The organism is Halobaculum sp. EA56 (genome assembly GCF_051195075.1).
In the GTDB taxonomy this organism is placed as follows: Archaea; Halobacteriota; Halobacteria; order Halobacteriales; family Haloferacaceae; genus Halobaculum.
The window spans coordinates 164,197-214,604 of the sequence record NZ_JBNTJX010000006.1 but is presented as its reverse complement, the minus strand read 5'-3'; the positions used below and the strand labels follow the sequence as shown (position 1 = coordinate 214,604).

Sequence of the window (50,408 nt, the reverse complement as noted above, 5' to 3'; positions counted from 1 at the left end):
AAGCAGGCGGTCGTCGTCCGCACGGACCTGGGGATGGGGACCGGGAAGCTGGCCGCGCAGGTCGCGCACGCGTCGCTGTCGGCCTACGAGGACACCGACGAGAAGACGCGGCGGGCGTGGAAGGGGGAGGGGCAAAAGAAGGTCGTGCTGAAGGCGGCCGGGGAGTCGCAGATCTTCGAGCTGGCCGACCGCGCCGAGCGCGAGGGGCTCCCGAACGCGGTGATCCGCGACGCGGGCCACACGCAGCTCGATCCCGGGACCGTCACGACGCTCGCGGTGGGCCCGGGCGAGGAGTCGATCGTGGACAAGGTGACCGGCGACCTCTCGCTGTACTGATGCGGGAGGCCCACCCCCGCGAGCGCGCAACCGGCGTCGACTACTACGTCAGCGACGCCGACGGCATCGGCGGCCGCCTGCGCGTCGCCCCCGAGGACTTCCGCGTCAGAGAGCGCGAGCGGATGGACCCCGAGCCGCTCGACGCGCCCGCGGGGTCGTACCCGTTCCTGCTCCTGCGGGCGACCCTCCGCCGCTGGGACACGAACGACTTCGCGAGCGCGCTCTCGGACGCGATGGGCGCCAGCCGCGAACGGGTCTCGTGGGCCGGCACCAAGGACAAACACGCCGTGACGACCCAGCTGTTCACCGTGCGGGACGCCGACCCGGAGGAGATCCCCGAGGTCGACGGCGCCGAGGTCGAGGTGCTCGGCCGGGTCGGCCGCGCGCTCACCTTCGGCGACCTCGCGGGCAACGAGTTCGAGATCCGCGTGCGCGAGACCGCCGGCGACCCCGACCCGATCACCGCCGACCTGCGGGCGTTCGCCGCCGGCGACGACGCGGGGGAGGACGCCGCCGCCGGCGACGCGGAGGCGGACGTGGACGCGGCCGCCGCGGGCGACGCCGACCCCGCGTCGCTCCCGGACGAGGGTCCGGTCGCGGTCGCCGTCCCGAACTACTTCGGCCACCAGCGCTTCGGCAGCCGCCGGCCCGTCACCCACGAGGTCGGCCTCGCGGCGGTCCGCGGCGACTGGCGCGGCGCGGTGCTCGCGTACTGCGGCAACCCGAACGAGGCCGAACCCGAGGACTCCCAGCGTGCCCGCGAAGTCGTCGAGGACGAGGCCGGGAGCGACAGCCCCGACTGGGAGGCCGCCCTCGACGCCATGCCCGGCCGCCTGCGCTACGAGCGGTCGATACTCCACCGCCTCGCCGACGGCGCCGGCTGGCGCGAGGCGCTGGAGGCGGTCCCCTCGAACCTCCAGCGGCTGTTCGTCAACGCCGCGCAGTCGTACGTGTTCAACCTGATACTCAGCGAGCGCCTGCGCCGCGGGCTGCCGTTCACCCGTCCCGTCGAGGGGGACGTGGTCGCGTTCGTCGAGCGCGACGTGCCGTTCCCGAAGCCCGACACGGACCGCCTCCAGCGGGCGACCGCGGGCAGGGTCGACACGCTCGCGCGCCACTGCGGGCGCGGCCGGGCGTTCGTCACCGCGCCGCTGGTCGGCACCGACACGGACCTCGCGGGCGGCGAGCCCGGCGCGATCGAACGCGAAGTGCTCCGCGAGCTCGACGTGACCCCCGGCGACTTCGCGCTCCCGGGGGAGTTCGAGTCGAGCGGCACCCGGCGGGCGGTCCTGCTCCCGACGGACCTGACGGTCGCCGAGCGCGAGGGCGACCCCGTCTTCGAGTTCGCCCTGCCGTCGGGGTCGTACGCGACGGCGCTGCTGCGGGAGTATCTGAAGTGCGACCCCGAGCGGCTGTGAGGCCCGGCCGGGGGCGTGCGGCCCCGGCGGCGCCGGCCCCGGTCGCGGGCGTCGGCCGGCGCCCCCCGACCAAGCTTTAGCACGCTGTCCGGCGTAGTGGTCCGATCGGGGTGGTATCCGTGGGCGACAGCGGCCCCGAACTGACCGACACGGCGACGCAGAAGCCGACCCGGCGCGTCCTCGGGTCGCTGATAGACAGCGGCGTCCACGAGATGAACCGCGAGTGGTCGGGGCTGCTCCTGTCGGGGCTGTCGGCGGGGCTCGACATCGGCTTCGGCCCGCTCCTGATGGGGGTGGTGCTCACGCTGTCGGAGGCGGGGTTCGGCGACCTCACCACGGAGCTGTTGCTGGCGAGCGTCTACTCCGTCGGCTTCATGCTCGTCATCCTCGGGCGGTCGGAGCTGTTCACCGAGCACACCACGCTCGCGGTGATCCCGGTGATCGACGGGAGCGCCACCCCGCGACAGCTGATCCGGCTGTGGGGGCTGGTGTACGTCGGGAACGTCGCCGGCGGCGTCGTCTTCACGCTGCTGGCGGTGCTCCTGCTGCCGGGTCTCGGCGTCGTCTCGCCGGCCGCGTTCGAGACCGTCGCACGCAAGCTCGTCGACCACGACCTCCGGTGGCTGCTCGTCGCGGGGGTGTTCGCGGGCTGGCTGATGGGGCTGCTGGCGTGGCTGATCGCGGCGGCACAGGAGACGATCAGCCGGCTGATACTCGTCTGGATCGTCGCCGGCACGATCGGGATCCTCCACCTGCCCCACTCGATCGCGGGCAACGTGGAGGTGCTGTTCGGGCTGCTCGTCTCCCCGGCGATCACTCCGCTTGATTACCTCGTGTTCCTCGCCCTGGCGACGGTCGGGAACGCGGTCGGCGGCGCGGTGTTCGTCGCGCTCCTGAAGTACGCGCACGTCGTCCGGGGCGCGAACTGACCGGGCGGCGGGAACGGGGAGACGGGAGGGACAGCGGGCCGCGGATCCCGCGGCCTACCCGTCCCCGAGCGACGCCGGCCGGGGTGCCACGTACGGGAGCGCGGCCGTGAGGCGGTACGTCGCCTTCCGGAGCGACCCCCTGGCGTACTGCCGGGCGCTCCGGTGGACCGGGGTCCGCCGCCCGCGGAGGTCGGTGTCGCCGGCGCGGATCGCCTCGACCACCGTCGAGGCGTCGATCGCCTCTGGGGGCGTCCCGGCGTCGACGGACGGGAGGGTGACCTCGGTGTAGGCCCGACCGACGTGCCGGATGGAGTGGGCGTCGCTGGCGCCGAGCATCGGGTAGTCCCGGCGGGCCGCGAACGTCCGCGCCCGGCGGTTTCGGTAGCCGGTGAACACCATCGAGTTGTACACCTCGATCCCGTCGCAGTCCCCGAGATTCCGCTTGCGGACGCCGTGGCGACTGCGCTGGAACGGGTGCGGGACGACCGCGACGCCGCCGCCCTCGCGGACCCGCTCGACCGTCTCGTCGAACGGACGACCACGCGGGGGACACTCCTCGACGCCGATCGCGAGCAGGTGGCCGGCCGCGGTCGACACCTCGACGCCCGGGATCCCGACGAGGCCGTACTCGTCGGCGATCTCCGCCGCGTGCAGGGAGTCCTCGATGGCGTCGTGGTCGGTCACGACGACGCCGTCGAGCCCGATGTCGGCCGCGTGTTCGAGGACGAGTTCGACGGGGTCGTGGCCGTCGTAGGAGCCCTCCGAGTGGACGTGCGGGTCGATCCGCACCGTCGCGCCCCGGTCGGTCATCGGCCCACGTTCGTGCCTGGGAGGAGAAAGGGTATCGGCCGCGGCCGCCGCCGACCAACTGTTAACACGGACCGCGCCCTCGGCGGGCGCATGGAGATCCGCGAGATCCGGACCGTCCCGCTCGCCGTCGACCTGGACGAGCCGGCGGGCCTGTCGCGCGACCGGTCGATCGGCCGGCGCGCCGCCGCGCTCGTCGTCGTCGAGACCGCCGACGGGAGCCGGGGAATCGGCGAGGCGGTCGGCCCCGCGCCGGCGACGACCGGGCGGCTGATCGACGCCGAACTCGCCCCGAAGCTCGTCGGCGATGACCCGCTCGACGTCGAACGGCACTGGGCGCGGATGTGCACCGAGGACCTGTACGACCACCCGCGCGGCGAGCGAACCGCCGCCGCCAGCGGGATCGACATCGCGCTGTGGGACCTGGCAGGCAAGCACTACGGCGCGCCGGTCCACCGACTGCTCGGCGGCGACGCCGGGGCCACCGCCGCCGGCGACGGCCGTCTGCGGGCGTACGCGAGCGACCTGTTCTGGGACGACCCCGACGCGATGGCAGAGCGGGCGGCGGGGTACGTCGACCGCGGCTTCGACGCGGTGAAGTGTCACCTCGGGCGCGGCCGCGACGCCGACGAGGCCCGGGTGGCGGCGATGCGCGAGGCGATCGGCGACGCCGCCCTCATGGTCGACGTGAACTGCGGCTACGACCGCGCCGAGGCGCGGCGGGTCGGCCACATGCTCGCCGACTACGACGTCTACTGGTACGAGGAGCCGCTCGAACCGCGGGACGTCGAGGGGCTCGCGGAGCTCCGCCGGGCGCTCTCGACGCCGATCGCGGCCGGCGAGAACCGGTTCACGAAGTGGGGGTTCCGGGAGCTGTTCGAGGCCGGCGCCGTCGACTACGCGATGCCCGACGCGATGCGGTGCGGCGGGATCACCGAGACCCGGAAGGTGCTCGCGCTCGCGGAGGCGTTCGACGTGGTGCCGACCCCGCACTGCTTCGCCACGGGCGTCGGGCTCGCGGCGACGATGCACGCGATGGCGACCTCCCCGGCCGCGCGGTGGCTCGAACTCGACGTGACCGGCTTCCCGCTGCTGGAGCCGCTGCTGTCGGACGGGCTCGACCTCGCGGGCGGGACGGTCGGCGTCCCGACGGGGCCGGGCCTCGGCGTCGAGCTCCCCGACGAGGTCGTCGCGGAGTACGGCGTCGAGTGAGCGCGCGGCGTCAGGTCGACCGTCTCGTCCGACCCGCCTCGGACCGCCGAACGGACGCGCTTATCCACGCGCTCCCGCAAGGGCGGGCAATGAACTGTCGGCGGTGCGGCTCGCCCCTCCGCAAGCCCGGGGACTACTGTCTCGCCTGCGACACCGCCAACTGCGAGAGCGTCGTGGTCGACTTCGACGAGGACCGCGCGACCCTCACGATGATCGACTTCGAGCCCGAACACGCCGGCGACGACTTCGACCCCGCGTCGCTGGTGCTCGGGGAGACGACCGTCACGACGGTCCCGGACGACGGCGAGCAGACGGCGCCGGTCCAACTGCGGAACTTCGCGGGGCGCGTCGCCGACGAGGTGCGCCGCAAGCGTCCCGAGACGGTGTACGCGGCCGGCGAGCGCGCGCCGCTGCGGGAGGCGCGCGCGCAACTGCACTACGAGTTCTACCGCGTTCCCGACGACGACCCGGTCGGCGCCGTGCTGGCGCGCCGGGGCGACCCGGGGCTGGCGGTGGTCGAGACGGCGCCCGAGGAGAAGATCGGCGGGTCGCACTCGACGCTCATCGGCGAGCGGGCGGGCATGAAGGCGATCCTCGCCGCCGCCGAGCACCCGCACGTCAAGAAGGTCATCCCGGGTCCGATCGACGCCGGCGGCTCGGGCTCGCGCACCGGCCTGCGCGCGAAGGTGACGCGCGCGGACGAGCACGGGAACGTCCGGCTGCTGCTCCGGGACGGGTCGAGCGTGCAGGAGAACCGCGTCGTCACCACCGCCGGCGACCGCGAGACCGGCGAGCGGGTGCGCGACGACCTGAACGAGGTGCTCGGGGAAGCCGGGTTCGGCGAGGACGGGGAGCGGTAGGGGGGCGCGAGCTGGGGACGGCCGGCGTCGTCGGCGGCGGGGCGACCCCTCAGACGGCGCCTTGGTCGCCCGCGAGGCCGTACTCGTCGGCCTCGGCGCGCGGGTCGGCGCGCTCGTACAGGGCGTGGAGGGTGAACGAGACGTCGCGCTCGCGGCAGCTGTCGCGGTACGCCGCCAGCGCCTCGCGGTCGGGGAACTGCACGCGGACGTTCCAGCCGGTGTGGTCGCCGCTGGCCGACACCGGCCGGGCGCCGGTGTCCTCGAACACGTGGTAGACGGTCCGCCGGGTCGTCTCGGGCGCGAGCGTCGCGCGGTAGAACCGGAAGTCGGGTCCCTCCCCGAGCACGCGGACGTCCTCGACCGACCCGTCGTCGGCGAGGGCGTCCTCGAAGCGGGTCAGGTCGTCGCCGCGCGCGAAGAACTCGAGGCGGCTCGTCTCGCCCTCGACGGTCCGCTCGAGGTCGGCGGTGACCTCGGGGGCGGCCGCGAGCGCGTCGCGGAGGACTGGCGTCGACAGGTGGAATTCGGCGATGAGCATTCCGGCGGTCTCCTACCGACTACCGGCCAGCCACGGGGATAAACCTGTGCCACCACGTGACCTGCCCGCACCCCTCCGCGCCGGCGGACGCGATTCGCGGGGTTTTTGACGCCGAACGGCGAAGCGACTCGCATATGGCTGAACAGCAGAAGGCGCGGAAGGTCGGCAGCGCCGGCCGCTTCGGCGCGCGATACGGGCGTGTCGCCCGCAAGCGCGTCTCCGACATCGAGGACGGGATGAACAACGCGACCGTCGACGGCGACTCCGTCAAGCGGCTCGGCACCGGGGTCTGGGTCAACGAGGAGACCGGCGAGACGTTCACCGGCGGCGCCTACCGGCCCGAGACGCCGGGCGGCCGCTCCGTGCGACGCAGCATCCGCGAGGCGCTCGACGAGGAGAGCGTCGACGAGTAAATACCGCTGGAGCCCCCTCTCTCACACAGATGAGCTACAAGTGTTCCCGGTGCAAGCGCGACGTCGAGCTCGACGAGTACGGCGGCGTGCGCTGCCCGTACTGCGGGCACCGCGTGCTCCTGAAGGAGCGCGCCCCCGACGTGAAGACGGTCGACGTCAACTGACGCGGGCGCCGTGCCCGACGCGTACGACCACCGCGCCGTCCTCTCGTTTCCCTACCCCGACCGGCGGCGCGCCCGGACCGTCCACGAGGCGGTGCGGGTGGAGGCCGGCGACATCGACGACGACCGGTCGACCGCGACGGCGACCCGCGAGGGCGCGACCGTCGAGGTGACCGTCCGCGCCCGCGACCTCGTCGCCCTCCGCGCGGGCGTGAACACGTGGACGCGGCTCGTCGAGACGGCCGAAACCGTCGCGGCGACTGCCGAGTAGGGCGCGGGGACCGCTCCGGCCCGTCCGCCGTCCGCGGTCTCGTTCGCTCGCTTCGCTCGCTCGCTCGACCGCGCTCTCTGTGGGCGGCGCGCCCGAGAGCGCGCCGCCGCTGTCCGGGACGCTCGCTTCGCTCGCGTCCCGCTTTTGTTGGCGGCTCGGCCCTTCGGACCTCGCCGCCGAACGTCCGCGGCCTCGGTCGGCTGCGCCTCCCTCGACCGCGCTCCCAATGACCGGGCTTTTCACCCCGAAGCCCGACCGTCGGAGTATGCAGGGTAATCTGCCGCCGGAAGCACAAGAGAAGATCGAGGAACTGCAGGACCTTCAGGAGCAGGCCCAGCAGCTCGCCGAGCAGAAGCAGTCCACGCAGTCGTCGCTGACCGAGGCGAAGGCCGCGCTGGAGGCGATGGAGGACATCGACGAGGACGCCACCATGTACCGCGAGGTCGGCGAGATCCTCGTCGAGACCGACTACGAGACCGCCTACGACGACCTCGACGAGAAGGTCGACACCCTGGAGCTGCGCGCCGAGCGCTTCGACTCCCAGGAGGAGAAGGTCCAGGAGCAGTTCGAGGAGCTCCAGCAGGAGCTCCAGCAGATGCTGCAGGGCGGCGCGGGCGGCGGCCCGGCGGGCATGGGCCCCGGCGGCGCCGGCGGCGCGTAAGCCGTGAGCGACGACGGCCCCGACCCGACCGACGAGGAGGTCGTCAGCGCCGCCAGCGAGGCCGCTGAAGGGGTCGTGCTCGACCGGTACAAGCAGTCGGAACTCCGCGACTTCGACGTGACCGTCACGTTCGAGGAGGGCGTCCTCGACGTCGACGTGTACGTCAACCCGCCGGCCGACGCCGACGCGGACGCCGACGCCGTGGCCGAGGAGGCCGCCCGCGCGGCCCGCGACGCCGTCGACGACCTGTTCGGCGAGGGGTGAGCCCGGACCCGCCCGTCCCCGCCGTCCCGGACGGGGCCCCGGGAACCGCTCCCGATATCCTCTCGAACACCTGATAACAACGCTCTTGTCCGTCGGCGTGGTATGTCATATCATGGCATCCAGGCGCAGGGGCGGCACGACCCCGCTCGAACTGTATCGGGAGCGGCTGCGCGAGTCGCCGCGGTGCGGTGAGTGCGGCTACACGGACGAGGGCGGGGAGTGGCAGACGGCCTACCGGGAGCGTCGGCTGGTCTACCGGCACGTCTGCCCGCGCTGCGGCGCCATCGAGCGGCGCGTCTTCCGGCTCAACGGCGAGAACTGACCCGCGGGTCACCGACGAGGGAGCCGCGTCGTCGCCGGGACAGTAACGCTTAGGCTCGCTCGGCCGCCTTCTCCGGCGTGACTTCGGCCGGAGGCCCTCCCTCGCGCGGCGCCGTGCTGATAACCGTCGACTCCCTCCGAGCCGACGCGCTCGGTCCCCACACGCCGACGCTTCGCGGGCTGGCGCGTCGCGGTACCGCCTTCGAGACGGCGATCGCCGGCGGCAACTGGACCCCCTTCTCGTTCCCGGACCTGCTTGGCGCGCGGCCGGTGTTCGCCGACGCGTCGACGCCGGGCCCCGCGACCGACCCGACGCTCGCGGAGGCGCTGTCGGCCGCGGGCGTGCGCACCGCCGGCGTCAACGCGGGCAACGGCTTCCTGACGCCCCACTACGGCTACGACCGCGGCTTCGACGAGTTCGAGTCGTTCCTCGACGGCGCGCGCACGCCGGTCGGGCGCTTCCTCACGACCCACCCGACGGTCAACGGCTGGGTGCAGTACCTCGGCTGGCCGCTCGGCAGCGCCGCCGCGAGGCTCCGCGGCCGCGAGCGGCGCCACGCCGTCGACACCTCCCACCTCCACGCGCTCGAACGCGAGGCGCTCGGCAGCGTCGAGTCGTTCGCCGCGGACGACGACGACCGGCCGTTCTTCCTGTGGATCCACTACATGGACGCCCACACACCGTACGTCCCCGCGCCGCGGCACGTCCGGGCGGTCACCGACGGGGAGGTGGGGTCGCTCCAGGCCCTGCTCGGCCACCTCCGCGCCGGACTCGGCAGGGTGGTCGACGAGGACACCCTCCGGACGCTGCGCGCGCTCTACGACGCGGCCGTCCGACAGATCGACGAGTCCGTGGGCCGGGTGCTGGAGGAGCTGGAGTCGGCCGGCCTGCGCGAGGAGACGACGGTGATCCTCGCGGGCGACCACGGCGAGGAGTTCCTCGAACACGGCCACCTCGCGCACTACCCGAAACTGTACGACGAACTCGTGCGGGTCCCGTTCGTCGTCGACCACCCCGGCGCCCCCGCCCGCCGCGAGGGGGCCGCCGTCCCCCTGCGCGACGTGCCGCCGACGGTCTGTGACGCCCTCGGCGTCGAGCCGCCGTCTGCGTTCGCCGGCGAGAGCCTCCTCCCGACGGTCGTCGACGCCGAGCCCCCCGAGCGCGCGCCGGTCACCTCCCTGGCGGTCCGTGGCGAGTCCGTGACGAGCCAGCCCATCCCCCGCCGCCTCGGCGACGGGACGCCGCTCGTGGCCGCGCGCACGCGCCGGTGGAGCTACCTCCGCGGCCCGGACGGCGACGTCCGCGTCTTCGACCGGGAGGCGGATCCCGGCGAGACCGACCCGCTCGACCCCGCAGCGGTGCCCGAGGGGACGCGCGCGGACCTCCGGGCGGCGGCCGACGACCGCCTCGCCCTGCTCGCGGGCGGGGCCGCCGCCGCCGACGGGTCGCGGGGCGGCGCCGGCGAGGCGCCCGACGCCATCGAGCGGCGCCTCGAGGCGCTCGGCTACCGCTGACGACGCCCGGCCGTCGCTGCCCCGCGGCCCGCGGGCCCGCGGGACAATATTCACGCGCTCGCCTGCGAAGATATTTGTACGGGGCCGCCACACCCCCCGTATGGTCGAGGCGTTCGCGGTGGCCAGCGGGAAGGGTGGCACCGGCAAGACCACCACCACGCTCGCGCTCGGGATGGCGCTCGCCGAGCGGTACGACGTGACCGTCGTCGACGCCGACACGGGCATGGCGAACCTCCTGTTCCACGCCGGCCTCGCGGACGCCCCCGTCACCCTGCAGGACCTGCTCGTCCCCGACGGGCGCGACCCGGACGGGTCCGCCGTCGACGTGGCCGACGCCTGCTACGACCGCCACGGCATGCGGGTGGTCCCCTGCGGCACCAGCCTCGCGGCGTTCGAGCGCTCGGACCCCGCCCGCCTGCGCGAGGTGGTCGCCGAACTCGCCGCCGACGCGGACGTGCTCCTGCTCGACTCGCCGGCGACGCTCGCCTCGAAGTCGGCGGTCCTCCCGGTCGTGCTCGCCGACCGCGTCGTCGTCGTCACCCAGCCGACCATCCCCGCGCTCTCGGACGCGCTGAAGGTGCAGGAGTACGCCGCCTCCTACGGCACCGGCGTCGCGGGCGTGCTCTTCAACAAGGTCCGCGGCGACCTCGGCTCGGTCGGCGGCCAGGCCGAGCGCTACTTCGGCGGGCCGACGCTCGGGGCCGTCCCCGACAGCGACGCCGCCCGGTCCGCCCGCGACGCCGGCGAGCCCCTGCTCGCGCACGCGCCCGACAGCGACGCCGCGCGGGCGTTCCGCGGGGCGGCCGCCGGCGTCGACCCCGAGCCGAAGGCGGCCGGCGACGTGGCCGACCGCTTCCGCAGCGCGGTCGTCCCCGAGCGGCCATGACCGAGGGGCCGGCCGCGCCCGCGTCGCTGGCGGCGGGCGCCCCCGACCGCGGCGACCTGGTCCGCGCCCGCGTCGCGACCGGGTTCGCGGAGCCGCTGTCGGCGGCGTTAGACCGAGAGCTCACCGGCTACCTCCGCATCGAGTCCGGCGCGGCCATCCTCGAGGACGGCCGCGACGGCGACCGCGCGGTCATCACGCTGGAGACGGGCGTGCCCGTCCTCGCGCACCACGCCGGCCGCGACGCCGACGGCCCGGCCGCGCTGGCCGCGCTCGCGGGCGCGCCGCCGGTTCGCGTCGAGAGCTACCGCCTCCCCGCCGATTCGCTCGCGACGCTCCACGACCGCGGCGACGCGGCCGACCCGCTCGCGGTCGCGCCGGACGCGCCGGCGAGGGACCTCGCGGACGACGACGCGCTCGCCGCGCGGACGCGGGCGGCCGCCCCAGAGGGGCGCCGGGGCGACGGCGGCGACCACGACGCGCTGGCGGCGTTTCTCGCGGACGAGGAGCGCGTCGAGGCGGTGAAGGCCGAGGCGCGCGCCGAGGCGGAGGCCCGCGCGGCCGAGTGGGGACTGACCGACCAACTCGACGGGGGCTGAGCCACAGGCTACACGTCGGTCGGCGGCGAAACCGACGGTATGGACCTGCGGACGGCCGAGCGGTCACGCCGGCTGTGGCTCGGGGCCGTCGTCGTCGCCGTCGGGGTGGTGGGCGTGTTCGTCTACTCGTTCGTGGGGACGCTCGTCTTCGGGCTGTTCGTCTACTACGGCGCCCGCCCGATCCGACGGACGGTCGAGCGGCGGGTGGGGAACCGCTCGGCTGCGGCGACCCTGACGATGCTGGCGATCGTCCTCCCGGCGCTGGCGCTCGTCGGATACGCGGGGGTCGTCGCCTTCCGCGAGTTCGCGGCCGTCGTCGGGCCGGACGCGGTGCAGGCGGTCCTCGCCCGGCTTCCGGGGGACCCCCGCTCGGTCTCGGCGGTGCTGCGCGACCCCCGGGCGTTCCTGCGACGGCTCGACCGGCTCGGGGCGCTGCGCGAGCGGCTGCTCGCCGCCCTCGGCACCGCCGGCGCCGCCGCGGGGGCGGTGCTGCACCTCTCTCTGTCGCTGTCGCTCGCGTTCTTCCTCCTGCGCGACGACGAGCGGGTCGCCGCGTGGGTCCGGGAGAACGTCGCCGGCGAGGGGACCTCGGCGCACTCGCTGGCCCGGGCGGTCGACGCGGACCTCGAACGGGTGTACGTCGGCAACGTCGCCACCGTGTTCGCCGTGGCCGTCGCGGCGTCGGTCGTCTACAACGGGTACAACGTGCTCGTCGCGTCCGCGGTCGCGCTGCCGGTGCCGACGCTGCTCGCGCTGCTCACGGGGCTGGCGACGTTCGTCCCGATCGTCGTCGGGAAACTGGTGTACGTCCCGGCGGGCGCCTACCTGCTCCGGGAGGCTGCCGTCTCCGACGCCGGCTTCGCCGCGCCGCTGGCGTTCCTCGCGGTCTCGTTCCTCCTGCTCGACGTGCTCCCGCAGACGGTGGTGCGACCGCTGCTGTCCGGGCGGACGCTTCACGGCGGGCTGATCCTCTTCGCGTACGTCCTCGGGGCGGGGCTGTTCGGCTGGTACGGCCTGTTCCTGGGGCCCTTGCTCGCGGTCGTCGTCGTCCAGGTGGCCGCGCACGCGTTCCCCCACGTCGTCACGGGGGAACCGGTCGACGCGGGGGGGACCGACATCGGCGCCGACCCGTCGACCGGGGGCGGCGAGCGGGCCGCCGGAGACGGCTCGGGAGCGGCCGACGCGGAGACGCCGGACCGGTCATCGGAGCGCTGACCGGGCGATCGCCGGCGACGCCGGGGCCGTGCCGGGGCCCACGACCGGGACAGCTACGGTCGGGCGGCCCCTCGCCCCGCCGTGACCCTCCTCAGACTGCTGGCCGCCCGCGACGCGGCGGACTTCGCCGAGTGGTTCCGCGCGGGCGCCGAGTACACGCACCGCGTCGCCGAGGGGATGGGGTTCGACCGGGCGGGCGTCGACGGCGACGGCCGGGACCCGCTGGCGACCCCCGGACCGACGGTCGAGGCGCTGCGCGCGGGCCGGACGGACCTGCCCCCGGGGACGGCGCGGACGGTCGCGGCGACGTTCCTCGGGGACGCCGAGTTCGGACGCCCGTTCCTCGCGTACACGCCGCGGTGGTACCGCCTCGCGCTCGCCGGCCCCGTCGCGCTGGCGCGCCGGCGGCTCCGCCGGGTCGCCGCCCCGTTCGCCGAGCGGGCCGCCGCCGGAGCGGACGGCCCGGGCGACCCGGACCGTTCCGCCGGCGGGCGCCCGACGGGCCCCGCGTACTCGCTCCCCGGGGACCTTCCGGTCGGCGCCGCGGCGGTGCGGTCGGTGCGCGATGCGGGCGGGGTCGAGGCGTTCGAGGCGTCGTTCCTGCTGGCGGACGCGGTGCTCCACACGGAGTGGTTCGCTGACGTGGTCCGCGCCGCCGGCGTCGCGGTGCCGCCGGACCTGGTCGAGCGGACCGTGCGGGAGTCGGCGGCGTACTACGCCGGCCGGCGGGACGCGCTGTCGCCCCGGGTCCGCCGGTTCCAGCGGTACCTGTTCGCGGACGACGCGTGGGTCCGCGACGTGGACGCGAGCTACCGGCTGAACTCGACGCTGTTCGGCGTGTGGGAGCGGATCCTGCGGACGGAGCGGCGACGGCTCGAACGGGCCGGACGGGGGTAACGCCCGACGGAGACGGCCGGGAAACGGGATCGAGGCGGGAACGGGATACTGACCGGCGACGAGGACCGGAGCGAGAACGGCCACGGCCGCGGGGAACTGCGGCGCGTGGCGGGCCGAAACCGACAGACTCGCGGGGGGCGTGCGGAGGGCCGGAGGGTCAGCGGCTCCCGGCGTCGGCGGCGTGGCCGCGGCCGAGCACGAGCGCGGCCGCGTGGACGACCAGCACCCCGACGAACGCGAGGGGGTGCTCGGCCGCGGCGCCGGTCGCCAGCGTCGGGAGGTACGCCAGCGGGAGGAGGGCGGCGAGCCAGAAGGCGGCCGCCTCGGCGGCGCGGGCGGTACGGTCGAGCGTCTCGGCCGTGTAGGCGGCCGTTCGGTGGGCGGCCCGCGCGAGCGGGGCCGCGGACTCGGCGTCGTCGGTCCCGAGGGAGGGCACGGAGGGCGTTCGGTCGGTCGTGGACATGGGTCGGGCGTACCCGATACGTGTGACCGGGGCCACCTATATCGGGCAGACCGTTGGCGGCGCTTCGCTCCCTTCACGGGGAGTTCACGACCGTTCGCGCCCGCCTCCGGATCCGTTTCGGACCGTTTACGACGGTTCGAGCGGGCGGTAGAGAGTTTATCGAGTAGTTTGAGAATGTTTCGTGTGTTCTCCGGACGGCCGTCACGGTCGTCCGTCCGGCAACCGACAGCGTGGGCGACGCCGGTCGCGGCCGGCCGCGACCGGCGCGGATCCGCTCGCGTCCGTCGCGCCGTCGGGGGCTGCGCGCGCCCGGCTGCGGCGACCCCGAACCGTACGGCTCGTGTGGTCGAGCCGCACGCTTTCCGGCGACGACCGCCGCGAGCGGTGGCCTTTGGACGCCCCGTATGTTTCGATTCGTATGAACTATCCCTCCGCGCTCCGGGCCCGCGTCGACCGCGGGACGGCGCTCGTCGGACTCGCCGCGGTGACGCGGGTCGCCGCGGGGGCGCTGCTCGGTACGTCGCTGGCGGTCCACGTCGGCAGGTCCGGGTCGGCCCTCGAGGTGTCGCTGCTCGCCACCGCATTCTCGCTCGGCATCATCCTGTTCGCCCCGGTTTGGGGCGCGCTCGCGGACGTGACGGGACGGCGGCGGCTCGTCCTCGTCGGGACCGGCGTCGGCGCGACGCTGGCGCTCGCGCCGCTGTTCGCGGCGGAGGCCGTCGCGGACGCGGCCTCGGCGCTCCTGCCCGTGGCCGTGGACCCGGTGTGGGTGCAGGTGCTCGTGCGGGGGCTGTACGCCGTCTTCATCGCCGGCTTCGGCCCGCTGATGCTGACGGTCGCCTCCGAACGCGGCGGCCCCGGCGGCCGCGGCCGGGCCGTCGGCTCGTACAACGCCTTCACCGCCGCCGGGGCCGGAGCGGGACAGTTCGTCGCCGGGCTCCTCCTGGGCGCGCTCGTCCCCGACGGCGTGTACGTCGTCGTCGCGGGCGTCTCGCTGGTCGCGACGGTCGCGGTCGCGCTCGTCGACACCGGCGACTCGGCTCCGGACCCCGACGCCGGATCGCTCCCGAGCGAGGTGAAGTCGCGGCTGTTCCCCGCGGCGGGCGAGCGCGACCACCTCCGCACGAACGGGCTCGGGTGGCTCTATCTGGGCCTGTCTGCCCGGCAGGCGACCGTCTCGGGCGTCGGCGCGCTGATGCCGGTCTACATCGTGACGACGCTGGCGCTGCCGGAGTCGTGGATGGGCGCGGTGCTCGCGTTCAACCCCGTCTCCCAGACGGCGCTGATGTACTACCTCGGGGGCGTCGTGGACGACCGCGGGCGCAAGCCGATGATCACGCTGGGCATGGCCGGGTCGGCCGCCTTCGGCCTCGTCGCGGCGGCGGCGGTGCTGGTGCCGGGCGGCGTCGCCGCGGCGGCCGTGGTCGCCCTCGGCTACGTGACGCTCGCGGTCGCGTTCTCGGCGATGTGGACCGGCTCGGTCGCGTTCGTCGGCGACGTTGCCCCCGAGAACCGCGAGTCGGAGCTGATGGGGCTGGCCTCGACGGCCCGCTCCGTCGGCGGCGTCGTCGGCCCGCTCGGCGTCGGCGCCGTCGCGACCGTCGCGGGGTACCCGGCCGCGTTCGCCGCCGCCTCCGTGCTCGCGCTCGGGGCCGCCGGCGTGGTCTCGGTGCGGGTGGACGAGAGCCGGCCGGCGGTCGTCGAGTCGGCTGGGGGCGTGGGCGTGCCCGCGGACGATTGACGCGAGGCACGAGGGAGCGAGCGACGCGAGCGACCGAGTGCCTCGGCCGACGGCGGAGCGGTCCTGTGCCGCTCCGCCCACGATACGCGAAGGGGTGAGGGAGCGAGCGACGCGAGCGACCGAGTGCCTCGGCCGACGGCGGAGCGGTCCCGTGCCGCTGCGCCCACGACACGCGAAGGAGTGAGGGAGCGAGCGACGCGAGCGACCGAGCGATCCCGCACGCCGACCGTGCGAGGCGGGGCCGTCCGCTGAGAGCGTGACGCCGCGACGGTAGCGGTAGCGCCCCGACCGCCCCGGATCACTCCCCGGTTAGCAGGGGGTCAGGCGGCGCCCGCGGGTGGGTCACGGTCACGACGGATCCCCGCGGCTCGCGGTCGGCGACGGCGATCCGGCCGCCGGAGGCGGTGACGACCCAGTTCACCAGCCACAGCCCCAGGCCGCTCGCGTCCTCCAGGGCCGCCTCGTCGCCGCGCTCGAACACCGCGCGGTCGGCCGCCGGGATGCCCGGACCGTCGTCGGCGACGACGAACTCCACGGCGTCGTCCGTGACCGACACCGACACCTCGACCCGGGGCCGCTCGCGGTCGCTGTGCTCGACGGCGTTCTCGATGAGGTTGTCTATCACCGACGGGAACACCGCCATCGCCTCGACGAACGCCGGCCCGTCCGGCGGGTCGTAGGAGACCTCGACGCCCCCCTCTCCGTGTTCGCGACGGACCTGCTCGCAGCGGTCCGCCGCGGCGGCGCCCACGTCGACGCGCGTGAACGACACGTCGCCGGTCGCGATGTCGTCGACGGTCCGCGCGCGGTCCGACAGCGTGACGAGGTCGGCGGTGCGGCGCTCGGCCACGTCGAGGTAGCGCTCGGCGTCGGCCAGACCGGCCTCGCTGACCGCCGTCCGGAGGAGGTCGAGGTACCCCTCGATCACGTTCACGTCGTTGCGGAGGTCGTGGCGGAGGATCCGGTTGAGTACCGTCAGCCTGCGCTCGGCGCGCAGGCGGTCGGTCACGTCCCGGAAGACGAGCACCGCGCCGCCGTCCGTGTCGGCCAGGGGCGTCACCGACACGTCGTAGGCGCGTTCCTCGCGCCGCCCGCGCGTCGCGTCGCCGTCGGCCCGCCCGCCGGTCGACCCGGTCGAGTCGGTCCGACCGGACGTACCGGTCGACCCGGACGCGTCGGGCGGACCCCCGGCCGCGGCTTCGGCCGTCTCGATCGACCCCCCGTCCGGGGACAGCGTCCGGACGCTGGTCTGGACGCGCGTGGCGTCGCCCTCGCGCAGCGCCGTCACGAGCGCCGGGTGGTCGGCGAACGCCTCGTCGACGTGGACGCCGGTGTCCGCCCGGCCGCCGAGGAGGCGCTCGCCCGCACGGTTGGCGGCCCGGACGTACCCCGACCCGTCGACCACGACGACCGGGTCGGACAGCCCGGCGACGACGAGGTCGCGGGCGACGGCCGCGGGGTCGAGCAGCCCGTACCGGCCGACCGCGACCCCGGTGAGCATCGTCGTCACCGCGAACATGGCGGGCGTGTAGTCCACCGCCGGATCCGTCGCGGACGGGGTCGCCGAGAGGAGGCCGACGGTGCCGACGACCAGCGGGAGCGCCCCGGCGGCGAGGACGAGTCCGCGGCGCATCCGCGCGTCGCCGCGGGCGTCCCGCGTGCCGCACCACAGCCGCCAGGCGACGAACCCGTTGACGGCGTACGAGTAGAGGACGAACGCGCCGAACGCGGGGCCGGGCGTCACGACCAGCGGCCGCCAGACGGCGGGGTCGGCGAGCCCGACCTGGGCGTACATCAGCCCGTGCACGGGGTTCGTCCACGCGATCAGCGCCGCCGTGACGGGCACGCCGACCAACACCGCGGTCCGCCGCGGCGTCAGCAGGTCGTCGTCGCCGGCGACGGTCAGCCCGAACACCGGCCACGCCGCCCCGACTGCGGCGATCCCGAGCCAGAGGGGGCCGTCGAAGGCGGTTTTCGCCGTCAGCGACCCGGCGGCGAACTGGAGGGCGTACCCCCACGTCCACGCCGCCGCGCCCAGCGAGAGGACGACGAACGCCGCCGGCTCCGGGCTCAACAGGTCGAGGCGTCTGGTGTAGAGCACCCACCCCAACACGACGAGGGATCCGACCCCGCCGGCGACGAGGAGCCAGACGACGGTCGATGGCGGGAGCACACCGGATGCGGTCCTGCTATCCACATATACGTATGGGCTCCGTTCACGGATCGTCGCCCGAATCGATCGGCCGTCTCTCCCCGGGATCCGACCGGCGACTGTCGCCCCCCTCATCGTCGCGGGACGGACCGTCGCGCGCCGGGTCGTCGCGGGCGGTCCCGTCGCGCCCCGCCCCGCACCGGACCGGCTCGCCGACGCCGAAACCGCTTTCGGCGGGCCGGGCCAGTCCCCGTCCATGCGCGACATCGACGGCGACGCGGTGGCGATCACGGGCGCGAGTTCGGGCATCGGCGCGGCGACCGCGCGGACGCTCGCCGAGGCGGGCGTGGACCTGGCACTCGGGGCCCGTCGCGAGGAGCGCCTCCGGGACCTGGCGGCCGACCTCCGTGAGACGCACGGGGTCGCCGTCGAGGCGGTCCCGGTCGACGTGACCGAGCCCGAGCGGGTCGACGCGTTCGTCGAGACGGCGGTCGACGCGCTCGGCGGGCTCGACGGCCTCGTCGCGAACGCGGGGATCGGGCTCTCGGGCGACGTGGAGACGATGCCCGAGGAGGACTACCGCGCGATGATGGACGTGAACGTCGACGGCGCCTTCTACGCCGCGCGGGCGGCGCTCCCGCACCTCCGCGAGTCGGCCGGCACCCTCGTGTTCGTCGCCAGCTTCGCGGGCGAGTACCCCCGGCCGGGGAACCCGGTGTACGCCGCGACGAAGTGGTGGGTCCGGGGCTTCGCGCACAGCCTGGAGGGCGACGTGGGGCCGGACGGCGTCGCCGTCAGCGTCGTCAACCCCACCGAGGTCCGCACCGAGTTCGCCGGCGAGCAGGGCGAGTCGTTCGAGGAGCGGTTCGACCCCGACGAGGTGACCGACCCGGGGGCCATCGCCGACGGGATCCGGTTCTGTCTCTCCCAGGAGGGCACCGATACCGTCAGCGAACTCGACCTGTACCGGCGCGACAAGTTCGAGGGCTGGTAGCCCGGCCGCCCGGAGGGCGGAGACCCACGGCTCCTCGGGAGATCGGTTCGACACGGCGGGACGAACAACCGTTAACTGATTCCGTGCCCATCGTTAGCACGGGTGATACCCGATGTGCCACTTCGGAAGCCACAGGCCCGAGGGCGAGTACGAGTTCCTGGAGGAGCCCGAGGAGTCCGACGAGCCGGCGGAGACGGACGGCGAGTTCGAGGACGAGTACGAGGAGGCCGAGGACGTCCGCATCGTCGCCGACGGCGGGGACGAGTAGCTCCCTCGTCGGGGGCGGCGGTGCCCGTCGCCGACGACCGGACGCGGCGGAGGTTTCCCGCCGACGGAAACCGGTTGCTCGCGGCGCTCGCCCACCCGCGATCGATTCTTTCCTCCGTTCCGTGAGGTGTGGATCATGGGCACGACCGACGACGCCTACCGGCTGGTCGAGTGTACCGACTGCGGCGCCCTCGCCGTCGGCGGGGACGAGGTCGTGTGTTGCGGGTCCGCGATGACTCCCGCCGGCCGGTCCGTCGACGACGAGACCGACGAGCCGCAGTCGGCGGGCGATCCCGACCGCGCGGACGAGGTCGGGGGGCCGCCCGAGCCGGACCTGGACGACCTGCTCCGGGTCGTCTTCGGGATGTCGCCGGCGGAGCTGGACGTCTGCCTGTGCGTCATGGAACACGGGACGCTCACCGTCGCGGAGCTGACCGAGCGCGTCGGCTACGACCGCAGCGTCGTCGCCCGCCACCTCAACCACCTCGCGGAGCTGGGCGTCGTCGAGAAGCGCCGGCAGCTCCTCGACCGCGGCGGCGACGTGTACGTGTACACGCCCGAGTCCCCCGAGACCGTCCGTCGGCGGTTCCGCGAGACGTTCCTCCGGTGGGCCGCCGCCGGCGTCGACCGCATCGACGACCTGAGCCGCGAGAAGGTCGAGGGGATCGCCGAGGCGGAGTCGGCGACCGAGTGGACCGTGTTCAGGGAGCCGTGACCGCCGGGAGCGCGTCGGGACGACCCGGATCGGAGGGGGCTTCCCCCGTTCCCCCGGGACTCGATCAGAGCTTGTCGTCGATCGCGACGTAGACGCCGCCGAGGACGAGACCGTAGACGACGTGCCACAGCAGCGACGGCGGCGCGAAGTTGGGCAGCGGCGGGCTCGCCGGCGACCCGACGGCGCTCAGCCACACCGGCATCACCAGCGCCGCGAGGACCGCCCAGGTGGCGACCCCCCAGCCGACGCCGACGCCGACGACCGTCGCGTCGGAGTCGAGGTCGAGCGCGCCGACGATCCCGGCGAAGACGACCCCGAGCACCGCGCCGTGGGAGACGTGGACGACCATCCCGATGGCCGGGTTCGCCGGCGGCGCGAGCGTGTACAGCGAGGGGATCGCGACGGCGATCGTCGCGGCGTTCATCGCGATCACCAGCGCCCCCATCGCGATCCCGCCCGCGATCCCGGCGAGCGTCCCTGCGCGCCAGTTGCCCGGCGGCGATTCGGCTTCGTGCGACGTGTCCGTTCGTGTCGACATGCGTGTCTTCGGTCCGATACGACCCCATAAACCGACGCGTCGGACACCGCACTGTTCGACACGACGGCGACGGAATTAAGTAGGCGTCGTCGGAGCGCCGGAACCCGTGCTCCCCGGCGGGAGTCGTCCGGCCCGCCGTCGGAGCGGTTCCCGGGGCGAGCCCTGCTGAAGTGCCGAACGCGATCCGGGTCGCCGCTGCTCCTTGGGCGTCGCAGTCGATACAAAAAATCGGGAGCGTCTCCGTCGAGCGGTCGCCGGAACGTGCCGCCGTTACGTGTCCCGAGCGGCCGCGTCGACCTCAGAACGTGATGATCTCGTAGTCGTCGTCGACGAGGCTCCGGATGCTCGGGTGCCCGTCGTGGTCGTCCAGGGTGACGAGGCCGGCGTCCGCCACCGCGTCCTCGACGCCGAAGGCGCCCGAACAGTAGTCACAGACGGCGGTGTCGTCGCGGACCGTCTGATACAGTTCGTGGTAGTCGCTGTCCTCGTCCTCGAGTTCGGGGATCCACTGCGTCCCCGCGCCGTCGAAGATGAGTTCGAGTTCGTCCTCGTCGTTCTCGGCGAACTCCTTGGCCGCCTCCAGCCCGTTCGCGAGGCGACCGAGGTTCTCGTGACCCTCCGTTCCCGCCAGGATGATGACCGCTGCTTTCGTCATTGCGATTCGGCATACGGCACTGGGATCCTTAACGGATGCGTGGGTATGCGGAGCCGATACGCTCGTGCCGTGAGCTTATATACTACCCCGTCCGACCGGGTCGCAGCGGCCCCGAGCGGCCGGCTCGGAGTCGTCCACCGTCCCGCTCTACTTAGTGGGAGTGGCCGCCACCGCCCCCGCCGCGACTGAACTGCCCGGAGAAGCCGCGCTGGACGACCTCCGAGAGCGCGGGGTGGATGTGCACCGACTCGCGGATGTCGCGGACCGTCCCGGACCCGGCCTTCATGGCGACGACGACCTCCTGGATCAGGTTCGACGCCTCCGGCCCGACGATGTGACAGCCCAGGATCTCCCCCTCCAGGTCGATGATCGCCTTCAGGAAGCCGTCCGCCTTCATCGCGCTCCCCCGCGCCGTCTGGTCGTACCGGTACGTCCGGGTGGCGTACTCGCGTCCCTCCGCGCGCAGGTCCGCCTCGGTCGCGCCGACGCCGGCGACCTCCGGGGAGGCGAACACCGCGAACGGCATCGCGGTGTAGTCCACGGGCTCGGGCTCGTCGCCGAGGAGGTTCCGGACGACCGCCCCCGCCTCGTGGTTGGCGCTGTGCTTCAGCAGGTACTCGCCGACGATGTCGCCCAGCGCCCACACGCCCTCGGCGTCCGTCCGGAGGTACTCGTCGGTCTCGACGAAGCCCGCCTCGTCGGTCTCGACGCCCGTCGCCTCCAGGTTCAGCGTGTCCGTGTTCGGGCGCCGACCCGCCGCGACGAGCAGCTCGTCCCCCGTGACCGACACCGCCTCCGCGTCGTCGACGACGCCGCCGTCCTCGCCGTACTCGTACGGCCGCGCCTCGACGGTCACCTCGCCCCCGGACTCCGAGACCGCCGTCGCGGCGTGGCCGGTGTGGACCGTGAACCGCTCGGCGTAGCGCTCGGTGAACGCCGCCGCCACCTCGTCGTCGGCCTCCGGGAGGAGGGTCGGCCGCCGGCCGACGATCGTCACGTCGCTGCCGAACGTCCCGAAGAAGTGGCCGAGTTCGGCGGCGATGTAGCCGCCGCCGACGATCACGAGGTGTTCGGGCGGCTCCTCCAGCTGCAACGCCTCGGTGCTGGTCAGGTAGTCCACGTCCTCGATGCCGTCGATCGGAGGGATCGACGGGCGCGTGCCCGCCGCGATGAGGACCGTCTCCGCGCGCACCCGCGTCCCGTCGTCCTCGCCGCCGGAGATCTCGACCGTCCGGTCGTCGACGAACCGCCCCTCGCCCTCGTAGAGGTCGTGTTGCGAGGAGGAGCGAAGACCCTCCCGGATGGACTCGGCGTCGCCCCGTACCTCCTCGTTGACCTTCCGGACGATCCCGGCGAAGTCGACGCCGGTCACCTCCGCGTCGATGTCGAACTCGCCGGCGCGCTCGACGGTCTCCAGCACGTCCGCGTGGTACAGCAGGTGCTTCGAGGGGATGCACCCGCGGTTGAGACAGGTGCCCCCGAGCGGTCCCTTCTCGACGACGGCGACGGACTTCCCCCGGTTCGCGACGGCGTTCGCCACGTCCAGGCCCGAGCCCGAGCCGATGACCAGGAAGTCGACTTCCTCCATGCGTTCCCCGTCGGCGGGCGGGCGGTAATAACCACCCGCCGCTGTGCCCGGCGTTTACCAACCCGCCGCGCGATACCGTCGCACACACATGGGACGGGACTCCTTCCGGACGGTCGACGGCCGCGTCGCGACGGCGGTGACGGCCGACGAGATGCGCGAGGTCGACCGCGTCGCCGTCGAGGAGGTCGGCCTGGCGGTGCTCCAGATGATGGAACACGCCGGCCGGGCGTTCGCGTGGCACGTCCGCGACGCCCGCGGGAGCCGGCGCGCCGACGGGGCCGACGATGAGGTGGTCGTCCTCGCGGGCGACGGCGGCAACGGCGGCGGTGGACTCGTGTGCGCCCGCCGGCTCGCGAACCGGGGCGTCCCGGTCCGGGTCGTGCTAGACCGGCCGACCGCGGACCTGACCGGCGTGGCCGAGCACCAGCACCGCATCCTCGACGCGATGGGCGTCCCCGTCGCCGCCGGCGTCGACGCGCTCCCGGCGGCCGACGACGCGGTCGTCGTCGCGGACGCGCTCGTCGGGTACGGCCTCTCGGGCGCGCTCCGGTCGCCGGCGCGCGAGTACGTCGAGCGCGCGAACGCGTCGCCCGGGCCGGTCGTCTCCCTCGACGTGCCCTCGGGGCTGGACGCGACGACCGGCGAGGCGGCCGGCCCCGCGGTCGTCCCCGACCGGACCGTCACGCTCGCGCTCCCCAAGACCGGCCTCGACGCGGTCGGGGGCCGGCTGTTCCTCGCGGACCTCACGATCCCGGCGACGGTGTACGATCGGCTCGGTATCGACTACCGGTACCCCTTCGGCGACGACGACTGGGTCGAACTGGTTCGGTGAGCGCTGCGGGCCGACGGTCGTTCGACCCCACCGCCGCCGTCCCCGTCGAACCGCCGTGACCGTCGGAGGGGCGAGTCCGCCCCTCCGCGGCCTACGCCGTCACCCGGACGACCTCCTGTTCGAACCCTCTCTCGTCGCCGTGCCAGCGCCACGAGCCCAGGTAGGGGTGGCCGTCCAGCGCGCAGATCGCGTACGAGTACCCGGGCCACGCCGCGCTGGCGACGTCCGTCCCGCTCGGCTCCGGGGGGCCGGCCGGGTGGGTGTGGTAGAACCCGACGACGTCCAGTCCGGCGTCCTCGACCGCCTCGAACGTCGCGAGCTGCTCCTCCGGGTCGATGCGGTACCGGGTCTCGGGGTCGTCGGCCGCGTTCGCCGTGTGGTGAACCGCGACCGCGACGCTGTGTTCCTCGTCGTACTCGCCCGCGAGGACGCCGCAGACCTCCTCGGGGGCCCCGTCGCGGCCGGCGGCGACGACGTCGTCGTAGACCTCGCGCGTGAGTTCGAGCACGATTTACCGTTGGCCGGGCGGGCGCAAAACCGCACCGCCCGTCCCGGGTCGGTCCCGACGGTCACAGCTCGTGCCCGCAGGCGGAGTTGCCGATGCAGTAGGTCGTCTCCGTTCCGATATCCGAGCGGTCCACCGCGGCGAGGACGCGCGACTGCCCGCCGGAACAGCCCGGCGTCGCGGCCGCGCGCCCGGCGAGCAGCCGTGGGTGGGACGGTCCCTCCGCCCGGTCGAGTCCCCGGCGTTCGGGCGGAGGATCGGGTCGGAGCCGTCGGTCATCGGGTCCGCCGTCGCCCTGAGATCGGTACTGACTGACGCGTTCGGACGTGCGCGCCGCTCGACTCCGTTGGTGTCGCCCCGGCCCGTTCCCGGGGGCCGTATTAACGTTCCTCCACTGTGTGTCTCCGATCCACAAGCCCCGCGCCGTTACATACGAATCCGGTCTTGGTCCGGACGGAACCATGGCATCCATTACGGCAGGACTGGTCGGCGGACTCGTCGCGACGATCGTGATGACGGCGGTGATGATGGCGATGGGCGACGGCGGGCCGCCGCCGACGGCCCGGCTCGTCGCGACGTTCGCGGGCGGCGACCCCGAGGAGTACGCCATGCCGGGGATGGTGTTACACCTGCTGTACGGGATCGTCGCCGGCGCGGTGTTCGCGGTGGGCGTCCCTCTGGTCGGGCTGAGCCTCGGGTCGATCGCGGTCGCCGTCGTCCTGGGCGTCGTCTACGGGCTCGTGCTCATGGTCGTCGGGATGGTGGGCTGGATGCGGATGGTCATCGGCATGGAGCCCGACAAGGGCATGATGACGATGTTCGCCACGGTCCACGTCGTGTACGGGCTCGTCCTCGGCGCCTTCCTCGGCGCCGGGATCCTCGGCTGACGACGGGCCGTGCGCTCGACCGAGCCGTGCCGTCGGCGGAGGGGCCCGGGACCGGCCGACCCACGGTCGCCGCCCCGGAGCCGAACAGCCGCTCCGACCGACAGCTGTAGACCGCCGTCCGCTCCGATCTCATGACGACAGACTCCCTCGACTCCGACCGCGACTCCCGTTCCCCGCTCGAACCGCAGACGACCGTCCGCTCCGACCGCCCGACGCCGCGATGAGCGGCGGCCGTTCCGCCGCCGTCGGCGGGCTGACCGGGACGCTCGCGCTCGCGGCGCTCGCCGCCGCCGGCGACCCGTCCGCCGCGGTCGACGGCGGGGTCGCGCTCGCGCCGTTGCGGTCGCTGCCGGTGCCCTCGGGATTCCCCGTCCAGCGGTTCCTCGCGCACTGGTGGGTGTTCCCCGCGTCGGTCGCGTTCTCGTCGATCGCGCTCGCTTCCGGCGTCTCGGGCGCGCTGTTCTTCAGCCCGTTCTTCATGCTCGTCGTCGGCCTCCAGCCCTCGCAGGCGATCGGCGCCGGCCTCCTGACGGAGGTGTTCGGCATGGGCAACGGCCTGCTGAACTACGTCCGCCAGCGCGTCGTCGACTACGCGACCGCCAAGTGGCTGCTTGCGGGCGCCGTACCCGCAGTCGTCGCCGGCGCGCTCGCCGCCCACTACGTCCCGACGACGCTGTTGAAACTGGGGTTCGGCGTCGGCCTGCTGATCCTCGGCGGGTTCCTCGTGTACTACGACCCGCCCGAGGAGTGCGAGCCGGGCGAGCGCGAGGGAGCGTACCTGGAGCGGAAGAACGCGGGGCGCGGCCAGACCACGATCGAGACCGCCGACGGGGAGACGTACACCTACGACACCTGCTGGCGGCCGCCCGGCGTCGGACTGGCGACCGCCGGCGGCTTCATTACCGGGCTGATCAGCGCCGGCCTCCCCGAGGTGACGACCACGCAGCTGATCGTCCGGTGTCGGCTCCCGCCCCGCGTGGCGGTCGCCACGAGCGTGTTCGTGCTCGCGATCGCGGCGCTCGCGGGCGCGGCGGTCCACGCCCTCGCCGCCACGCCCGTCTGGTACGTCGTCGCGTGGTCGGTCCCGGGCGTCCTGATCGGCGGCACCCTCGGCACCCGCGTCGGCAAGTACGTCCCGAGCGAGGTCATGGAGCCGGTGCTCGGGGTGGTGTTCGCGACCGTGGGCGTGATCGTCCTCGCGAGCGAACTGCTCGCGTGAGCCGCCGTCGCGAACGGACGGGATCGGAGGCGGACCCGTCCGGCACCGACCGGCCGGCCCGCTCCGCGACGCGTCCGTGACCGCGAGTTGGCAACCGAGTTGCCAAACCGGGCCAGTGCTTTATCCGACGGGGACGTTTCGGCGGGTGCACGGGCCGATCGGCGTTGCTCCTGTGCGTTCCCCCGGCCGGGCACGCTTCCCCACACTTCGGTGCCCGGTCCTCCACTCGATCACCCGGAGAGATAGCCCCGTCGACAGAACCTCCGGGAGCACTCGTCCTCCCCGGAGAACGTCCCGTCGCAGCACGAGCGCCCGTGCAGGATCGGCCCCCGCCCGCGGGACAGAACGGGGAGCCGGTCGTGCTCTCGCGTCGCACTCCTTCGGAGCCCGCCCGTGCTCGTCCCCCGCACCGACTCCGCCGCCGCGTCGCTGGTGCGGCCGGGCCACACGTGCGGGAATGCTATACCTCCCGTCGACCGAACCCGGGATCATGGTACTCGCGCTCTCGCCGTCGCTCGTCGCGCTCCTCGTCGGGGTCATCCTCCTCGCGGGGACGGTGAACGGCGTCGCCGGGTTCGGCTTCGCGCTCGTCGGGACGATGGTGCTCGCGACGGCGATCGACCCCGCGACGGCGGTCGTGTTCATGATCCTCCCGATCCTCTCGGTGAACCTCTCGCTCGTGCGCGACCTCTCGGCGGCGGAACTGCGGAGCTGCGGCCGGCGGTTCGGCCCGCTCGTGGCCGCGGCACTCGTGGGCACGGTCGTCGGGATGGCCGTCCTCGACGGGCTCCCGGGCGGGCCGCTCCGCCTCGGGCTCGGCGTCGTGACGCTCGGGTTCGTCGCCAGCGCCCAAGAGGCCGTCGACGTCCCCGGGTTCGCGTCGGTCGGCGACCGGTTCTCCGCCGAGACCACGCCCGCGCTGGTCGCCGTCGGCGGCGTCTCCGGGCTGCTGTTCGGCGGCACCAACGTCGGGGTCCAGCTGATCGCGTACCTTCGGAGCCGCGACCTCGCCCACGGCACGTTCGTCGGCGTCGTCGCGATGGTGTTCCTCGGGCTCAACGGCGTCCGCGTGGGCGTGGCCGGCGCCCTCGGGTTGTACCCCGACCTCGCGCTCGTCGCGGCGTCGGCCGCGGCGGCCGTCCCCGCGGTCGTCGGCGTCGCGGTCGGGAAGCGGCTCCGCGGCGTGCTGCCCGAACGGTGGCGCCGGCGGGCCGTCCTCGGCCTGCTCGCGGTCGTCGGCGTGCGCCTCGTCTCGGCTGGGATCTGACTCCTCGCCCGCGTCGCCGGGCGGCCCGTCGCGGCCGGACGGCGGGAACGGAACGCCCCTACGACTGCCCTCACCCGGTGTAGAAGGCCTCGGGGCCGTGGATGTCCTGCCACGCGAACGCGAACAGCCGCCGGGTCGTCACCGGGTCGAGCCGCCGGCCGTCCGCGCTCTCGCCGGTCGCGGCAGACCAGGTCGTCCCGTCGCCGCGGATCTCGCCGTCGCGCCGCTCGAACTCGACGCCGGGGTCCTCGTAGGCGTAGAGCCGGTCGCCGTCGCCGAACACCACGACGGCGAGGTCGCCGACGCGGTCGGCGAGCACGCCGCCCTCGGCCTCGACGGCGGGCGCCGGATACCCGACCGCGTCCCCGCCGTGTTCCACGCCGAGGACGACCGTCTTCGGGTCGAGGTCCGCGCGGTCCCACTCGCGGGGCTCGCCCTCGCCGCGCATGCCGTGGAGGCCGAACGCCGACCGCTCGCGGTACCCCTCGTAGGGCGCCATGTCGTAGGCCGCCGCGGGCGACTCGCCCGGGCCGCGCCCGCGGACCGGTTGAAGGACGACCCCGTCGGGGTACTCGTCGCGGAACCGGTCGTACGTGACCACCGCGCTCGGCCGGAGCGCGAGCGTCCGGCCCTCGTGTGGCCCGCGCAGACAGCGGCCGCTCGTCTGTTGCCACTCCGAGCCCGTCTCCCGGTCGTACAGGACGAGGCTGTCGTCCGCGAGGTTGCCCGAGACGCCGAACGTGAGCGCCTCGCCGTCGACGCGCCGGTCGTACACCAGCGCGCTCCAGCAGATCGGACACCACGTGACCGCGATCGGCACCTCCGCGACGGCGTCGTTTACGACCTCGTGGTAGCTCAACACCCGCACCGGGTACGCCCGGGCCGGATCGCCGTCGACGACGATCACCTCGTCGCTCCCCTCGCCGAAGTACGACGGCCCGAACTCGGGGTCGTCGATGCTCGGGATCGCGTCCCGCGGGAGCACCTCCCTGATCTCCGTCTCCTCGGTCTCCATACCACCCGCCTCGTACCGGGGGCGAATACCGGTTGGGGGTGCGGGCGGTCCCGACGCGACCGCGCCGTCACCCGGAGGCGAACCGGTCGCCGACGGCGGCGCGGAGCCGGTCGAGCGGCGACGCCGACCGCACGTCGGCGACGAACGGGTACGACGCGCCGACGACGACGCCCCACACGAGGTGGCCGACGAGCGAGGCGGCCGTCAGGTTCGGCAGCGGCGTCTCGATCCCCGTCGCGTTCAGCCAGAGGCTCATGACCACCCCCGCCGCGAGCAGCCACAGCAGCACGCCGTACGCGACGCCGAGCGCGACCGCCCGCGACGCCGAGCCGTCGACCCCCACGCGGGGGGACTTCGAGACGGCGACGACGAACAGCGTCGCGAAGACGGCGCTGTGGAACAGGTGCGCGAGCCACCCCGGGCCGGAGGCGGCCGTCCCGTAGAGCGCGCCGACGACCGACAGCGACCCCGTCGCCGCCTGCAGCACCCCGCCCATGGCGACGCCGGCGACGACGCCCGCTCCGAGGGTCGCCCACAGCGTCCCGGCCGGGATGCCGGGGCTGTCGCCCGGCGGGACGCCCCGTCCGGTCCGCGGCAGCTCCACCCGGACCGCCGTCCGGTCGTCCGCCTCCTCGACGGCGACCGTGCCGCCGTAGCCGGTCGCGAGCAGCCGGACGACCGGGATCCCGTGGTCGACGTCGTTGTGCTCGTACCGGGGAACGCCCTCGACGAGCACCGTCCGCTCGCGCTCGGCGAGCCACGACCCCGGCGCCGCGACGGTCACGGCGACGGTGTGGTCCGCCACGCTCACGTCGAGGGTCGCCTCGCACGGGTCGCCGCTCCGCTCCGGCAGCGCGAGCAGTTCCCCGAACAGTCGCCCGGCGTGGTCGTCGGCGCGGACCGAGACCGACGGGAGGGCGTCGGGGCGTCGCGGTCCCGCCGCCGAGCGCCGGTCGAGACACGACCCGAGGACCTCGTCGAGCCGGACCGGCCCGAGGGCGGCGCCCGTCGCGCTCCCGTCGTCGACGAGGAACGCCGTCTCGGCGACCGCCCGCTCGATCCGGTCGAGGCCGGCGGCGACGGCCGCGCGGCTCCGATCGGGGGCCGACTCCTCGCCGTCGAGGAGCAGTTCCGTGTGGCCCCGGACCGCGGTCAGGCCGTTCCGGATCTCGTGGCGGAGCATCCGGTTGAGCACCGTCGCCCGCTCGGTCTGTCGCCGGACCGCCTCGCGGTGCCGGGTCGCTTCCGCGGACCTGACGCCGACGACCACCCCGCCGGCCCCGCCCGCGAGGACGACGCTGGCGACCACCGTCCCTCCGGCGGGACCGCCGACGCCGCCCGGCGCGGCCGACAGCGCCACCGCGACCGTCGCGGCGAGGCCGACCGCGCCGAGGAGGAACCACGAGGCGACGGTGCGCGCGTACCGTCTGCTGCGCGTACTGACGGCCAGGTTGACGCCGTACAGGACGGCCCCGAGCCCGAGCGCCAGCGGCAGGACCTCCCCGGCGGCGGTGATCGACATCCGCATGCCGCTCCCGAACACCGTGTCCGCGAGGACGACCCGCGTCAGCGCGAACCCCACGGCGGCGACGAGGATCCCGCCCGGCTTCAGCGCGAGTTGGTCGCCCGCCGACGGGGTGTTCACTGGCGCACGTTTCGCCCACTCCCTGTAAACACTAGGGGCGTTCCTGTGTCGCCGACGCCAGACCCCGAAACCGCCAGGCCGGATCCGACCGTACGGCCGCTGTCGTGTCCACTCCGTCTGACGGCGAGTCACGGGAGCCCGCACGCGGCGTCAGCCACGCGTTCGCGGACCTGCTCTCCCAGGAGTTCTCGCCGTCGACGGGACACCTCGCGACCGTGGTGAGCGGCTGCCTGTTCGCCCCGTCGCTGTTCGTGTTCTGGTTCGTCAACGGCGTGGTCGACTTCTCGACCGCGCTCGCGGTCGGCGCCGTGGCATCGCCGGCGGGACTGCAGGTCCGGCTCGCCGCGTACGTCCTGCTCGTCCCGACGTTTCTGGTCGCGCGCGTCGCGGTCCACCTGGTCCGCCCGGCCGACCGCCGCGCGGTCCTCTCGGGGTCGTGCCCCCAGACCACGTACCTCAGCCTCGACTGGGTGAGCGTCGGGATCCTGGCGACGGGGCTCCCGTTCGCCCTCCGGGACGTCGGCCCCTGGCTCGGCGCCAACCTCGTCGTCCTCGTCGGCGTGTTCTTCCTCCCGCACGCGCTCCCGCCGCGGCGACGGGCGGGGGTGCGGGCGGCCGCGCTCGCCGCGGGCCCGGCCGTGTTCCTGTACGCGAAGTACGGCGCCCTCCTGGCGGCCGGCCCGGATCCCGCCGCGGTGCTCGGCCCGGTCGCGACCCTCGAACTCGCGCCGGCGACCGTCGACGCCCTCGCGACGGCGGTGAACAGCCTCGCGGTCGGGCCGGCCGCCGTCGCCGCGTTCGCCGTCGTCTCGAACCACGTCCTCACGCGGCCGGAGCTCCGGTCGGTCCCGCTGGCCCGGCACGCCCTGCCGGACCGCGACCCCGACCGCGTCGTCGTCGCCAGCGCGGCCTTCGGCACCGTGTTCTACCTCTCGGTCGTCGCCGTCGCGACCGGCCGGATCACCGTCGTCCCGTGGTGAGCCGGGGAGGGACGCCGTGCCCCGGTTCCGTCGCGGCCCTCGACCCCGTCCCGCCGCCCTCCCCGTGCGGAACACTCTTGTACTATGTTATCATTTCTCACGATATGGGCCCCGAATGCGCGATCTGGCGAGCCTGCACCGGCGCGGAGGCGGTCGTCCGCGCGAGCGACGCGTCGCCGCCGCGGTCGTTCCGGAACCGCCCGGCCTGTTCGGCGTGTCTGGCGGCGCTGGAGGCCGACCCGACGGTCGACCTGGAGGTCGCCGAACGGTTCACGGCGCGGCCGGCCTGAGCGGCCGGCGTCGAGGCCGACCGCCGGGTCCGGGTCGGCGAGCCCCGACTACTCCTTCGGCAGCCGCGCGACGAACTCCCCGGGCCCGCGCTGTTCGACCTCGTAGCCGTCGGCGTCGAACGCCTCGACCTCCGCGTCGAACTCGTAGAACAGCGGCTGCGGGTCGTGGTCGTTGATCAGCTCCAGCGTCTCGCCGGGGTCCAGAGCGTCGAACGCGTCGTGGATCTCCGGGTGGCGCTGTGCGGGCGGGAGGTCGCGGACGTCGATGGTCTCCGCTGGCATGCGTCCGTCAGTCGGGCCGCCGGCGGGGTAGCCTTCGCCCCGAACACCTTCCGCGGCGGGCCGGCGGGCGGTCCGACGTGGCGGCTCACTCGTGCTCGACGGCGACCCGCCACTCGTCGGGGCCGACCTGCTCGCTGCGGTGGGCGAACCCCCGACGGTCGAGGACGTCGTACAGCGGCTCCGGCTCGAAGCTGTTCACGATCACGAGCGTCCCGTCGGAGTCTAGGTCGTCCAGCGCGTCGCTGATCGGGTCGAAGGGCGGCGCGTCCGTCTCCCGGACGTCCAGCACCCGTGCGTCGTCGCCGTCGGTGGCGTCCTCGGCGCGTGCCATGGCCGACGCTTCGGCCCGCGGGGCGGTGGGCGTTCGCCCGATGATGTTCGCCCGGCCGGAGCCTCGGTGACCGACCGACGGTCGCACGGCGGCCCGGCGGCCTTCGCCGGGTCACTCGCGGGCGACCGGGACGAGCGCGACACGGCCCCCGATCCGGTCGAGCGCGTCCGACTCGACGCCCGACGGGTACGCGAGCGCCGGCGCGACGCCGGGCCCGGCGGCGGCGACCGCCCGTCCGGCCGCCGGCGCGAGGTCCCCCTCCGCGGCGGCGACGGCGACGGCCGCCCGGACCGGCCCCTCGACCCGGAAGGCGACGTCCGTTCCCGCCTCGACGGCGGCCTCGCCGTAGGCCGCCCGGAGGCGCCGTCCGACGGCCGCCGCGAACCCCGCGTCGCCGTCGCTGCCCCCACCGTCGCCGCCGTCGCCAGTTCCGCCGCCGTCGCCGCCTCCACCGTCGCCGGTCCCGCCGGTCGAGAGCGGCGTAAGTTCCCCGTGTTCCGCCTCGACGGCCGGGATCGGGGCCCCGATCGTCGAACGGTCGCTCCCGGCGAACAGCAGGTCCGTCGCCCGGAACGCCCCGCCCTCGACGATCCCGATGAGGCTCCCGCTGTCGCCGCCGGCGCTCATCGGGCCGAACACGTCGACGCCCTCGAAGACCGTCGGCTCCTCGTGGTAGCCGCCGACGCGGACGCGGCCGTCCCGGCCGCGGAGGTCGCCGGTCGTCACGCCGGTGGTCCGGCCGCTCTTCGTGTAGGTGGCGTCCGTCGTCGGCTCCGCGAACCCCGCGAACGGCCCCACGCCCAGCACCGTCCCGGTCACGTCGTCGGGGTCGACCGCGACGAGCGCGCTGTCGGTCGTGTTCGGCGCGTCGGGGTCGATCTCCGAGTACGCCGCGAGCGTCCCGATCGCGTCGCCGTCGCCGCCGCCGTCTGCGGGGCCCGGCTGAAGGACGTCGTCGCCGGTCTCGGCCTCGCCGATCGGCGCGGCGACGTGGGCGTTCGTGAGCACGACCGTCCGACCGTCCTCGGTCTCCAGCGGGGGGCTGCCGAGCGTCCCGGCGGTGATCTCGGGGTGGCCCAGCGACACGCCCGCCGGCGCCGGGCGGACCCGCTCCTTCCGCCCCGGGGCGGCCGGTCGGGTCGCCGTCGCCTGCGACCGGAGGTCGCCGACCTCCTGCACGTCCGTCCGGACGGTCTCGCCGTCGATCTCGACGGTTTCCGGGATCACGTCCCCCGGGTCGAGCTGCGCCTTCGGGACCTTCCGGCGGACGAGCACGACCAGGCACTCCTCGTCGGTCGGGCGGGCGCCGACCCGCTTCGGGCCGCGGCACGTCCCGACGACGTTCGCCCGCGATTCGATGTCGTCACGGACCGCGTCGGGGATCTCCATGTGTCGCGTTCGCACGGCGTTCAGTTAACCGTTCGTACGACCCTCGGGTTCAGTTAACGATCCCACGCCCGGTACAATCTTGACGCCGCGGCCGCTTCGGTCACGCATGTCGGGGACGGACGGCGGCGGCGCCGGAGGGACCGACGGGGGGGACGGCTCCGGCGGCTGTGGGAACGACGGCCCCGGAACCCACGCCGGCCCCGCGGACGGCGCGCTCGCGGTCGCCCGCGGGGAGGGCCGCGCCACGCTGGAGGCGCAGCTGTCGGCGATGGACGAGGTCGACGCGAAGGCGCTGTCGGTGTTCCGGCTGAACGTCGCGCTCGTCGGCGTGCTCCTGTCGGCGCTGTCGGTCGCGGCCGCCAGCGGCGCCGTCGACGTCGGGGGGCTGCTCACGCCGGTCGTCGGCGCGGCGACGCTCCTGTTCGGGCTCTCGGCGGCCGCCGCGGGGCTCACGTACGTCGCCGTCGGCCGCCGCGTCGGCGTCGCGCCCGCGGGCCTGCGCGCCGCCGTCGACGCCGACGCGTCCGCCTTCCGCCGGCGCCTCGTCGAGGGGTACGCCGACTGGATCCGCGCCAACGAGCGGGCGAACGACCGGAAGGCGCTGCTCGTCTCGCTGTCGGTGCTCGGCACCGTCGCCGGCACGCTCGCGCTCGTCGTCGGCGTCGTCGGCGCGCTCGCGGGAACGCTGCTCGTCCCCGCGGCCGTCGCGGCGCTCGTGACCGTCGGCCTCGCGGTGCTGTTCGACCTGCCCGGGCAGGTCCGGCGGATCACGGGGCCGACGGACGGCTCCGACGACCCCGGCGAGGGAACCGTCGCGCCGCGGGCGGTCGACGACGCGCTCGACGGTCAGCGGGCCGGTCCGGGCCGCGACCCCGATGGGTGACGCGCGTCGGGTCGCCGGGGACCGGTCGCCGGCCGAGGCGACGGCCGCGACCGTTCCCCCGCCGGCGACGCCTCAGTACGCGGCCAGGACGACCGTCAGCTCAGCCGACCCCCCGGGCTCGGCGACCGTCACGTCGAACCCGACCGCGAGGAGGTGCGTCTCGCCCGCGCGCTCCTGCACGACGACGCCGTCGACCGTCCCGCAGTCGCCGAACGCGCGGTTCGGCCCGCGCGGACAGTTCCCCGCAGCCCACGCCGTCGCCGCGGTCGAGTTTCGCTCGACGTCGACGACGACCGTCTCGGACAGCCGGGCGGACTCGACCCCCCGAACGTCCGGTGAGAGCACGGCGTCGAACTCCGCGACGGCCTCCTCGCGATCCGCCCACGGGTAGCGCCCGAGCGACCCCGAGGCGTTCGCGACCGCGCGGTCGAGCGCCCGTAGCGTCCCCTCGCCCGGCCGGTCGGCCTCCGCGCCCGCGGCCACGTCGGGATGTGCGCCCAGCGTGAGGTACGCCAGCGCCATCGGGACGAGCGCCGCGGCGGCGACGGCGGCCGCGAGGAGGACCAACTGGGCGCGGTCGGACCCGCCGTCGCCGTCGTCCCGGGGACCGGTCGCCCTCGGCCCGCGACGACCGCCGGTCATACGTACCACACCCACAGGACGACCTCGCCGCCCGGCGTCGCCGCCGTCGCGCGCCCGACCGGGACGCCGTTCGGGCGCTCGAAGCCCACCGCGCCGTGGGGCGTCTCGACGCGGAACAGGAGGTTGCCGCCGAGGATCCGGGACACCCGCTCGCGAAGCGCGTCGCGCTCGCGGTCGAACGCCGCCGGCGACCGGCTCACCTCGTCGATCCGGGTTCCGCCGGCGTGACGCGGCGGCTCCTCGGCGAGTACCGTGAGCGCGTCCGCGGCGTACGCGTCCAGTTGCGCCTCCGCGGTCGCCGGCGCCGGCAGCGCCAGCCCGAACGACGCCGCGACCGCGAGCAGGAACGCGACGCCGACGGCCGCCTCCACGACCGGAAGCGAGAGCTGCCCGCGGTCGTCGTCCCCCCCGGCCCGCCGGCCCGCGCCCGGCTCACGCATCGACGGTCACCTCCAGCGTCGCCTTCCGGGCCCGTTCCGGGTAGTACGTCACCCGGACGGTGCCGGTCGCGTTCGCGTCGAACGCGAGCGCGATGGTCTCGGTCCGGGGGACCGCGACCGTCTCGACGCCGCGCAGCCCGCCGGGACGGTGGAGCACCACCCGGCCGTCGGCCCTGACTGTCTCCACGCCGGCCGCCGAGAAGTCGAACCGTACGCGGTCCGTGCGCCGCGGGAGCGTCACACCCACGCTCGCGTTCACCGAACGCGAACGGGGATCGGCGTCCGCCACGAGGACGATCCGGCGGAACGAGGTTCCGTCGACGGGGTCGCCGCGTTCGACGACCGTCGCGCCGTCGAGGCGGACCCCGAACGCGGCGTCGGCCAGCGGCGGGACCAGCGCGACCAGCCGGTCGGTCGACAGGTCCGCGACGGCGCTCTCGTTCACCACGTTCGCGCGACGGGTCAGCGGGGAGTCCGCGGCGGTCAGGCGGTCGGCGGTCGCGACCGCGGCCCGGCGTTCGGTCGGGTCCCTGTCCGCGCCTGCAAGCGCTCCGTCCGCGAGCGCGAGCGTCACGCCGACGGTGGCCGTGAGGACCACCAGCGCGGCGACCAGGGCCGCGAGGTTCGCCTGTCCCCTGTCGTCCGTCCACGGCGGTCCGTCGCCGGCCGCGGACTCGTCCCCGGCCGTCATCGGTTCACCAACTCGACGGTCACCGTTCCGTCGCCGCCCGTCACCACGACGACCGTCCGCGCCCCGCTGCGCCAGGTGCCGGTCACCGCGGTCGCCCGGTCCGGCAGCGCGAGCCGGACCGACGCCTCGACCGCCGGGTCCGGGTGTACCAGCCGGAGGGTCCCGCCGTCGGCGACGATCCGGTAGCCCGCGCCCCGGATCGTCGCCGGGAGCGGGACGCGCCGCTCGACGCGGACCGTTGCCGCCGGCGGGGGAACCGTCCGCTCGACGTCGGTCGCGGCGCCGGCGAGCGTTCGCTCGGCGACCCGGTCGCCGGCGGCGTCGCGGTAGTCGGGGACGACGCCGCCGAACAGCGCCGCCCACAGCCCCGCGACGAACAGCACCATCAGTCCGACCTCCAGCGACTTCGAGACGACCGGGGTGACCGCCCGGTCCCCGGTGGGGTCTTCCCCCCCGCTGTCGGTCGACCTCGCGACGTTCATCGCCCCGCCTCCAGCCGCAGTCGGTGCTCGACGAGGTGGAGCTCGCGCGTCCCCGGGAACGCCGCGACGACGCTGTCGACGCCGTCGCCGTCGAAGTCCCGGGCGCTCGTGACGGCGCCCCGCGACTCGAAGAACGCCCGCCACGGCCGCGGCGTCTCGGTCTCGACGGCGATCCGCCAGTCCCCCTCGCCGAGCGCGTCCCGGTCGTGGCTCACTCGCGTCGACAGCGGGACGCGCCCGCCGCCGGCGTACGCGAACCGCTCGTCGCCGACGACGGCGACCCCGACGGCGAGCGTCCCGGCCGCGACGGACAGCGCCGGCGGCGCGTCCATGACCGCGTTCCCCGGCGGCCCCCGGACGACGGCGCCGGCGACGAACGCGACGCGGTGGTCGTGGGAGCGCCAGACGACGCCGCCGACGTGGAGGCGTCTGACCTCGCCGCTCGCGTTCAGTACCCTGACCGTCCGCTCGACGGTGTGGAGACGGCCGTCGGTGAACGAGACGGTGCCGCGGTGGTGGCCGGTCACCGCCGCTGGGGCGAGCGCGGCGTCGAGGTCGGCGGACACCCGGCCGGCGTCGACGCCGGCGGCGTTGGACTCGACCACGGTGCCGACGGTCGCGGTGAGGGCGGCCATCGAGACGGCGGTGACGCCCAGCAGGATCGCGACGCCGACGACGTGCGACTGGGCGCGGCGGTCGGCGCCGTCGTCGTCGCGGCGGCCTCGCCGGCCGCGGGGCCGACCGTCCTCGCGTCGACCGTCGTCGCCGCGGAGGAACGGCCGGATCACAGCAACCCCGCGACCGCGAAGATCAGGAAACAGACGGTCACCAGCGCGCCCGAGTGCAGCAGCATCGCGTACCGGCCGCGGTCGGCGGCGCCGGCGAACACCCCCGAGGCGACCACGGTCGCCTGCGCGACGACGTAGAACCGCCGGCGGTCGCGCTCGAGGTCGACCGCGTCCGGGTCGAGCGCGCCGCCGCCGGTCGACAGCGACGCGAGGTCCGCGAAGCCGTCGAGGACGGTGAGGTTCACCGCGACGACGATGCCGACGACCAGCAGCGCGGTCGTCCACCCGACGACGACGTAGACGAGCATGTTCGCGCGGAGCGCGCGCTTCTCGTGGTACAGCCGACCGACCTCGGTCTGGAGCGTCTCGAACACCGCCTCCGCGTCGCTGCCGGCGTCGAGCGCGCCGGAGACGAGGCCGATGCTCTGGGCGGCCAGCGGCGTCCCCACGCGCTCGGTGAACCGCCGGAGCGCGGCGGTCCGCAGGTCCTCGCCGGGGCCGCCGGCGACGCCGAGGGCGAACGCGAGGTCGGCCACGTCGGGCGAGAGCGGGCCCAGGTCGACGTCGCGGGCGACGTGATCGACGGCCGCCGACAGCGGCTTCCCGAGCGCGACGTGGCCGGCGACGGCGTGGACGAAGTCGGAGATCTCCCGGTCCTTCGCGTCGTCCAGGCGCCCCCGGCGCAGGCCGACGGCCCCGACCGGGACCGCGTACGCCGCGTAGCCGAGCAGGGTCGCGTTCACCGCGTCGACGCCGGCGGCGAGCAGTCCCCCGAGCGCGAGGAGGCCGACCGGGACGAGCACGACGGCCGCGGCCGCGGGGTTCGTCGGCGCCGACCCGAGGAGCCCCGCGACGTCGCGCGGCACCCCGTGGGCGACCCGCTGGTCGGCCGGGCGCAGGTCCGAGACGAGCGCGCCGGCGGTCGCGCCGACCGCGAGGACGAACGCCGCGGCGCCGTACACCGCGACGGCGCGCCGGGTCACGGGCCCCAGCGGCGTCGCCACCGGCGTCGACAGCCCCGGCGAGAGCACGCTCATCACCGTGAGGACGATGACGAACAGCGCCGGCAGGACCAGCAGGACGACGAACAGCTCCGCGACCAGCTCCATGAAGTCGGCGTTGCGCTCGCGGCGCTGTTCGCCCCGGTGGCCGAGCATCCGCGACTCCATCCGGAGATACCCTGCGAGCGCGTCGTCGCCCTGGGCGGCGTGCTCGCGGAACTTCAGCAGGAACGGGGCGAGCATGTCCCGCGAGGGCGTGTCGCGGGCGACGCGGCCGATCCCCTCGTGCAGGCTCCCGGTGAGCGACGCGGTCGTCAACGCCGTCCGGACCGACACCGCCGTCTCGCCGTAGGCGTCCGTGTCGGCGACGCGTCGGAGCATCGCCCGCGGGCCGTCGCTCCCCGATGAGAGCGCGTGGAGGAAGCGGGCGGCGCCCGGCAGCGTCCGTTCGATCCCGCCCCGCCTAGCTTTTGTCCGCCAGCGGAGGCGTGCGCCGGCGAGCCGGACGGTCGCGTACTTCGCGGCGGTGCCCGCGAGGCCGGCGGCGACGGCCGCCGTGTGCAGCGGCGACGGCGGTCGGACGCGCACGCCGACGCCCGCGAGCACGTCCGCGACGGCCTCGCCGACGGTCGCCGGGACGGCGCTGACGACGACGAGCGTCCACACGAGCACGGCCAGACAGACCGCCCACGAGAGGCCGTACGCCCGGGCGAGATACAGGTCGAAGCTGGTCTCCATCGCCGCGCCGCGGTAGCGTTTCCGGTCGGCAGCGTGCCGGCGCCCGTCGGCGTGCCGCGAGAACAGCGCGTACAGCGCACGGTCGAACACGGACCGGTCGGCGACGCCGTCGCCCGCCGGGTCGGACGCGCCGGAAGCGGGATCGTGGCGCTCCGCACGCGTCCGCTCGGCGGCGGGGAGTTCGCTCACTGTTGCCCTCCGTCGTCGCCCGTCCGACCGCCGTCCGTGGCGGCGTCGGGATCCGCGGCCGAGTCGGGGGCGTCGTCCGCGTCGGACCCCTCGTCCACGTCGGATCCGGGGACTGTCCTCGCCTCGCGGGCCTCCCGCTTCCGGCGCACGCGCTCGACGGTCGCCGCCTCGTCGGTCCGCAGGGCCGCCAGGAAGTCGAACGTCTCCTCGACGTCGGTCACGCCCTCGGCGACGAGGTACCTGACGTAGCGGTGTTTCCGGTGGAACTCCCGCTCGACGGCCTCGACCGTCCGGTCCGTCCGGTCGGCGATCCGGTGGAACAGCCGGTGGTCGAGCCGGCGGACGGCGTCCCCGAGCTCCGGGTGATCGTACGCCAGTGAGAAGTCGCCGTCGGGGTCGCGGTCGAGCACGCGGTTCCAGTGGACCGCCGTCCCGTCCTTCTCGACGACGCTGCCGGCGCCGGCGCAGTCGCCGAACGCGTCGCCGGCGGCGAGTTCGACCGCCTCGGCGACGTAGCGGTCGCCGTCGTTGTTGTGCGGGAAGACGACCAGGTCGATCTCGCCGAGGAGGTACGGCGGGAGGCCCTGCTCGATCACCCGGTTCACGAGCGTGTCCACGTCCTCCGCGTGGGTGGTGCCGAGCACGCCGTGGCCGGTGTTGAGGCTCTCGCCGAAGGTCCGGAACGACGCCGGCGTGTTCACCTCCGCGATCACCTCCACGTCGGGGTTCAGGTAGTTCGTCTCGGTCATCAGGTCCGCCATCGTGACGCGCTTGAACTCGTTCTCGTGGTCGCGCGTCGTCAGCGAGATGCCCGTCTCGTGTGGCAGGAGCACCTCGCGGCTCCCCTCGTCGATGGAGACGGGGCGGTCGTCGAACGGGATGAACGGGGTGTGCGCGTTGAGCAGCGTCGTCTTCCCGGCGCCGGTCGGCCCGGAGAACAGGACGACGCCGCGATGTTCGTACAGCAGCCACAGCAGCGTCACCAGCTCCGTCGGGAGCGTCCCCGACTCGACGAGGTCGACCGGCGTGTGCGGGTCGGCAGACTGCTTGCGCACCGAGAGGTGCGGGCCGCCCGCGGAGATGACCGGCAGCGCGACCGCACACCGGATCGTGTCCGGGACGCCGTCGAGGTCGACGTTCACCTTCGCGGAGGGGTTCGACGCCGTCAGCTCCGTCCCGTCGAGCGCGGCGAGGTGGGTGACGACGTTGACGAACGCCGCCTCGGAGTCGAACGAGAGGTTCGTCGGGACGCGGCCGTCGGCGCCCAGCCCCGCCCGGGGCACCACCTTCACGCGCTCGCCGACGCGGTTCGCCTCCACGTCCTCCAGGTGGGGGTCGCGTAGGGGAACCGTGAGGACGCCCTGACCCACATAGTCGCGGAGGACGTAGTACACCAGATCGGCGAGGCGGTCCGGCGCGTACCGGGAGTCGACCGGCGGCACCGCCAGGTCGTACTCCGCGAGGGCCGCCCGGACCCGGTAGGCCGTCGCGTCGAGCCAGGTCCGGGCGTCCCGCGCGGTGAGTCGCCGCGAGAGGAACCGCCGGGCGCGCTCGCGGACGAACGCCGCGCGGTCGTCGATCACCTCGGTCGCCGTCGCCTCCCACACGCGATCCTTGCACTCGGCGATGAGGTCCTCGTCGCCGGGGAGCAGCGGGGGCTCGCGGACCGCGTACTTCGTGGCGAAGCGGTCCTCGCCGAGCAGCCGGTCGCGGTACACCACCACGTCGACGGCGAACCCCTCGAACGGGACCGCGTATGTCCGGAGGCGCTCGCTGGCGACCCGGTCGACGTACCGGGCGTCCACGGGCACGTCGGTCACCGCGGGCGCGAACGCGCTGGTGTGGACGACCACGCGGCCGTCCTCGCCGTCCACGTCGGCGACCTCGACGCGGTCGTCCAGCGCCAGCGGCGTCGCCGCTCCGAGCAGGCGGAACTCCCGGAGGGCGTGGTAGTCCACCCGCCTGCGGAGCGCGGGGGTCGCGTCGACGAGGCGTTCGACGGCCCGCTCGTACTTCGGCTCGAACCCCGCGTCCGCGCGCTCGACCGTCCCCGCGCGGGTGAGCGGCCGGCGGTGCGTGCCCGTGTCGAACCGGTCCGCGACGGTCGCGTACGCCCGCTCGCCGCCGGGGCCGAGGCTCGGCTCTCTCGTCTCGTAGCGGAACTGGCTGCCCGTCGGGTCGCCGCGCTCGCGCACGGTCGCGACGACCCCCGGGTACGATTCGTACTGCGCCCGCACGTCGGGGGCGTACCACGCGTCGGCGGAGTCGGGTGGCTCGGGCGCCGGCACGCCCGGCCGATCGCCCGTCTGACCGGTCATTACGGTTCGTGGTTCGCTGTAGTATTTAGTATTTTATATCAAAAATTAACTCCGGGGCTCGGGGTCGAGCCGGGATCCGCTCCCTCGTCGGCTGTGGCTGCCCCGCCGGATCGCGGTTCGGGCCCGTCGAACCTCCCGACGCTCGCCGCCACCCTGGTTCTCGCCGCACGCCGTCGTCCGACCGGGTGTTCCGTCACGGAGTTTCATGCCCGTCCCGCACGTACGCACGGGCCGTGACGGACGCGACGGAGTCGACACGCTCGACGAGCGCGGAGCGGCGCGACGAACGGTTCCTGCTGGCCTGTGCGGTGGCCGCGACGGTCGGCTGTCTGCTGGCGACGGCGACGCCGATCGCCGCGGGCTCGTCCCCGGCGTTCACGGGGAGCATCGTGACCAGCGGGCTACTGGGGACGCTGTTCGCCGTCCAGAACTACCGGCTGTTTCGACGGGACCGTGCGGTCGCGCTCGCGCCGGCGGTACTCACGGTCGTCTTCGGGATCTGGTTCATGACCGCGCCGCTGGTGTACACCGGGGTCGGATTCCTCGCGACCGCGGGGACCCAACTCGCGGGACTGCTCGTCGCCGCGTTCGCGTTCTACATGGTGGTCGCACGGGTCGCGCCGGCGCGGTGAGTTCGGGCCGGCGCGCGAGGGCTCTCGGTCGGCATCGCACCTTTCTCCGTCGGGTCCGTACTCGACGTATGTCGCGGATGGACCCGGAGGCGGTGATGCGCGCGTGGGACGAGATCGCCGCGACGTACGCCCGGCGGCGAGACCCCGACGGTTCCGACGCGGCGTTGATCGACGACCTGCTCGCGGCGCTGCCGCCGTCGCCGGTCCTGCTCGATGTGGGCTGCGGCGACGGCGCCCGCACGCTCGCGAACCTCCCCGACGGCGCGGTCGGGCTCGACATTTCGCGCGCGGGGCTGGCGCTCGCGCGCGAGCGCGCCCCCGGGAGTCGACTGGTCCACGGCGAGATGAGCCGCCTGCCGATACGGACGGGGAGCGTCGACGGGATCTCCGCCTACCACACCGTCTTTCACGTCCCCCGGCAGGACCACCCGACCGTGTACCGCGAGTTCGCCCGAGTGCTCCGCCCCGGCGGCCGCCTGCTGATGACGCTCCCGGGCGGACGCTACGAGACGGTCCGCCGGGGCTGGATGGGCGGGGAGATGTTCTTCTCGACGCCCGGTCGGGAGGCGACGCTCCGGCAGCTGCGGGACGCGAGGTTCCGGGTCGCTCGGACCGTCACCGCGGACGACCCCCTCGGGAGCGGCACCGAGTTCGTCTTCGCCATCCGGGAAGGGTGAACCCCGTTCGGGCGCCCCGATCCCGACAACGGGGGTCGACTGTGGCGGTAGGAACGCGAGCGCCGGCCGTGACCGCCGGCGGCGTTTTGTGGTGCCGGCGCCTCCCGACGGCTGTGCGTGGACTACGCTACGTCTCCTGTGACCGGTGTGGGCTCGTCCACTCGGACGTCGACGTGCCGGCGCGGTGTGCCCGCTGTGCGGGCGGCGACTTCACGGCGCTCGTCGCCGACCGCGGGGCCGACGCCCGCGCCGCCGACGCGGCGTACTTCGCCGACACGATGCTCGACGGCACCTGAGGACGGACCCGACGGTATCGACCGGCCGCGCGTGAGGTGACGGCGTCGTCAGTCGGCGATGACGGCGTGTTCGGCGTCGTCAGTCGGCGATGACGGCGTGTTCGCGCAGCGTCTCCAGCGGCACCTCCTCCAGCACCGCCTCGTTCGTCGCCGCCAGGACGACCGGGGGCGCGACGCCGGCCGTCCGCGCCTCCGACCAGCGCGGCAGACAGAGACACCAGCGGTCGCCGTCTGACAGGCCCGGGAACCCCAGGTCCGGCCGCGGCGTGACCAGGTCGTTGCCGCGGTCGCGGGAGAACCGGAGGAACTCGTCGGTGACGACCGCACACACCTCGTGGCGGCCGGGGTCCCGTGCGAGGTGGCGGCAGTGCCCGTCGCGGCGGAACCCCGTCTCGGGGTCGCGACTGCACGCCGCCAGCGGCTCGCCGAGGACGTTCCGCTCGCCGTCCGCCCCGTTCGTGGGTACGTCCGCCATTCCCTCCGGCGTACGGTCGCCGCGAGCATAAGTTGGGGCGCTCGACACCTACCCAGTCGTGGCGTCCGGACGGGCCGTCGCGACCGGAGTGCCGCGTCGCTTATTCCCGCTCCGGCGCTAGCGTACCCGATGCCATCGACCACGCGCGGCGAGGGTCCGCCGGACGGTACGGCCGCCCTCGCCGTCGAAGGGCTCACCAAGCGCTTCGGCTCCGGCGACGACGCCGTCCGGGCGGTCGACGACGTCTCCTTCGCCGTCGAGCGCGGCTCGGTCGTCGGCCTGCTGGGCCCCAACGGCGCGGGGAAGACGACGCTGATCAAGTCGATCCTCGGGACGGTCATCCCCGACGAGGGGACCGTCCGCGTGCTCGGCCGCGACGCGACCGAGGGGCGGCGGGCCGTGTACGCCGACGTGGACGCGATGCTGGAGGGCGCCCGCAACGACTACTGGCGGCTGACGGTCCGGGAGAACCTCCGCTACTTCGCGACGATCGGCGGCGTCGACCCCGACTCGGTCGCCGACCGGCACGACCGCCTGCTCGACCGGCTGGAGCTGACCGGGAAGGCCGACACGCCGGTCCGGGAGCTGTCGCGGGGGATGAAACAGAAGGTGTCGCTCGCGAGCGTGCTGGCGGGCGGCGCGGAGCTCGTCTTCCTCGACGAGCCGACGCTCGGGCTCGACGTCGAGGGGTCGCGGACGCTTCGGCGCGAGCTCCGCCGTCTCGCCGAGGAAGAGGCGCTCACCGTCGTGGTGAGCAGCCACGACATGCGCGTCATCGAGGACGTGTGTGACCGCGTGATCGTCATGTCGGCGGGCGCGGTCGTCGCGGACGAGGCGGTCGAGCGGCTCCTCGGCGCCGTCGACGACTACCGCGTCCGCGTCGCGAGCGACGACCTCTCGCCGGCGACGGTCGACGACCTGCGCGGTCGGTTCGACGTCGCGGACGCGGACGCGAGCGCCGACCCGCCGGTCCTGGCGGTCCGCACCGACGGGGACGCGGTGTACGACCTCTTCGACGCGCTCCGCGCGGCCGGCGTGACGCTCGACCGCGTCGACACCGTCGAGCGCTCCCTGGAGGACGTGTTCGTCCGACTGACCGGCGCGGCGCCGGACGAGTCGGACGCGTCCGGTCCGGACGAGGTGTCGCCTCGGGCGGGACGCCGGCGGACGACCGCGCCCGGCGACGACGGGGGTTCGCAGTGACCGCCGCAGGGACGGACGACCGCGATGGTGACGGCGCCGCCGCCGGCGGTCCGCGCCCGGCCACGTACGTCGACCTCGCCCGCGCTGTTCTCTACCGGGAGTTCCTGATCTTCGTCCGCTATCCGGCGAACGCGATCGGCGGGATCGTCGTCTCGCTGGTGTTCTTCGGACTGTTGTTCGTCGGCGGGCGGATGCTGGCCGGCCGGGCGCTGGTCGACTCGCTCTCGGGGATCGTCGTCGGCTACTTCCTGTGGACGCTCGCAGTCGGCGCGTACTCGTCGGTGTCAAACGACATCGGGAGCGAGGTGCAGTGGGGAACCCTGGAGCGGCACGTCACGACGCCGTTCGGGTTCGCCCCCGTCGCCCTGCTCAAGGGGGTCGCGAAGCTGGTGCGGACGTTCCTCACCTCCGCGGTCGTGCTGGCGGCGATGCTCCTGCTCACCGGGGCGAGCCTGGCGATCGCGCCCGTGACGGTCGTCGTCGTCGCGGGACTGGCGATCGTCTCGGTGCTGGGACTCGGCTTCGCGGCCGGCGGCGTCACCGTCCTGTACAAGCGGGTCGGCAACTGGCTGAACCTCCTCCAGTTCGGCTTCGTCGTCCTCGTGTCGGCGCCGGTGCTGGACCGGCCGTGGCTGCGGCTGCTGCCGCTGGCCCACGGGAGCGCGATGCTCCAGCGGGCGATGGTCGACGGCGTCCGGCTGTGGGAGTTCCCGCTCGCCGACCTGACGCTGTTGGTCGGCGTCGCGGTCGGCTACCTCGGGATCGGCTACGTCGTCTTCCACTACGCGACCCGGCGAGCGCGTCGCCTCGGCGTGCTCGGCGACTACTGATCGGCGACGAGGACTCGCCGTTCGGCGCGCCGTCTCGCCGTCTCGCCGTCTCACCGTCTCGCCGTCGGCGTCACTCTCGACACCGCCGCCGCCGCAACCCCTAACCCGGTCGGGCCGGTACAGGGCGTACCATGACCTTCGACCCCACAGACCAGGGAATCGACGCCGAGGAGGCGCACCGCCGCGTCACGGACGCCATCGACGAGCACGAGGTCGTGCTGTTCATGAAGGGGACCGCCCGGATGCCCCAGTGCGGCTACTCGAAGCGCGCGCTCGGGCTGATCGGCCAGTACCGCGACGACGTGGCGACGGTGGACACGCTGCAGAACCTCGACGCCTTCCGGGAGGCGCTGGAGGCCGAGAGCGGGTGGGAGACCATCCCGCAGACGTTCGTCGACGGCGAGTTCGTCGGCGGCAGCGACGTGCTCGCCGAGCTGGAGGAACGCGGCGACCTCGCCGAGACGCTGAACGCCGAGGGCGGGGCGAGCGGATCCGGCGGGGAGGCGGCGGCCGGACCTGACGCGCCCTTCTGAGTCGGTCGGGACGCGGGACAGCGTCGTCGGGAGGGCCACCGCCGCGCCGAGCGTGACGCTCCGCTCGGACGCGCCGACCTCCGACGACTCCGGCGGGAGCGGTGGCGGTGACGACGGAAGAACCGGGGGGAGCGATGACCCAGGTATCGATGCCTGCCCGCGGGGGCGACGCCGCCCCGTCGGGTACCGACGGTCCGTGGGTCGGGGAGCGCGCGGCGGACGTCTCTCGGCTCGGGCTCGCCGACCCCGCGAACACGTCGGGGGTGCTGTCGACGCTGTCCGGCGGCGGGACGACGACGACGCTGGAACGGGCGATCGCGGTCGACCCCGACGCGGTCGAGGTGGTCGTCACCGTCCGCGTCTCCGGCGACGCGACCGCCGACCCCGACTCCCGGGCGAGCGCGGTCGTGCACACGCCCGACGGCGACGAGACGGTGCTCGACCTCGACGGCGGCACCAGCGGGGTCGTCACCCGCGAGGTGACGGTCGAGGCGGTCGCCGGGCGAACGGTGACCGTCGAGTTCCGCGCGAGCGACGGCGCGACGCTGACTGTTCGGGAGGTCTCGGTCGAGGCCCGCTACGACAGCGACGGCGACGGGCTGACCAATGCCGAGGAGACGAACGGCTTCCGGGTCGGGACGGGCGAGCGGGTGTACACGAACCCCTATTCGGCCGACACCGACGGGGACGGGCTATTCGACAGCGAAGAGATCGGACGGAAGGTGAGCAACGAATTCGGGACGTACTACATCATCCACAGCGACCCCACGAAGTACGACACGGATCGAGACGGATTGGACGACTTCCAAGAGAGAGCGTGGGAAACCGAAGCGATGTCCGCTGACACGGACGACGACGGGTACGCCGACGACATCGACCCGGATCCGACGGTCGAGAGTCGGGCTCCGATGGTTCGGATCACGAGCGAGGAGCCGGTCGTGAACCAACAGACGGGGGAGATCGAATACTACCCCGACTACAACGAGAACATCACGGTTCGGGTGTCCGACGACTCTGCGATCCGGTCGATTTCGGTGCTCGGGTACTACGATACGCAAGGTGGCGACACGTTCTTTGCCGAATCCACGCCGACGCTGATCGCACAAGACTCAGACTCCGGTCGATCGATTGAGGAGTACACCGTTCCGCTGAAGCAGGCCGGTGTGTTGAACGAACCGCCCGAGTACTATTACGTGAACGTCACCGACGAACACGGGAACACGGTCTCGCTCAGACTCGATCCCAACGAGACGACGACGTTCGCGGATACGGTCGACGCGACATCCAGTGTGGCACTCGGTGGTCTCGCGATCAGTGGAGTCGGGTCGACCGGTGGCGGAACAGCGACCGCGGGTGGCGTTGGAAGTGTCGGAGCGGCACCCGTTGTGGCTGCCGTTGGTATCGGTGCTGCTATCGGGACCGGTGCGCTGTACGCCGATTACAATCAACCCGCAGCAGGCTATCGGTCCGAGGCGATCAGAGGAAGGCTAAATCCGCTCGTTCCTACCGAGGAGATCATCCTCACTTTCCCAGCGGCAGAGACCGGCGACGAACTGAACCACCCCATTCGTCTCCCCCGTGGTAAGGTGTATGACGCACCGACCGGGTTTGGTGAGAATGTCGACCGTGGGTTCGGATGGGAGTACATCAAGCGGACCCCGGGAATTAGCGAGAAGGACGATATCGGGGAAATTCTTCGGGTGCCGAGTTCTGTCGTCAGGCAACGTGACCGATCGATGATCATCGGTGAGACGAACGAAGGGGACCGAATTACTCTTGAAATAGCGAGTGGGGTGCTTGTCGCCGCTACTACTACTGTCTCTGACGTGCAGGGTAGAGATGTCGAGATCGGTGAAAATGTAATTGATAAAATAATCAATAAAAACGACTGGGATCACAATCAGGTTGGGAACTCGCGAGAGACTGTCCGGAGTCGTATTGAAGAAATCCTCAAATCTCCGGCAGAGGTTTACAAAAGTCAAAATCAAGATCGGTGGATGTATGCAAAACGGTTTAATATCGATGGACGAGTTATTACTATCGTGCTGTTTGTACAGGATGGGTCAGTAGCCACAGCATTCGCTCCCACGCTGAATGGGTATGCTGGAGGAACTGGGCATTCTGAAGAATTTGTCAGATGGTATATGAAGAGGCAAGGGATGGAAAAACAATACCAATCGAACGATGTCGATCCAATAACCCCGAGAGTTGATGTCGGTGAACGTCCAACGATACCAAGCAGAGACGAAATGCCTGAGCCATGATCAAGTTCGAAATACTAGATATTTGGGCCGGATGGAAGCATGCACAGACCCCTGATAATCTCAAACTCTCCCTCTCACATGACGACGAGAGGCACGAAACATCCGCTTCACTGCGCGATGTAGTCGAACTGTACTACCGAATTGAGAATCAGGTGAGTGGCGATATGTCGTTCGGAACAGGCGGGCCGGTAGTGCTGTCGATGCGTTCTACAGGCACGGACCCGGACGTGAATACCGTCCGCTTCGAGTTGCGGCCAATAGATACAGAAATCAGATATGCAGAACTCCGGTCTGCCGTTCGAACGTTGGTCAAGCGTGCGTTCGAAGCTCACGATCAGCAGGGATACCGTGACCTCCGTACACGTGAACTAAACCATCTTCAGGAGTGGATCGACCGGTTGGGGTTGGACGGAGACGTGCAGCAGTTATATGCCGATGATGACGAGTAGCAGATACCGTGCACTCCTCCCCTGATTCTAATTGAGTTAATCAAAACAAAAGATGCTTAATAGAACCGACATTTTCTCCCAGAACAACCCAATTTGACGGACCAGTATATTTCGAAATTGGAGTTGCGAGGATTCGATCTTTTCTGTAACTGAGGCCACAGTCGATTTCGTCGTAGCAGACGCTTGCGACAACACGCTCCGTCAGACAGCAGTCTATCGAGTTATCTCACTAGCCGACGATAACCGTCGAGTTTCGCGCGAGCGACGGCGCGACGCTGACCGTCCGTGAGGTGTCGGTCGAGGCCCGCTACGACAGCGACGGCGACGGGCTGACCGACAGCGAGGAGACGAACGGCTTCCGGGTCGGGACGGGCGAACGGATCTACACGAATCCGTACGAGGCGGATACGGACGGGGACGGAATCCCGGACGGGCAGGAGCTCGGTCGACGGACGGAGACGCAGGGACGGACGTACTACCTCAGGAACAGCGACCCGATCGAGGTCGATTCCGACGGGGACGGCCTCTCCGATTACGAAGAGACGTACGAGCGACAGTCGTACCGTGCGACGACCTCCGCCGAGCAGTCGCGGACGGTGCTGAACGCCGACTCCGCCGAGGAGATAGCGGGACTGATCGACCGACGCGAGGCGTCGACCGACCCGATGCTGTCGGATTCGGACCTCGACGGGCTCGCGGATGATCGCGAGGTGATGTTGAGCACGAATCCGAGCGCTCGTGACACCGACGGCGACGGGATCGACGACGGCGCGGAGGTTCGGAAGTGGAACACCGACCCGACGCTGCACGATTACCGACCGCCGGAGGTGACGATCCATTCGGCGAAGTTCGAGTCGCCCGGCTGCGGTGAGGACGGCTGCGATTCCAAAGCAGAGTACGCGATCCTCTATTCGGCCGAGGATCCGAGCGGTGTCGACCGGGTGGAGTTCGTGAAAGAGGGCGACGTTCGCGAGGCGGTCGTCCCGACCGGTCGGGCGCAGAACCTCGGCGGTCGCGTGTACTTCACCACGGGCTTCCTCGAATCGAGCGCCGACGCGGTCACCGGAACGACGGTCGACGTGAAGGCGACCGATACGCACGGGTCGGCGACGCGCACGGTCGCTTTGGAACGACAGAACTTCTACGGCAACCTCGCCGGGGAGCTGGACCACGCGAGCATCTACACGGTCGCCGCGGCCGACCAGCTCGCGCGGATTTCGGGGTTCGCATCGAGTTACGGGGCGCCCGTGCGTGGTGCGAAACAGTCCGCCGAGCAGGTGCCGGCACTGTACCGGACGCTGCGTGACGACCCGCTGTCGGTGCTGAATGGAGTCACAGAGATCCTCCGGGTGATGGAGAAGTACGGGATCCTCGATACGCTCGTCAAGGCGTTCGCGGGACCGTTGCAGGAGAAGCAGGAGACGAACAATCCGTACAACGAGGCGGAGAATCCCGAACTGTACACGACGTACAAGATCGCGTGGTATCAGGGGTACGCCGGCGGAAAGGTAACCCAGATCGTTCTCGGCGCGGGTGCGGCTAAGGCTGTCAAACAGTCGACGAAGCTGAAGAAACTCGACAAGGCGCTCGACGGGCGGTCGACGACGTATCGGGCGGTGAAGTCGGTGAAACAGCGGACGGACGCTGCAGAGGCGGTTGTTGCGACGAAACTGGTCCGTGGGACTGTGCGGGTCGGGGCGGGGACGATGCGTGGGGCTCGGAGTGTCGGCGCGAAGGCGAAAGTGTGGCGAGTGTCGACAAGGACTGATCTGGAACGAGCGAATTGTCTGACGTCGACCAGCAGGCAGTCGGCCGATTCGTC

The 50,408-nt window shown here is 73.2% G+C and carries 57 protein-coding genes (1 of these 57 running past the window's edge); 36 read left to right on the top strand and 21 right to left on the bottom strand.

Translation table 11 applies throughout. The annotated features are described in order from the left end of the window. From pth2 to ACQUQ1_RS12735, 3 genes are all read left to right on the top strand, one after another. Positions 1–336, top strand: a 336-nt coding sequence (gene pth2 / locus ACQUQ1_RS12745; protein ID WP_435064679.1) for a peptidyl-tRNA hydrolase Pth2, incomplete at its 5' end; no start/stop codon positions are given. Then, complete coding sequence (gene truD, locus ACQUQ1_RS12740) at positions 336–1,754, top strand: tRNA pseudouridine(13) synthase TruD (protein WP_435064678.1); 1,419 nt, start codon at positions 336–338, stop codon at positions 1,752–1,754. The genes pth2 and truD, both read left to right, overlap by 1 nt. 119 nt (positions 1,755–1,873) lie before the next feature. Continuing rightward, a complete protein-coding gene (locus tag ACQUQ1_RS12735; RefSeq protein ID WP_435064677.1) occupies positions 1,874–2,683 on the top strand; it encodes a formate/nitrite transporter family protein in 810 nt (269 codons plus the stop codon). Between the two features lie 54 nt (positions 2,684–2,737). Here ACQUQ1_RS12735 and ACQUQ1_RS12730 read toward each other — a convergent pair whose 3' ends face one another. Next, positions 2,738–3,493: a CehA/McbA family metallohydrolase gene (locus tag ACQUQ1_RS12730; RefSeq protein WP_435064676.1), complete on the bottom strand. Its 756-nt coding sequence runs from the start codon at positions 3,491–3,493 to the stop codon at positions 2,738–2,740. Between the two features lie 90 nt (positions 3,494–3,583). Here ACQUQ1_RS12730 and ACQUQ1_RS12725 point away from each other — a divergent pair, with 90 nt between their 5' ends. Together ACQUQ1_RS12725 and ACQUQ1_RS12720 are read left to right on the top strand one after the other, a co-directional pair. Beyond that, positions 3,584–4,702, top strand: a complete 1,119-nt coding sequence (locus tag ACQUQ1_RS12725) for a mandelate racemase/muconate lactonizing enzyme family protein (RefSeq protein WP_435064675.1) — start codon at positions 3,584–3,586, stop codon at positions 4,700–4,702. 89 nt (positions 4,703–4,791) lie between these two features. Continuing rightward, complete coding sequence (locus tag ACQUQ1_RS12720; RefSeq protein ID WP_435064674.1) at positions 4,792–5,562, top strand: DUF2103 domain-containing protein; 771 nt, start codon at positions 4,792–4,794, stop codon at positions 5,560–5,562. 49 nt (positions 5,563–5,611) lie between these two features. Here ACQUQ1_RS12720 and ACQUQ1_RS12715 read toward each other — a convergent pair whose 3' ends face one another. Further along, entirely contained in the window at positions 5,612–6,100 is a 489-nt protein-coding gene (locus ACQUQ1_RS12715) for a bacterio-opsin activator domain-containing protein (RefSeq protein WP_435064673.1), read from the bottom strand. Between the two features lie 134 nt (positions 6,101–6,234). Between ACQUQ1_RS12715 and ACQUQ1_RS12710 the strand changes: the two genes are divergently transcribed. The 11 genes from ACQUQ1_RS12710 to ACQUQ1_RS12660 all read left to right on the top strand — a co-directional run bounded on the left by ACQUQ1_RS12710 (position 6,235) and on the right by ACQUQ1_RS12660 (position 13,300). Further along, entirely contained in the window at positions 6,235–6,513 is a 279-nt protein-coding gene (locus tag ACQUQ1_RS12710; protein ID WP_435064672.1) for a 50S ribosomal protein L37ae, read from the top strand. 29 nt (positions 6,514–6,542) lie between these two features. Further along, entirely contained in the window at positions 6,543–6,677 is a 135-nt protein-coding gene (locus ACQUQ1_RS12705) for a DNA-directed RNA polymerase subunit P (RefSeq protein ID WP_435064671.1), read from the top strand. 10 nt (positions 6,678–6,687) lie between these two features. Beyond that, on the top strand, positions 6,688–6,945 hold the full coding sequence (locus ACQUQ1_RS12700) for a KEOPS complex subunit Pcc1 (RefSeq protein WP_435064670.1): 258 nt from the start codon (positions 6,688–6,690) through the stop codon (positions 6,943–6,945). 277 nt (positions 6,946–7,222) lie between these two features. Continuing rightward, positions 7,223–7,606, top strand: a complete 384-nt coding sequence (locus tag ACQUQ1_RS12695; protein ID WP_435064686.1) for a prefoldin subunit beta — start codon at positions 7,223–7,225, stop codon at positions 7,604–7,606. Positions 7,607–7,609: 3 nt separating this feature from the next. Then, positions 7,610–7,870, top strand: coding sequence for a DUF3194 domain-containing protein (locus tag ACQUQ1_RS12690; RefSeq protein WP_435064669.1), 261 nt, complete (start codon positions 7,610–7,612; stop codon positions 7,868–7,870). A gap of 112 nt (positions 7,871–7,982) precedes the next feature. Then, positions 7,983–8,192: an HVO_0649 family zinc finger protein gene (locus tag ACQUQ1_RS12685; protein WP_435064668.1), complete on the top strand. Its 210-nt coding sequence runs from the start codon at positions 7,983–7,985 to the stop codon at positions 8,190–8,192. 77 nt (positions 8,193–8,269) lie between these two features. Next, on the top strand, positions 8,270–9,706 hold the full coding sequence (locus ACQUQ1_RS12680; protein ID WP_435064667.1) for a sulfatase: 1,437 nt from the start codon (positions 8,270–8,272) through the stop codon (positions 9,704–9,706). A gap of 100 nt (positions 9,707–9,806) precedes the next feature. Then, positions 9,807–10,592, top strand: coding sequence for a P-loop NTPase (locus tag ACQUQ1_RS12675; RefSeq protein WP_435064666.1), 786 nt, complete (start codon positions 9,807–9,809; stop codon positions 10,590–10,592). Beyond that, complete coding sequence (locus tag ACQUQ1_RS12670; protein ID WP_435064665.1) at positions 10,589–11,188, top strand: hypothetical protein; 600 nt, start codon at positions 10,589–10,591, stop codon at positions 11,186–11,188. Before ACQUQ1_RS12675 ends, ACQUQ1_RS12670 begins: the two co-directional genes overlap by 4 nt. Positions 11,189–11,227: 39 nt before the next feature. Beyond that, positions 11,228–12,403, top strand: coding sequence for an AI-2E family transporter (locus tag ACQUQ1_RS12665; RefSeq protein ID WP_435064664.1), 1,176 nt, complete (start codon positions 11,228–11,230; stop codon positions 12,401–12,403). Positions 12,404–12,484: 81 nt separating this feature from the next. Further along, on the top strand, positions 12,485–13,300 hold the full coding sequence (locus ACQUQ1_RS12660) for a hypothetical protein (protein WP_435064663.1): 816 nt from the start codon (positions 12,485–12,487) through the stop codon (positions 13,298–13,300). A 157-nt stretch (positions 13,301–13,457) separates the two neighbouring features. Here the strand turns inward: ACQUQ1_RS12660 and ACQUQ1_RS12655 are convergent, their stop codons facing one another. Further along, positions 13,458–13,763, bottom strand: coding sequence for a hypothetical protein (locus tag ACQUQ1_RS12655; protein ID WP_435064662.1), 306 nt, complete (start codon positions 13,761–13,763; stop codon positions 13,458–13,460). Positions 13,764–14,181: 418 nt separating this feature from the next. Here ACQUQ1_RS12655 and ACQUQ1_RS12650 point away from each other — a divergent pair, with 418 nt between their 5' ends. Continuing rightward, positions 14,182–15,504 (top strand): MFS transporter, encoded by a 1,323-nt coding sequence (locus ACQUQ1_RS12650; RefSeq protein ID WP_435064661.1) that lies wholly within the window; start codon positions 14,182–14,184, stop codon positions 15,502–15,504. Positions 15,505–15,802: 298 nt separating this feature from the next. Here the strand turns inward: ACQUQ1_RS12650 and ACQUQ1_RS12645 are convergent, their stop codons facing one another. Next, positions 15,803–17,677 carry a histidine kinase N-terminal 7TM domain-containing protein gene (locus ACQUQ1_RS12645; RefSeq protein WP_435064660.1) on the bottom strand — a complete coding sequence of 625 codons (1,875 nt, stop codon included), beginning with the start codon at positions 17,675–17,677 and terminating at the stop codon, positions 15,803–15,805. Between the two features lie 235 nt (positions 17,678–17,912). Here ACQUQ1_RS12645 and ACQUQ1_RS12640 point away from each other — a divergent pair, with 235 nt between their 5' ends. The 3 genes from ACQUQ1_RS12640 to ACQUQ1_RS12630 all read left to right on the top strand — a co-directional run bounded on the left by ACQUQ1_RS12640 (position 17,913) and on the right by ACQUQ1_RS12630 (position 19,632). After that, the gene (locus ACQUQ1_RS12640) at positions 17,913–18,650 is read left to right on the top strand and encodes an SDR family oxidoreductase (RefSeq protein ID WP_435064659.1); all 738 of its coding nucleotides are present in this window, start codon (positions 17,913–17,915) and stop codon (positions 18,648–18,650) included. 112 nt (positions 18,651–18,762) lie between these two features. Beyond that, positions 18,763–18,918 (top strand): hypothetical protein, encoded by a 156-nt coding sequence (locus tag ACQUQ1_RS12635; RefSeq protein ID WP_435064658.1) that lies wholly within the window; start codon positions 18,763–18,765, stop codon positions 18,916–18,918. A gap of 135 nt (positions 18,919–19,053) precedes the next feature. Continuing rightward, complete coding sequence (locus tag ACQUQ1_RS12630) at positions 19,054–19,632, top strand: MarR family transcriptional regulator (RefSeq protein ID WP_435064657.1); 579 nt, start codon at positions 19,054–19,056, stop codon at positions 19,630–19,632. Positions 19,633–19,696: 64 nt separating this feature from the next. Here ACQUQ1_RS12630 and ACQUQ1_RS12625 read toward each other — a convergent pair whose 3' ends face one another. The 3 genes from ACQUQ1_RS12625 to ACQUQ1_RS12615 form a co-directional block, all read right to left on the bottom strand. Continuing rightward, positions 19,697–20,170 (bottom strand): DUF6789 family protein, encoded by a 474-nt coding sequence (locus tag ACQUQ1_RS12625; RefSeq protein WP_435064656.1) that lies wholly within the window; start codon positions 20,168–20,170, stop codon positions 19,697–19,699. Positions 20,171–20,468: 298 nt separating this feature from the next. Next, the gene (locus ACQUQ1_RS12620) at positions 20,469–20,825 is read right to left on the bottom strand and encodes a DsrE family protein (protein WP_435064655.1); all 357 of its coding nucleotides are present in this window, start codon (positions 20,823–20,825) and stop codon (positions 20,469–20,471) included. Between the two features lie 151 nt (positions 20,826–20,976). Next, entirely contained in the window at positions 20,977–22,413 is a 1,437-nt protein-coding gene (locus ACQUQ1_RS12615) for a dihydrolipoyl dehydrogenase (RefSeq protein WP_435064654.1), read from the bottom strand. 88 nt (positions 22,414–22,501) lie between these two features. Between ACQUQ1_RS12615 and ACQUQ1_RS12610 the strand changes: the two genes are divergently transcribed. Beyond that, a complete protein-coding gene (locus ACQUQ1_RS12610) occupies positions 22,502–23,245 on the top strand; it encodes an NAD(P)H-hydrate epimerase (RefSeq protein ID WP_435064653.1) in 744 nt (247 codons plus the stop codon). A 91-nt stretch (positions 23,246–23,336) separates the two neighbouring features. On the opposite strand, the gene ACQUQ1_RS12605 is transcribed toward ACQUQ1_RS12610, so the two are convergent. Then, entirely contained in the window at positions 23,337–23,753 is a 417-nt protein-coding gene (locus ACQUQ1_RS12605; RefSeq protein ID WP_435064652.1) for a desampylase, read from the bottom strand. Positions 23,754–24,211: 458 nt separating this feature from the next. Here ACQUQ1_RS12605 and ACQUQ1_RS12600 point away from each other — a divergent pair, with 458 nt between their 5' ends. From ACQUQ1_RS12600 to ACQUQ1_RS12590, 3 genes are all read left to right on the top strand, one after another. Further along, positions 24,212–24,637 carry a hypothetical protein gene (locus ACQUQ1_RS12600; protein ID WP_435064651.1) on the top strand — a complete coding sequence of 142 codons (426 nt, stop codon included), beginning with the start codon at positions 24,212–24,214 and terminating at the stop codon, positions 24,635–24,637. Between the two features lie 220 nt (positions 24,638–24,857). Continuing rightward, positions 24,858–25,856, top strand: a complete 999-nt coding sequence (locus tag ACQUQ1_RS12595) for a sulfite exporter TauE/SafE family protein (protein ID WP_435064650.1) — start codon at positions 24,858–24,860, stop codon at positions 25,854–25,856. A 490-nt stretch (positions 25,857–26,346) separates the two neighbouring features. Further along, on the top strand, positions 26,347–27,123 hold the full coding sequence (locus ACQUQ1_RS12590) for a TSUP family transporter (protein WP_435064649.1): 777 nt from the start codon (positions 26,347–26,349) through the stop codon (positions 27,121–27,123). Positions 27,124–27,193: 70 nt separating this feature from the next. Here ACQUQ1_RS12590 and ACQUQ1_RS12585 read toward each other — a convergent pair whose 3' ends face one another. Both ACQUQ1_RS12585 and ACQUQ1_RS12580 read right to left on the bottom strand, forming a co-directional pair. Beyond that, the gene (locus ACQUQ1_RS12585; RefSeq protein ID WP_435064648.1) at positions 27,194–28,138 is read right to left on the bottom strand and encodes a DUF3179 domain-containing protein; all 945 of its coding nucleotides are present in this window, start codon (positions 28,136–28,138) and stop codon (positions 27,194–27,196) included. A gap of 67 nt (positions 28,139–28,205) precedes the next feature. Continuing rightward, on the bottom strand, positions 28,206–29,783 hold the full coding sequence (locus ACQUQ1_RS12580; protein WP_435064647.1) for an ATP-binding protein: 1,578 nt from the start codon (positions 29,781–29,783) through the stop codon (positions 28,206–28,208). 104 nt (positions 29,784–29,887) lie between these two features. On the opposite strand from ACQUQ1_RS12580, the gene ACQUQ1_RS12575 reads away from it, so the two are divergent. Both ACQUQ1_RS12575 and ACQUQ1_RS12570 read left to right on the top strand, forming a co-directional pair. Continuing rightward, positions 29,888–30,763 carry a hypothetical protein gene (locus ACQUQ1_RS12575; protein ID WP_435064646.1) on the top strand — a complete coding sequence of 292 codons (876 nt, stop codon included), beginning with the start codon at positions 29,888–29,890 and terminating at the stop codon, positions 30,761–30,763. A gap of 104 nt (positions 30,764–30,867) precedes the next feature. Then, the gene (locus ACQUQ1_RS12570) at positions 30,868–31,053 is read left to right on the top strand and encodes a hypothetical protein (protein WP_435064645.1); all 186 of its coding nucleotides are present in this window, start codon (positions 30,868–30,870) and stop codon (positions 31,051–31,053) included. Positions 31,054–31,101: 48 nt separating this feature from the next. Here the strand turns inward: ACQUQ1_RS12570 and ACQUQ1_RS12565 are convergent, their stop codons facing one another. The 3 genes from ACQUQ1_RS12565 to ACQUQ1_RS12555 all read right to left on the bottom strand — a co-directional run bounded on the left by ACQUQ1_RS12565 (position 31,102) and on the right by ACQUQ1_RS12555 (position 33,055). Continuing rightward, entirely contained in the window at positions 31,102–31,335 is a 234-nt protein-coding gene (locus ACQUQ1_RS12565; RefSeq protein WP_435064644.1) for a DUF2249 domain-containing protein, read from the bottom strand. Positions 31,336–31,420: 85 nt separating this feature from the next. Continuing rightward, on the bottom strand, positions 31,421–31,666 hold the full coding sequence (locus ACQUQ1_RS12560) for a DUF2249 domain-containing protein (RefSeq protein WP_435064643.1): 246 nt from the start codon (positions 31,664–31,666) through the stop codon (positions 31,421–31,423). A 111-nt stretch (positions 31,667–31,777) separates the two neighbouring features. Further along, positions 31,778–33,055 carry a hypothetical protein gene (locus ACQUQ1_RS12555; RefSeq protein WP_435064642.1) on the bottom strand — a complete coding sequence of 426 codons (1,278 nt, stop codon included), beginning with the start codon at positions 33,053–33,055 and terminating at the stop codon, positions 31,778–31,780. A 106-nt stretch (positions 33,056–33,161) separates the two neighbouring features. On the opposite strand from ACQUQ1_RS12555, the gene ACQUQ1_RS12550 reads away from it, so the two are divergent. Beyond that, positions 33,162–33,938, top strand: coding sequence for a hypothetical protein (locus tag ACQUQ1_RS12550; protein WP_435064641.1), 777 nt, complete (start codon positions 33,162–33,164; stop codon positions 33,936–33,938). Positions 33,939–34,010: 72 nt separating this feature from the next. On the opposite strand, the gene ACQUQ1_RS12545 is transcribed toward ACQUQ1_RS12550, so the two are convergent. Genes ACQUQ1_RS12545 through ACQUQ1_RS12515 form a run of 7 tightly spaced genes read right to left on the bottom strand, consistent with a single transcriptional unit; the run spans position 34,011 to position 41,227 of the window. After that, on the bottom strand, positions 34,011–34,580 hold the full coding sequence (locus ACQUQ1_RS12545; RefSeq protein ID WP_435064640.1) for a DUF7261 family protein: 570 nt from the start codon (positions 34,578–34,580) through the stop codon (positions 34,011–34,013). Further along, entirely contained in the window at positions 34,577–35,020 is a 444-nt protein-coding gene (locus tag ACQUQ1_RS12540) for a DUF7262 family protein (protein WP_435064639.1), read from the bottom strand. The genes ACQUQ1_RS12545 and ACQUQ1_RS12540 overlap by 4 nt, the downstream gene beginning before the upstream one ends. Continuing rightward, positions 35,013–35,711 (bottom strand): DUF7263 family protein, encoded by a 699-nt coding sequence (locus tag ACQUQ1_RS12535; RefSeq protein ID WP_435064638.1) that lies wholly within the window; start codon positions 35,709–35,711, stop codon positions 35,013–35,015. The genes ACQUQ1_RS12540 and ACQUQ1_RS12535 overlap by 8 nt, the downstream gene beginning before the upstream one ends. Then, on the bottom strand, positions 35,708–36,193 hold the full coding sequence (locus ACQUQ1_RS12530; RefSeq protein ID WP_435064637.1) for a DUF7266 family protein: 486 nt from the start codon (positions 36,191–36,193) through the stop codon (positions 35,708–35,710). Before ACQUQ1_RS12530 ends, ACQUQ1_RS12535 begins: the two co-directional genes overlap by 4 nt. Continuing rightward, positions 36,190–36,981: a DUF7289 family protein gene (locus ACQUQ1_RS12525; RefSeq protein WP_435064636.1), complete on the bottom strand. Its 792-nt coding sequence runs from the start codon at positions 36,979–36,981 to the stop codon at positions 36,190–36,192. The genes ACQUQ1_RS12530 and ACQUQ1_RS12525 overlap by 4 nt, the downstream gene beginning before the upstream one ends. Further along, positions 36,978–38,909, bottom strand: a complete 1,932-nt coding sequence (locus ACQUQ1_RS12520; protein WP_435064635.1) for a type II secretion system F family protein — start codon at positions 38,907–38,909, stop codon at positions 36,978–36,980. The genes ACQUQ1_RS12525 and ACQUQ1_RS12520 overlap by 4 nt, the downstream gene beginning before the upstream one ends. After that, a complete protein-coding gene (locus ACQUQ1_RS12515; RefSeq protein WP_435064634.1) occupies positions 38,906–41,227 on the bottom strand; it encodes a type II/IV secretion system ATPase subunit in 2,322 nt (773 codons plus the stop codon). The genes ACQUQ1_RS12520 and ACQUQ1_RS12515 overlap by 4 nt, the downstream gene beginning before the upstream one ends. A gap of 233 nt (positions 41,228–41,460) precedes the next feature. Between ACQUQ1_RS12515 and ACQUQ1_RS12510 the strand changes: the two genes are divergently transcribed. The 3 genes from ACQUQ1_RS12510 (at position 41,461) to ACQUQ1_RS12500 (ending at position 42,832) form a co-directional block, all read left to right on the top strand. Further along, the gene (locus ACQUQ1_RS12510) at positions 41,461–41,859 is read left to right on the top strand and encodes a hypothetical protein (protein ID WP_435064633.1); all 399 of its coding nucleotides are present in this window, start codon (positions 41,461–41,463) and stop codon (positions 41,857–41,859) included. Positions 41,860–41,936: 77 nt separating this feature from the next. Next, complete coding sequence (locus tag ACQUQ1_RS12505) at positions 41,937–42,536, top strand: class I SAM-dependent methyltransferase (protein WP_435064685.1); 600 nt, start codon at positions 41,937–41,939, stop codon at positions 42,534–42,536. 113 nt (positions 42,537–42,649) lie between these two features. Next, positions 42,650–42,832, top strand: a complete 183-nt coding sequence (locus tag ACQUQ1_RS12500; RefSeq protein ID WP_435064632.1) for a hypothetical protein — start codon at positions 42,650–42,652, stop codon at positions 42,830–42,832. A 79-nt stretch (positions 42,833–42,911) separates the two neighbouring features. On the opposite strand, the gene ACQUQ1_RS12495 is transcribed toward ACQUQ1_RS12500, so the two are convergent. Continuing rightward, a complete protein-coding gene (locus ACQUQ1_RS12495) occupies positions 42,912–43,307 on the bottom strand; it encodes a DUF2237 family protein (protein WP_435064631.1) in 396 nt (131 codons plus the stop codon). Between the two features lie 129 nt (positions 43,308–43,436). Here ACQUQ1_RS12495 and ACQUQ1_RS12490 point away from each other — a divergent pair, with 129 nt between their 5' ends. The 6 genes from ACQUQ1_RS12490 to ACQUQ1_RS12465 all read left to right on the top strand — a co-directional run. After that, entirely contained in the window at positions 43,437–44,510 is a 1,074-nt protein-coding gene (locus tag ACQUQ1_RS12490; RefSeq protein ID WP_435064630.1) for an ABC transporter ATP-binding protein, read from the top strand. Continuing rightward, positions 44,507–45,340, top strand: coding sequence for an ABC transporter permease (locus ACQUQ1_RS12485; protein ID WP_435064629.1), 834 nt, complete (start codon positions 44,507–44,509; stop codon positions 45,338–45,340). Before ACQUQ1_RS12490 ends, ACQUQ1_RS12485 begins: the two co-directional genes overlap by 4 nt. Before the next feature lie 131 nt (positions 45,341–45,471). Next, positions 45,472–45,873: a glutaredoxin family protein gene (locus tag ACQUQ1_RS12480; RefSeq protein ID WP_435064628.1), complete on the top strand. Its 402-nt coding sequence runs from the start codon at positions 45,472–45,474 to the stop codon at positions 45,871–45,873. A 107-nt stretch (positions 45,874–45,980) separates the two neighbouring features. Beyond that, complete coding sequence (locus ACQUQ1_RS12475; protein WP_435064627.1) at positions 45,981–48,137, top strand: hypothetical protein; 2,157 nt, start codon at positions 45,981–45,983, stop codon at positions 48,135–48,137. Continuing rightward, on the top strand, positions 48,134–48,586 hold the full coding sequence (locus ACQUQ1_RS12470) for a hypothetical protein (RefSeq protein WP_435064626.1): 453 nt from the start codon (positions 48,134–48,136) through the stop codon (positions 48,584–48,586). The genes ACQUQ1_RS12475 and ACQUQ1_RS12470 overlap by 4 nt, the downstream gene beginning before the upstream one ends. 290 nt (positions 48,587–48,876) lie before the next feature. Further along, positions 48,877–50,408, top strand: the 5' portion of a protein-coding gene (locus ACQUQ1_RS12465) for a hypothetical protein (RefSeq protein WP_435064625.1). The gene runs 64 nt beyond the window's last position; only the first 1,532 of its 1,596 coding nucleotides appear in the window; its start codon is at positions 48,877–48,879; the stop codon falls past the right edge of the window.

Bases quoted from the DNA above. Each gene is read 5' to 3' on its own strand.
- truD (WP_435064678.1), top strand. From the start codon at position 336: ATGCGGGAGGCCCACCCCCGCGAGCGCGCAACCGGCGTCGACTACTAC.
- ACQUQ1_RS12730 (WP_435064676.1), bottom strand. From the start codon at position 3,493: ATGACCGACCGGGGCGCGACGGTGCGGATCGACCCGCACGTCCACTCG.
- ACQUQ1_RS12725 (WP_435064675.1), top strand. From the start codon at position 3,584: ATGGAGATCCGCGAGATCCGGACCGTCCCGCTCGCCGTCGACCTGGAC.
- ACQUQ1_RS12720 (WP_435064674.1), top strand. From the start codon at position 4,792: ATGAACTGTCGGCGGTGCGGCTCGCCCCTCCGCAAGCCCGGGGACTAC.
- ACQUQ1_RS12715 (WP_435064673.1), bottom strand. From the start codon at position 6,100: ATGCTCATCGCCGAATTCCACCTGTCGACGCCAGTCCTCCGCGACGCG.
- ACQUQ1_RS12710 (WP_435064672.1), top strand. From the start codon at position 6,235: ATGGCTGAACAGCAGAAGGCGCGGAAGGTCGGCAGCGCCGGCCGCTTC.
- ACQUQ1_RS12705 (WP_435064671.1), top strand. From the start codon at position 6,543: ATGAGCTACAAGTGTTCCCGGTGCAAGCGCGACGTCGAGCTCGACGAG.
- ACQUQ1_RS12685 (WP_435064668.1), top strand. From the start codon at position 7,983: ATGGCATCCAGGCGCAGGGGCGGCACGACCCCGCTCGAACTGTATCGG.
- ACQUQ1_RS12675 (WP_435064666.1), top strand. From the start codon at position 9,807: ATGGTCGAGGCGTTCGCGGTGGCCAGCGGGAAGGGTGGCACCGGCAAG.
- ACQUQ1_RS12670 (WP_435064665.1), top strand. From the start codon at position 10,589: ATGACCGAGGGGCCGGCCGCGCCCGCGTCGCTGGCGGCGGGCGCCCCC.
- ACQUQ1_RS12665 (WP_435064664.1), top strand. From the start codon at position 11,228: ATGGACCTGCGGACGGCCGAGCGGTCACGCCGGCTGTGGCTCGGGGCC.
- ACQUQ1_RS12655 (WP_435064662.1), bottom strand. From the start codon at position 13,763: ATGTCCACGACCGACCGAACGCCCTCCGTGCCCTCCCTCGGGACCGAC.
- ACQUQ1_RS12650 (WP_435064661.1), top strand. From the start codon at position 14,182: ATGAACTATCCCTCCGCGCTCCGGGCCCGCGTCGACCGCGGGACGGCG.
- ACQUQ1_RS12640 (WP_435064659.1), top strand. From the start codon at position 17,913: ATGCGCGACATCGACGGCGACGCGGTGGCGATCACGGGCGCGAGTTCG.
- ACQUQ1_RS12635 (WP_435064658.1), top strand. From the start codon at position 18,763: ATGTGCCACTTCGGAAGCCACAGGCCCGAGGGCGAGTACGAGTTCCTG.
- ACQUQ1_RS12630 (WP_435064657.1), top strand. From the start codon at position 19,054: ATGGGCACGACCGACGACGCCTACCGGCTGGTCGAGTGTACCGACTGC.
- ACQUQ1_RS12625 (WP_435064656.1), bottom strand. From the start codon at position 20,170: ATGTCGACACGAACGGACACGTCGCACGAAGCCGAATCGCCGCCGGGC.
- ACQUQ1_RS12620 (WP_435064655.1), bottom strand. From the start codon at position 20,825: ATGACGAAAGCAGCGGTCATCATCCTGGCGGGAACGGAGGGTCACGAG.
- ACQUQ1_RS12615 (WP_435064654.1), bottom strand. From the start codon at position 22,413: ATGGAGGAAGTCGACTTCCTGGTCATCGGCTCGGGCTCGGGCCTGGAC.
- ACQUQ1_RS12610 (WP_435064653.1), top strand. From the start codon at position 22,502: ATGGGACGGGACTCCTTCCGGACGGTCGACGGCCGCGTCGCGACGGCG.
- ACQUQ1_RS12600 (WP_435064651.1), top strand. From the start codon at position 24,212: ATGGCATCCATTACGGCAGGACTGGTCGGCGGACTCGTCGCGACGATC.
- ACQUQ1_RS12595 (WP_435064650.1), top strand. From the start codon at position 24,858: ATGAGCGGCGGCCGTTCCGCCGCCGTCGGCGGGCTGACCGGGACGCTC.
- ACQUQ1_RS12590 (WP_435064649.1), top strand. From the start codon at position 26,347: ATGGTACTCGCGCTCTCGCCGTCGCTCGTCGCGCTCCTCGTCGGGGTC.
- ACQUQ1_RS12585 (WP_435064648.1), bottom strand. From the start codon at position 28,138: ATGGAGACCGAGGAGACGGAGATCAGGGAGGTGCTCCCGCGGGACGCG.
- ACQUQ1_RS12570 (WP_435064645.1), top strand. From the start codon at position 30,868: ATGGGCCCCGAATGCGCGATCTGGCGAGCCTGCACCGGCGCGGAGGCG.
- ACQUQ1_RS12565 (WP_435064644.1), bottom strand. From the start codon at position 31,335: ATGCCAGCGGAGACCATCGACGTCCGCGACCTCCCGCCCGCACAGCGC.
- ACQUQ1_RS12560 (WP_435064643.1), bottom strand. From the start codon at position 31,666: ATGGCACGCGCCGAGGACGCCACCGACGGCGACGACGCACGGGTGCTG.
- ACQUQ1_RS12555 (WP_435064642.1), bottom strand. From the start codon at position 33,055: ATGGAGATCCCCGACGCGGTCCGTGACGACATCGAATCGCGGGCGAAC.
- ACQUQ1_RS12550 (WP_435064641.1), top strand. From the start codon at position 33,162: ATGTCGGGGACGGACGGCGGCGGCGCCGGAGGGACCGACGGGGGGGAC.
- ACQUQ1_RS12545 (WP_435064640.1), bottom strand. From the start codon at position 34,580: ATGACCGGCGGTCGTCGCGGGCCGAGGGCGACCGGTCCCCGGGACGAC.
- ACQUQ1_RS12540 (WP_435064639.1), bottom strand. From the start codon at position 35,020: ATGCGTGAGCCGGGCGCGGGCCGGCGGGCCGGGGGGGACGACGACCGC.
- ACQUQ1_RS12535 (WP_435064638.1), bottom strand. From the start codon at position 35,711: ATGACGGCCGGGGACGAGTCCGCGGCCGGCGACGGACCGCCGTGGACG.
- ACQUQ1_RS12530 (WP_435064637.1), bottom strand. From the start codon at position 36,193: ATGAACGTCGCGAGGTCGACCGACAGCGGGGGGGAAGACCCCACCGGG.
- ACQUQ1_RS12515 (WP_435064634.1), bottom strand. From the start codon at position 41,227: ATGACCGGTCAGACGGGCGATCGGCCGGGCGTGCCGGCGCCCGAGCCA.
- ACQUQ1_RS12505 (WP_435064685.1), top strand. From the start codon at position 41,937: ATGGACCCGGAGGCGGTGATGCGCGCGTGGGACGAGATCGCCGCGACG.
- ACQUQ1_RS12495 (WP_435064631.1), bottom strand. From the start codon at position 43,307: ATGGCGGACGTACCCACGAACGGGGCGGACGGCGAGCGGAACGTCCTC.
- ACQUQ1_RS12490 (WP_435064630.1), top strand. From the start codon at position 43,437: ATGCCATCGACCACGCGCGGCGAGGGTCCGCCGGACGGTACGGCCGCC.
- ACQUQ1_RS12480 (WP_435064628.1), top strand. From the start codon at position 45,472: ATGACCTTCGACCCCACAGACCAGGGAATCGACGCCGAGGAGGCGCAC.
- ACQUQ1_RS12470 (WP_435064626.1), top strand. From the start codon at position 48,134: ATGATCAAGTTCGAAATACTAGATATTTGGGCCGGATGGAAGCATGCA.